General features: G+C 62.1%; 60 protein-coding genes and 1 pseudogene (1 of these 61 cut by a window edge). 41 read left to right on the top strand and 20 right to left on the bottom strand.

Annotated features, from left to right (window positions below; genetic code table 11):
- The 3 genes and pseudogenes from VMA09_22170 to VMA09_22160 all read left to right on the top strand — a co-directional run.
- Positions 1–645 carry the 3' portion of a DUF4350 domain-containing protein gene (locus VMA09_22170; protein ID HUA36330.1) on the top strand. It extends 480 nt beyond the left edge of the window, so 645 of the gene's 1,125 nt are visible here — the last part of the coding sequence; the start codon falls outside the window, past its left edge; its stop codon occupies positions 643–645.
- Complete coding sequence (locus VMA09_22165; protein ID HUA36329.1) at positions 626–1,591, top strand: MoxR family ATPase; 966 nt, start codon at positions 626–628, stop codon at positions 1,589–1,591. The genes VMA09_22170 and VMA09_22165 overlap by 20 nt, the downstream gene beginning before the upstream one ends.
- Positions 1,492–2,601, top strand: a pseudogene (locus tag VMA09_22160) (DUF58 domain-containing protein). Before VMA09_22165 ends, VMA09_22160 begins: the two are co-directional and overlap by 100 nt.
- A gap of 181 nt (positions 2,602–2,782) precedes the next feature.
- On the opposite strand, the gene VMA09_22155 reads toward VMA09_22160, so the two are convergent.
- The gene (locus VMA09_22155; protein ID HUA36328.1) at positions 2,783–3,913 is read right to left on the bottom strand and encodes a stage II sporulation protein M; all 1,131 of its coding nucleotides are present in this window, start codon (positions 3,911–3,913) and stop codon (positions 2,783–2,785) included.
- A 10-nt stretch (positions 3,914–3,923) separates the two neighbouring features.
- Here VMA09_22155 and VMA09_22150 point away from each other — a divergent pair, with 10 nt between their 5' ends.
- Both VMA09_22150 and VMA09_22145 read left to right on the top strand, forming a co-directional pair.
- A complete protein-coding gene (locus VMA09_22150; GenBank protein ID HUA36327.1) occupies positions 3,924–4,778 on the top strand; it encodes an RDD family protein in 855 nt (284 codons plus the stop codon).
- Between the two features lie 156 nt (positions 4,779–4,934).
- Positions 4,935–6,422 (top strand): choice-of-anchor Q domain-containing protein, encoded by a 1,488-nt coding sequence (locus VMA09_22145; protein HUA36326.1) that lies wholly within the window; start codon positions 4,935–4,937, stop codon positions 6,420–6,422.
- 201 nt (positions 6,423–6,623) lie between these two features.
- On the opposite strand, the gene VMA09_22140 is transcribed toward VMA09_22145, so the two are convergent.
- Both VMA09_22140 and VMA09_22135 read right to left on the bottom strand, forming a co-directional pair.
- Positions 6,624–6,770, bottom strand: coding sequence for a hypothetical protein (locus tag VMA09_22140; GenBank protein HUA36325.1), 147 nt, complete (start codon positions 6,768–6,770; stop codon positions 6,624–6,626).
- A gap of 207 nt (positions 6,771–6,977) precedes the next feature.
- On the bottom strand, positions 6,978–7,364 hold the full coding sequence (locus tag VMA09_22135) for a DUF192 domain-containing protein (protein ID HUA36324.1): 387 nt from the start codon (positions 7,362–7,364) through the stop codon (positions 6,978–6,980).
- Positions 7,365–7,414: 50 nt separating this feature from the next.
- Between VMA09_22135 and VMA09_22130 the strand changes: the two genes are divergently transcribed.
- From VMA09_22130 to VMA09_22100, 7 genes are all read left to right on the top strand, one after another.
- Positions 7,415–8,116 carry a bifunctional precorrin-2 dehydrogenase/sirohydrochlorin ferrochelatase gene (locus tag VMA09_22130; protein ID HUA36323.1) on the top strand — a complete coding sequence of 234 codons (702 nt, stop codon included), beginning with the start codon at positions 7,415–7,417 and terminating at the stop codon, positions 8,114–8,116.
- 9 nt (positions 8,117–8,125) lie between these two features.
- A complete protein-coding gene (gene ccsB / locus VMA09_22125; GenBank protein HUA36322.1) occupies positions 8,126–8,956 on the top strand; it encodes a c-type cytochrome biogenesis protein CcsB in 831 nt (276 codons plus the stop codon).
- Between the two features lies 1 nt (position 8,957).
- Positions 8,958–10,292 carry a glutamyl-tRNA reductase gene (gene hemA, locus VMA09_22120; protein HUA36321.1) on the top strand — a complete coding sequence of 445 codons (1,335 nt, stop codon included), beginning with the start codon at positions 8,958–8,960 and terminating at the stop codon, positions 10,290–10,292.
- Between the two features lie 18 nt (positions 10,293–10,310).
- Complete coding sequence (hemC, locus tag VMA09_22115; protein HUA36320.1) at positions 10,311–11,264, top strand: hydroxymethylbilane synthase; 954 nt, start codon at positions 10,311–10,313, stop codon at positions 11,262–11,264.
- Between the two features lies 1 nt (position 11,265).
- A complete protein-coding gene (gene cobA / locus VMA09_22110; GenBank protein HUA36319.1) occupies positions 11,266–12,813 on the top strand; it encodes a uroporphyrinogen-III C-methyltransferase in 1,548 nt (515 codons plus the stop codon).
- A gap of 41 nt (positions 12,814–12,854) precedes the next feature.
- Entirely contained in the window at positions 12,855–13,832 is a 978-nt protein-coding gene (gene hemB / locus VMA09_22105) for a porphobilinogen synthase (GenBank protein HUA36318.1), read from the top strand.
- Positions 13,833–14,061: 229 nt separating this feature from the next.
- Positions 14,062–17,319, top strand: a complete 3,258-nt coding sequence (locus VMA09_22100) for an AAA family ATPase (GenBank protein ID HUA36317.1) — start codon at positions 14,062–14,064, stop codon at positions 17,317–17,319.
- A gap of 486 nt (positions 17,320–17,805) precedes the next feature.
- Here VMA09_22100 and VMA09_22095 read toward each other — a convergent pair whose 3' ends face one another.
- A complete protein-coding gene (locus VMA09_22095; protein HUA36316.1) occupies positions 17,806–18,642 on the bottom strand; it encodes a universal stress protein in 837 nt (278 codons plus the stop codon).
- A 90-nt stretch (positions 18,643–18,732) separates the two neighbouring features.
- Between VMA09_22095 and VMA09_22090 the strand changes: the two genes are divergently transcribed.
- The 4 genes from VMA09_22090 (at position 18,733) to VMA09_22075 (ending at position 21,348) form a co-directional block, all read left to right on the top strand.
- A complete protein-coding gene (locus VMA09_22090; protein HUA36315.1) occupies positions 18,733–19,032 on the top strand; it encodes a hypothetical protein in 300 nt (99 codons plus the stop codon).
- A 10-nt stretch (positions 19,033–19,042) separates the two neighbouring features.
- Entirely contained in the window at positions 19,043–19,543 is a 501-nt protein-coding gene (locus tag VMA09_22085) for a transcriptional repressor (protein ID HUA36314.1), read from the top strand.
- A 102-nt stretch (positions 19,544–19,645) separates the two neighbouring features.
- Positions 19,646–20,881 carry a CoA transferase gene (locus VMA09_22080; GenBank protein ID HUA36313.1) on the top strand — a complete coding sequence of 412 codons (1,236 nt, stop codon included), beginning with the start codon at positions 19,646–19,648 and terminating at the stop codon, positions 20,879–20,881.
- Positions 20,882–20,886: 5 nt separating this feature from the next.
- Positions 20,887–21,348, top strand: coding sequence for a hypothetical protein (locus tag VMA09_22075; protein HUA36312.1), 462 nt, complete (start codon positions 20,887–20,889; stop codon positions 21,346–21,348).
- 421 nt (positions 21,349–21,769) lie between these two features.
- On the opposite strand, the gene VMA09_22070 is transcribed toward VMA09_22075, so the two are convergent.
- Together VMA09_22070 and VMA09_22065 are read right to left on the bottom strand one after the other, a co-directional pair.
- Positions 21,770–22,015: a hypothetical protein gene (locus VMA09_22070; GenBank protein ID HUA36311.1), complete on the bottom strand. Its 246-nt coding sequence runs from the start codon at positions 22,013–22,015 to the stop codon at positions 21,770–21,772.
- 9 nt (positions 22,016–22,024) lie between these two features.
- Entirely contained in the window at positions 22,025–22,273 is a 249-nt protein-coding gene (locus VMA09_22065) for a DUF6306 domain-containing protein (GenBank protein ID HUA36310.1), read from the bottom strand.
- Positions 22,274–22,308: 35 nt separating this feature from the next.
- On the opposite strand from VMA09_22065, the gene VMA09_22060 reads away from it, so the two are divergent.
- Positions 22,309–22,446 (top strand): hypothetical protein, encoded by a 138-nt coding sequence (locus VMA09_22060; protein ID HUA36309.1) that lies wholly within the window; start codon positions 22,309–22,311, stop codon positions 22,444–22,446.
- Positions 22,447–22,509: 63 nt separating this feature from the next.
- On the opposite strand, the gene sppA is transcribed toward VMA09_22060, so the two are convergent.
- Positions 22,510–24,252: a signal peptide peptidase SppA gene (gene sppA, locus VMA09_22055; protein HUA36308.1), complete on the bottom strand. Its 1,743-nt coding sequence runs from the start codon at positions 24,250–24,252 to the stop codon at positions 22,510–22,512.
- An 80-nt stretch (positions 24,253–24,332) separates the two neighbouring features.
- On the opposite strand from sppA, the gene VMA09_22050 reads away from it, so the two are divergent.
- The 4 genes from VMA09_22050 to VMA09_22035 all read left to right on the top strand — a co-directional run bounded on the left by VMA09_22050 (position 24,333) and on the right by VMA09_22035 (position 29,163).
- A complete protein-coding gene (locus tag VMA09_22050; GenBank protein ID HUA36307.1) occupies positions 24,333–25,610 on the top strand; it encodes an MFS transporter in 1,278 nt (425 codons plus the stop codon).
- Between the two features lie 104 nt (positions 25,611–25,714).
- Positions 25,715–26,053: an STAS domain-containing protein gene (locus tag VMA09_22045; protein ID HUA36306.1), complete on the top strand. Its 339-nt coding sequence runs from the start codon at positions 25,715–25,717 to the stop codon at positions 26,051–26,053.
- A 6-nt stretch (positions 26,054–26,059) separates the two neighbouring features.
- On the top strand, positions 26,060–27,019 hold the full coding sequence (locus VMA09_22040) for an MBL fold metallo-hydrolase (protein HUA36305.1): 960 nt from the start codon (positions 26,060–26,062) through the stop codon (positions 27,017–27,019).
- A gap of 38 nt (positions 27,020–27,057) precedes the next feature.
- The gene (locus VMA09_22035) at positions 27,058–29,163 is read left to right on the top strand and encodes a CHASE2 domain-containing protein (protein ID HUA36304.1); all 2,106 of its coding nucleotides are present in this window, start codon (positions 27,058–27,060) and stop codon (positions 29,161–29,163) included.
- Here the strand turns inward: VMA09_22035 and VMA09_22030 are convergent, their stop codons facing one another.
- Both VMA09_22030 and VMA09_22025 read right to left on the bottom strand, forming a co-directional pair.
- Positions 29,164–29,745: an OmpA family protein gene (locus VMA09_22030; GenBank protein ID HUA36303.1), complete on the bottom strand. Its 582-nt coding sequence runs from the start codon at positions 29,743–29,745 to the stop codon at positions 29,164–29,166.
- Positions 29,746–29,753: 8 nt separating this feature from the next.
- On the bottom strand, positions 29,754–30,200 hold the full coding sequence (locus tag VMA09_22025; protein ID HUA36302.1) for a FecR domain-containing protein: 447 nt from the start codon (positions 30,198–30,200) through the stop codon (positions 29,754–29,756).
- Between the two features lie 109 nt (positions 30,201–30,309).
- Here VMA09_22025 and VMA09_22020 point away from each other — a divergent pair, with 109 nt between their 5' ends.
- Entirely contained in the window at positions 30,310–30,774 is a 465-nt protein-coding gene (locus VMA09_22020; protein HUA36301.1) for an ATP-binding protein, read from the top strand.
- A 15-nt stretch (positions 30,775–30,789) separates the two neighbouring features.
- Here VMA09_22020 and VMA09_22015 read toward each other — a convergent pair whose 3' ends face one another.
- Positions 30,790–32,652, bottom strand: coding sequence for an alkaline phosphatase family protein (locus tag VMA09_22015; protein ID HUA36300.1), 1,863 nt, complete (start codon positions 32,650–32,652; stop codon positions 30,790–30,792).
- Between the two features lie 117 nt (positions 32,653–32,769).
- On the opposite strand from VMA09_22015, the gene VMA09_22010 reads away from it, so the two are divergent.
- Both VMA09_22010 and VMA09_22005 read left to right on the top strand, forming a co-directional pair.
- Complete coding sequence (locus tag VMA09_22010) at positions 32,770–33,690, top strand: methionyl-tRNA formyltransferase (GenBank protein ID HUA36299.1); 921 nt, start codon at positions 32,770–32,772, stop codon at positions 33,688–33,690.
- 129 nt (positions 33,691–33,819) lie between these two features.
- Positions 33,820–34,821 (top strand): hypothetical protein, encoded by a 1,002-nt coding sequence (locus tag VMA09_22005; protein HUA36298.1) that lies wholly within the window; start codon positions 33,820–33,822, stop codon positions 34,819–34,821.
- 1 nt (position 34,822) lies between these two features.
- Here VMA09_22005 and VMA09_22000 read toward each other — a convergent pair whose 3' ends face one another.
- Complete coding sequence (locus tag VMA09_22000; GenBank protein ID HUA36297.1) at positions 34,823–35,461, bottom strand: septal ring lytic transglycosylase RlpA family protein; 639 nt, start codon at positions 35,459–35,461, stop codon at positions 34,823–34,825.
- A 176-nt stretch (positions 35,462–35,637) separates the two neighbouring features.
- Between VMA09_22000 and VMA09_21995 the strand changes: the two genes are divergently transcribed.
- Positions 35,638–36,996, top strand: coding sequence for a GH1 family beta-glucosidase (locus tag VMA09_21995; GenBank protein ID HUA36296.1), 1,359 nt, complete (start codon positions 35,638–35,640; stop codon positions 36,994–36,996).
- A gap of 12 nt (positions 36,997–37,008) precedes the next feature.
- Positions 37,009–37,635: a hypothetical protein gene (locus VMA09_21990; protein ID HUA36295.1), complete on the top strand. Its 627-nt coding sequence runs from the start codon at positions 37,009–37,011 to the stop codon at positions 37,633–37,635.
- On the opposite strand, the gene VMA09_21985 is transcribed toward VMA09_21990, so the two are convergent.
- A complete protein-coding gene (locus VMA09_21985) occupies positions 37,592–37,768 on the bottom strand; it encodes a hypothetical protein (GenBank protein ID HUA36294.1) in 177 nt (58 codons plus the stop codon). The two genes, VMA09_21990 and VMA09_21985, sit on opposite strands and share 44 nt — an antisense overlap.
- A gap of 57 nt (positions 37,769–37,825) precedes the next feature.
- A complete protein-coding gene (locus tag VMA09_21980; GenBank protein ID HUA36293.1) occupies positions 37,826–37,999 on the bottom strand; it encodes a hypothetical protein in 174 nt (57 codons plus the stop codon).
- 409 nt (positions 38,000–38,408) lie between these two features.
- Between VMA09_21980 and VMA09_21975 the strand changes: the two genes are divergently transcribed.
- Positions 38,409–39,080 (top strand): isoprenylcysteine carboxylmethyltransferase family protein, encoded by a 672-nt coding sequence (locus tag VMA09_21975; protein ID HUA36292.1) that lies wholly within the window; start codon positions 38,409–38,411, stop codon positions 39,078–39,080.
- A gap of 5 nt (positions 39,081–39,085) precedes the next feature.
- Here VMA09_21975 and VMA09_21970 read toward each other — a convergent pair whose 3' ends face one another.
- The 3 genes from VMA09_21970 to lon all read right to left on the bottom strand — a co-directional run bounded on the left by VMA09_21970 (position 39,086) and on the right by lon (position 43,524).
- Positions 39,086–39,505: a ribonuclease H gene (locus VMA09_21970; protein ID HUA36291.1), complete on the bottom strand. Its 420-nt coding sequence runs from the start codon at positions 39,503–39,505 to the stop codon at positions 39,086–39,088.
- A gap of 10 nt (positions 39,506–39,515) precedes the next feature.
- Positions 39,516–40,967, bottom strand: coding sequence for a glycogen synthase GlgA (glgA, locus tag VMA09_21965; protein ID HUA36290.1), 1,452 nt, complete (start codon positions 40,965–40,967; stop codon positions 39,516–39,518).
- A 118-nt stretch (positions 40,968–41,085) separates the two neighbouring features.
- Entirely contained in the window at positions 41,086–43,524 is a 2,439-nt protein-coding gene (gene lon, locus VMA09_21960) for an endopeptidase La (protein HUA36289.1), read from the bottom strand.
- A 154-nt stretch (positions 43,525–43,678) separates the two neighbouring features.
- Here lon and VMA09_21955 point away from each other — a divergent pair, with 154 nt between their 5' ends.
- The 7 genes from VMA09_21955 to VMA09_21925 all read left to right on the top strand — a co-directional run bounded on the left by VMA09_21955 (position 43,679) and on the right by VMA09_21925 (position 48,024).
- Positions 43,679–44,104, top strand: a complete 426-nt coding sequence (locus VMA09_21955) for a DUF2203 domain-containing protein (GenBank protein HUA36288.1) — start codon at positions 43,679–43,681, stop codon at positions 44,102–44,104.
- A gap of 36 nt (positions 44,105–44,140) precedes the next feature.
- Entirely contained in the window at positions 44,141–44,611 is a 471-nt protein-coding gene (locus VMA09_21950; protein ID HUA36287.1) for a DUF4149 domain-containing protein, read from the top strand.
- The gene (locus VMA09_21945; protein HUA36286.1) at positions 44,604–45,365 is read left to right on the top strand and encodes an HAD family hydrolase; all 762 of its coding nucleotides are present in this window, start codon (positions 44,604–44,606) and stop codon (positions 45,363–45,365) included. Before VMA09_21950 ends, VMA09_21945 begins: the two co-directional genes overlap by 8 nt.
- Before the next feature lies 1 nt (position 45,366).
- Positions 45,367–45,840 carry a TIGR00725 family protein gene (locus VMA09_21940; protein HUA36285.1) on the top strand — a complete coding sequence of 158 codons (474 nt, stop codon included), beginning with the start codon at positions 45,367–45,369 and terminating at the stop codon, positions 45,838–45,840.
- Positions 45,841–45,846: 6 nt separating this feature from the next.
- Complete coding sequence (locus tag VMA09_21935; GenBank protein ID HUA36284.1) at positions 45,847–46,257, top strand: PaaI family thioesterase; 411 nt, start codon at positions 45,847–45,849, stop codon at positions 46,255–46,257.
- The gene (locus VMA09_21930; GenBank protein ID HUA36283.1) at positions 46,254–47,015 is read left to right on the top strand and encodes a hypothetical protein; all 762 of its coding nucleotides are present in this window, start codon (positions 46,254–46,256) and stop codon (positions 47,013–47,015) included. The genes VMA09_21935 and VMA09_21930 overlap by 4 nt, the downstream gene beginning before the upstream one ends.
- 223 nt (positions 47,016–47,238) lie before the next feature.
- Entirely contained in the window at positions 47,239–48,024 is a 786-nt protein-coding gene (locus VMA09_21925; protein ID HUA36282.1) for a hypothetical protein, read from the top strand.
- Positions 48,025–48,029: 5 nt separating this feature from the next.
- On the opposite strand, the gene VMA09_21920 is transcribed toward VMA09_21925, so the two are convergent.
- On the bottom strand, positions 48,030–48,635 hold the full coding sequence (locus tag VMA09_21920) for a DsbA family protein (GenBank protein HUA36281.1): 606 nt from the start codon (positions 48,633–48,635) through the stop codon (positions 48,030–48,032).
- A 27-nt stretch (positions 48,636–48,662) separates the two neighbouring features.
- On the opposite strand from VMA09_21920, the gene VMA09_21915 reads away from it, so the two are divergent.
- Together VMA09_21915 and VMA09_21910 are read left to right on the top strand one after the other, a co-directional pair.
- Positions 48,663–49,268: an NUDIX hydrolase gene (locus VMA09_21915; protein ID HUA36280.1), complete on the top strand. Its 606-nt coding sequence runs from the start codon at positions 48,663–48,665 to the stop codon at positions 49,266–49,268.
- Positions 49,265–49,726, top strand: a complete 462-nt coding sequence (locus VMA09_21910) for a VOC family protein (protein ID HUA36279.1) — start codon at positions 49,265–49,267, stop codon at positions 49,724–49,726. Before VMA09_21915 ends, VMA09_21910 begins: the two co-directional genes overlap by 4 nt.
- A gap of 495 nt (positions 49,727–50,221) precedes the next feature.
- On the opposite strand, the gene VMA09_21905 is transcribed toward VMA09_21910, so the two are convergent.
- The gene (locus tag VMA09_21905; protein ID HUA36278.1) at positions 50,222–50,428 is read right to left on the bottom strand and encodes a hypothetical protein; all 207 of its coding nucleotides are present in this window, start codon (positions 50,426–50,428) and stop codon (positions 50,222–50,224) included.
- Positions 50,429–50,747: 319 nt separating this feature from the next.
- Here VMA09_21905 and VMA09_21900 point away from each other — a divergent pair, with 319 nt between their 5' ends.
- The 4 genes from VMA09_21900 to VMA09_21885 all read left to right on the top strand — a co-directional run bounded on the left by VMA09_21900 (position 50,748) and on the right by VMA09_21885 (position 53,950).
- Complete coding sequence (locus VMA09_21900; GenBank protein HUA36277.1) at positions 50,748–52,508, top strand: gamma-glutamyltransferase family protein; 1,761 nt, start codon at positions 50,748–50,750, stop codon at positions 52,506–52,508.
- Positions 52,509–52,853: 345 nt separating this feature from the next.
- Positions 52,854–53,207 (top strand): glycine zipper domain-containing protein, encoded by a 354-nt coding sequence (locus VMA09_21895; GenBank protein ID HUA36276.1) that lies wholly within the window; start codon positions 52,854–52,856, stop codon positions 53,205–53,207.
- 11 nt (positions 53,208–53,218) lie between these two features.
- Positions 53,219–53,566 (top strand): glycine zipper domain-containing protein, encoded by a 348-nt coding sequence (locus tag VMA09_21890; protein HUA36275.1) that lies wholly within the window; start codon positions 53,219–53,221, stop codon positions 53,564–53,566.
- Between the two features lie 36 nt (positions 53,567–53,602).
- On the top strand, positions 53,603–53,950 hold the full coding sequence (locus VMA09_21885) for a glycine zipper domain-containing protein (protein HUA36274.1): 348 nt from the start codon (positions 53,603–53,605) through the stop codon (positions 53,948–53,950).
- A gap of 63 nt (positions 53,951–54,013) precedes the next feature.
- Here VMA09_21885 and VMA09_21880 read toward each other — a convergent pair whose 3' ends face one another.
- Both VMA09_21880 and VMA09_21875 read right to left on the bottom strand, forming a co-directional pair.
- Positions 54,014–54,805: a methylated-DNA--[protein]-cysteine S-methyltransferase gene (locus VMA09_21880; protein HUA36273.1), complete on the bottom strand. Its 792-nt coding sequence runs from the start codon at positions 54,803–54,805 to the stop codon at positions 54,014–54,016.
- A 14-nt stretch (positions 54,806–54,819) separates the two neighbouring features.
- On the bottom strand, positions 54,820–55,332 hold the full coding sequence (locus VMA09_21875) for an RNA polymerase sigma factor (GenBank protein HUA36272.1): 513 nt from the start codon (positions 55,330–55,332) through the stop codon (positions 54,820–54,822).
- A 121-nt stretch (positions 55,333–55,453) separates the two neighbouring features.
- Here VMA09_21875 and VMA09_21870 point away from each other — a divergent pair, with 121 nt between their 5' ends.
- Positions 55,454–56,143, top strand: coding sequence for an NnrU family protein (locus VMA09_21870; protein ID HUA36271.1), 690 nt, complete (start codon positions 55,454–55,456; stop codon positions 56,141–56,143).
- Positions 56,144–56,443: the final 300 nt, after the last annotated feature.

The following is a 56,443-nucleotide window of genomic DNA, read 5'->3' as shown; positions in this document are numbered from 1 at the left end:
GGAAATAGTGTGCTGCTGACCGCGGATGGCGAACCTTTTGCTATTGAAGTTAAAGTCGGCGCGGGCCGATTGATCGCGATCGCCGACGGCGGGTTTTTGCTCAATTCGAATATTGCTGATAGCGATGCCAGCCTGCTGCTGGTCGATCTTGCGCGGCACTTTGGCCCGCCCGTCTTCGACGAGCATGCTCACGGCCTCGCCGAGCCGAGCTCGCCGGCGGCGTTGCTGTTACATCCCCGCCTCGCCGCCGCGATCGTCTTCATCCTGATGACTGCGATTCTCTGGATTCTCGAGCAGCGCTCGATACCGCCGCGCACACTGGCCGACGATGATAGCGTAGCACCCTCGCTCGACACGTTCGTTGACTCGCTCGCCGAGCTCTATCGCCGGGCGCGCGATCCGCGCGCTGCTTATCGTGCGTATCGGTCGAACTTTCTACGTCGCGCGCGTCAGCGTCTCTCGCGGGGTCTGGAGGTTTCGGAGCCGGCGGCGATTAAGCGCATCCTTCGTGATAAAACTTTGCCCGATGATGCGCGCCATTGGCTGACGAGTACGGAGTTGCCGTCCACCGAGGCATCTTTCGTACGCGCCGTGCGCGCGCTGGAATCCTGTTCAGGCCCGACGCATGAGCAACGACAAGCTTAGCCGCGATACCGCCTGGGTGGCCGAAGTGTTCGCATCGTTGCGCGCCGCCGTCGGCGCCGCGGTAATCGGCCAGGATGAAGCCGTCCGCTTATCATTTGTAACCTTGTTGTGTTCGGGGCACAGCCTCTACGAAGGCGTCCCGGGGGTCGCCAAGACTCTGCTGGTGCGCACGCTCGCATCGACACTCGGCATCCGCTTCGGGCGAATCCAATGTACGCCCGACCTGATGCCGAGCGACATGATCGGCACCTCGGTTTTTTACGCGAACTCCGGCGAATTCCGCTTTCGGCCGGGTCCCGTGTTCGCCGACCTGCTCCTCGTCGACGAGATCAACCGTGCGCCGGCTAAGACGCAGGCCGCCATGCTCGAAGCGATGCAGGAGCGGTGCGTCACGGTGGATGGCGCCACGTACCCGCTTGGAGAATGGTTCACCGTGCTCGCGACGCAAAATCCCGTCGAGCAGGAGGGGACCTATCCGTTGCCGGAAGCCGAGATCGATCGCTTTCTGTTCAAGATAAATATCGGATATCCGGCTGAGAGCGACGAGCTGCGTCTCGTGGCGCTTCATCATGCGCAGCCCACGTTGACAGAAGGATCGGCGCCGATAATCGCCGCCGACGATCTCGCGCGTGCGCGCAAAATCGTGGATGCAACAACTCTGCGCGATGAGATCCTTGGCTACGCGGTCTCGCTCGTGCGAGCGACGCGCCAGCATCCGTCGATCGCGGTCGGCGCCTCGCCGCGCGCCGCGGTCTGGATGGTGCGGGCGGCGAAAGCCGTCGCCGCGCTCGAAGGGCGCGAGTTCGTCCTGCCCGAGGATGTGCAGGCCGTCATCCGGCCGACGCTATGCCATCGCGTGATACTCGAGCCGGGCGCCGAGGTCGAAGGCATGACGCCGAGCGACGCGATCGACGAAGTGGCGCGCAGCGTGGCCGTGCCTCATTGATGAGATTCACGTGGCCATCGCCGCGGCTGGTGCGCCTCGCGGCGATATGTGCGCTGGGCGCGATTATCGCAATCGCGATTCCATTCTTGACGACGCTCGTCTTCGGCGCTGGTGCGATCATCGCTGCCCTTGCGATCATCGACTGGATCGCGTGCATCGGCGAAACCGCGCCGCGGCTCGAGCGCACGATGCCGTCGCGATTCGTGAAGGGCAGGGCCGCGACAATCAGCTATCGCGTCGAGCGTTCGACTGGCGGCGATACCAGTATCGAAATTCTCGACGAGCTTCCATCGGCATTGGGCGGCGATCTCCAGGTTGTTTCGGGCCTCCTCGCTCGCGGACAGCGACTCGATATATTGCGCGAAGTTGTTCCGGTACGCCGCGGGACTTTTCCCCTGGGTCCGACCCTGATGCTCTGGCAATCGCCGCTGGGACTGTTGCGCATGCGGAGCAAGACGATGCCGGGCCAGTCCGCAGTGGTCCTTCCTGCGGCGTCGATGCCCGAGCGGCGGGGAGTCCTCGACCATCGATCGCTTCAAGATCAACTCGGCGTTAAGCCGCGTCCGCGCAAAGGCGAAGGGCGGGAGTTCGAGTCGCTGCGCGAATACGTGAGCGGCGACGACCCGCGCAATATCGATTGGCGCGCGAGCGCGCGCAACTCGCGGCTCCAGGTGCGCCATTATCAGACCGAGCGGCGGCACACCGTGCTCGTCGTACTCGACACGAGCCGCTTGATGGGCGCGCGGGTCGCGGGTGTTACGAAGCTCGACCATGCGATCAACTGTGCCGCTGCCCTGGCGAGGGCGTCGCTCGCTCTCGGCGATCGGGTTGGCCTCGTCGCGTTCGATCGGCAGTTGCGGCTCCTCGTTCGCCCGCTCTCGGGCCGCGCCGGCGCCGGTGCTCTGGTCGAGGCGACTTCGCCGCTCAGGCCCGCGCCATTTGAAGCGGACTACCGCGTGCTGGTCGAAACGCTGGCGCGCAATCAGAAAAAGCGTTCACTCATTGTCATGATGACGGACTTCGTCGAGGGCGCAGCTTCAGGCGAGCTCGAGAATTACCTAGCGGCGCTCTCGCGGCGGCATCTGGTGATGCTGGTGGCGATGCGCGATCCTATTCTCGGCGAGGCCGACCAGCGTGTCGATGCGATAACCGACGAGGGCATCTATCGCCGGCTCGTGCTGCAGGATCTGCTCACGGAGCGTGAGGCGGTGCTGGCGCGGGTCCGGCGCTGCGGCGCCCAGGTGCTGGATCTCGATCCCGCGCAGGTGACCGCGCCGGTGCTGAATCGCTATCTCGCGGTTCGCGAGGCGGCGTTGATCTGACCAGCCATCGAAGATCGGGCGGCGGTGGCATCCGGCTCAGCTTCCAGACGTAGCGCACGTAGCTTCCGATCGCGCCGAGCGCGATCGCGGCAGCTCCAAAGCGGGCCGCGGTCGACAGCATCGACTGCCGCAAAAAACTTTCGATTATTGCGGCGGCAATCAGCAGCGGCACCGACGCCGCGACCATCTCGAGCGCAGGTTGTGCCGCGGATTTGAGTGCGCGAGAAGTTGATTCGCGTCCAGGCGCGACGATCGCCCGCCCGAGGAGCAGACCTGCGGTAGCACAAAGTGTCACGCCCAGCAGCTCCGGAATCGCATGCGGCAGGAGCCACGCCCAGAACACGAGCCGCAGCGAATCGCGCGAGAAAATCCACGCGAACGCGCCGAGCGATAGCCCATTGTAAAAAACAAATATCAACGTCGGAATTCCAGCCAGCATGCCGCTTGCGAACGCGAGCAGGCCGACGCTCACGTTGTGCACGAAGAGCGCCGCCGAAAAGAACGACTTGAAACCAAGCGCCATCGGCTTGCGTTCGAGAAAATCGGCGCGCGCCTTGGGCGAGTCGATCAAGGTCGCGAGGCGTCCTGCCGGATAGAACGAGGCCGGCACGCAATACGAAGCGACGGCAGGATTCTCAGCTACGATTGCGGCGCCGGCGATCACCCCGGTCAGCATCACGACCGCGACGATCCCTTGTAGCCAGGCCGTCGCGGCCAGCACTTTCGGCATCCCGGCGAAAAAGAAATCCTGTAGCCTCCGTTCGTGTGGGGGCGCAACCTGCAGGCGCGTGTACGCGCGGACGCAGAGGGCGTTGAGATAGCGGATCGCGTCGGGATCGGCCGCATGCATGCGCATCGCGGCCAGTTGCGCGCTCGAAATGCGGTAGAGGCGGGCGAGCTCGCGGCTGTCGTCAAAAGACAGGGTACCGACGATGCGCTCGACGCGGTCGAGCAGCGCCTCGAGTTGTTCACGCGCCTGTCGGGTTCGTGTTATCTGCATGTGAGCGCCCATGAATCATACACCGAACGACGAATCCGGTCCCCTCCATAGCTTCCTGTCGCCCGAGGCGGTTCGGCTCGACCTGCCGGTTTCAGGCCCTGCGCCGCGGATGCTCGCCTATGCGATCGACTTCGTGCTCGTCGGGATAATTCTCATTCTTCTGCTGGTATTCGTGTTCGAGAGCATCCCGTTGGGCGCGAGGCTCGAGCATTGGATACGAGCCGAAATCCTCGACGCCGCACGCAAGCTGGCCGCGGCGAAGCGATCGTCACCGCAGCCGGTGCAGATCCCGGGATTGCTGATGGCGTTTTTTCTATTGGCGCAGTTTCTCGTCGAAATGGGCTACTTCATTTTCTGGGAGATGGTCAGTGGGGGGCGGTCGCCCGGCAAGTATTTCGTGCAGCTCCGCGTCGTGAAGGAGAACGGCGCACCGATCGACATTCGCAGCTCGGTGGTGCGCAACGTGATGCGCCTCGTCGACATGCTCCCCGCCGAGTACCTGATCGGACTCTTGTCGATACTTTTTTCGCCCAGCGCGCAGCGTCTCGGCGATCATGTCGCCGGCACGATCGTCGTGAGGCTCGATCGCCCGGAAGCCGCCGGCGACATGCCGCAGCTCGTTGACGCCACGCCGATAGTGCTGACGCGCGAACAGATCGCGCGGCTCGGTCCGCGCGAGGTCCAGCTGATGAGGCGCGTCCTGCGCCGCGCGTATCAAACACCCTCGACGGCGCGCGAGGCGCTGCTCAGTGAAGTCGCTCATGCGATGCGCCAGCGGCTGGATCTGCCCGAGTCGCCGGGGCTGAGCGCCTTGGACTTTTTGCGTGGCGTACTCGCAGCCGCCGAGCGCGCATCGCGTCGCTAACCGCAGCTGGTTCATAGATGCACGGCTGAGAGACAGCTATGGTTTGACAGTCAGCTACCGCAATCGACTAGATTGTGCACCTACATTTTGACGACGGATCGATACAGTTGGACGAGTGTAGCGCCGGTTGGACGATTCGAGGGGAGTCGGGAAACCATGAGGCGCAAGCAACAGCTCAAGACTAACATCTGGCGAGGAATCTTTGCGGCCGCCTTGATCGGTGCGACTGCGATGCCGGTGCATGCGGCGTCGTTCGTGGTGACCAACGATTTCGACAGCGGCGCCGGCTCCCTGCGCGAAGCAATCATTCTGGCGGACATTTCACCCGATCCTGTCAGCAGCATCACCTTTGCCGCGGCTCTGGCGGGAAAAACTATTATCCTGGATTCGCCCTTGCCGGCGGTCGGGACTACGTTGTCGATCACGGGTCCCACTACATCCTCATCCGGCATTACAATCGACGCGAATCATCTACACCAGATCGGGCTGGTGACCGAGACTGCGAGCCTTACTGTTACTTATGTGACGCTCGCGAACGGAGTCGTCGATCACGATTTCGAGGGCGGCGCGATCGAGAACGACGGTGAGTTGACGGTGATCAAGAGCACCTTCCGCAACAACCGCGGCGGTTTTGGAGGCGCCATAGGAAATATCGGCGGGGAACTGACCCTTGTCGAAAGCACGTTCACGGACAACGTTGCACGGCAGGGCGGCGACGTCTTCGGCAGCGGCACTATCGACGTCACCAATTGCACGTTCTCCGGCAGCAGCGCCGACGGTACCGGCGGCAGCTTCCTTATCGCCGGGGGTTCACTGAGAGTCACCAACAGCACCTTCACCCGCGATATCGGCGGAGGTTTTGGCGGCGCGATCGGCGTGTTGTTGGGATCCGTTGAGCTGAAGGCTACGCTCCTTGCCGACAATTCCAACGGCAGTTGCGCTGCTCCCGACGAAAACGTGATAACCGACGAAGGCTACAATCGCAGCGACGATGCCACTTGCAAATTCACGCAAAGCACCTCGATCAACAACGCCACGGGGCTGAAACTCGATCCTCAGGGCCTGCATAACAATGGCGGACCGACCGAGACTGTTGCGCTGCTCGAGGGCAGCACCGCGAGCGATCAAATCCCGGTGGCGGATTGCACCGACCTCGCATCGGGCGATCCCATCACGACTGACCAGCGCGGCGAGCCGCGGCCCGATCCCGAGGATCTGCCGGGCGGCAGATGTGACATCGGCGCATATGAATTCCAGCAGCCGGCATCGCCGATCGATTGCAGCAACGCCGCGGCGAGCGCTCCTAACCTCGTCGCGCTGGCGCCGGTCTTCTTTCCTGAACAGATCACCGGCGTAGTCGATACTACAGGCGGCTACAAAATCAGCGTCACCAGCGTCGACCAGAGCAAGCCGATACCGGGGTTCCCGCAGTGTCCGAACGCCACAGTAGTTGGCGCGACAACTTTCATTCGCACGACCAGCCAGGGGGCGGGCGGCTTGCTGTACAGCATCGGTTTCACAGCGACTGACAAATCCACCAGCGCGAGCTGCACGCGCACCGTGCCGGTATGCGTCCAGGACTTCGCGCATCGTGGTGAGCCGTGCACCGGCGCCACAATCTACGACGCGACGCGATGCAGATGATCAAAGGCGAGGGCGCCTTCGACTATGCTTCCTCGCTCGTGGCGGTCGTTGAAAAAGGCGTGGTGAAAATAGCGCCACGCGATATGAAGCCGGGGAGTAGTGTTGCCGGCGGGTTGAACGTCGCGCGGGATTATTGCGCCAGTTTCAGGCCGATAAGCCCACGCGACGTGTTGCGCAGCGTCTCAGACGCTGCGGTTGATCCTACAACCTGCCGGTGAGCAGCAGCACGACCAGGACGATCACCACAACGCCGCCAATACTGACGCCGCCGACCGGACCGTACGCATAATAACCGCCGCCGCCACCGAGAAGCAGGACCAGCAAAAGTACGAGAAGTAGAAGGGACATAGGATCCTCCTGATTGAAAGCTTCAACAAATACGCGCCGCTTCGACTCCCGCGGCGCGCAAGCTCAGAACCTAGCAGTGCCCATGCCATCGCATTGGCGAGCGCAAGGCGTGCGAGGATTCAGTAAACGCGCGACTGCGATCGCGCTTGCCGACGAATATTCCAAGAACCGGAAAGATTTACCGGCGCGGCAAACGCAGCATCGCTTTCAGCGAAATTCGATTTGATCGCCGATCTCAGTAAGCGCGCGACGCGTGGCACCCGCCTGAATTTCGAGTGCCTTGCGCGCACCCAACGCGATCGACGATACGCGCCACGGCTTCAGCTCACGATCGATTCCGATCACACGATCGCGGCCGTCGAGGAAAACGATGTCGATGGCGAACTTCATAAAGAACATGTGCATCCACATGAACGGGTTGAACCGGCCATTGATGAAGAGCATCCCCTCGCCGTCGCCGAGGCCGTCACGCCCGAGCAGACCGCGGCTCTGTCCTCGCAGACCGCCGGCATTCTGAAGCCGCTCGCAAAGAATCGTGTCGCGAGTGCGATTGATCGCCCGCAGAGCCACCGGCTCCCCGTTTTTGGCGTGCATTTGTAGCCCTGTCTCGCCATCTAATCATGTAATAAAATCGCTGAAGCTACATGGGATATTTGCCTATATTCCTCGACGTCACGGGGCGGCGATGCGTTGTCATCGGCGGCGGCGAAGTCGCCGAGCGCAAGATCGCTTCGCTGCTCGAAGCCGGCGCCGAGGTGATCGTGATCAGCCCTGAGGCGACCGGCGCGATCGCGAACTGGGCCGCGGCGAAGCGCATCGCGCATTTCGCGCGCGCATGCCAGCCCCGCGACATTGCAAATGCATCGTTGATCTTTGCCGCGACGGATGATGCGGCGCTGCATCGCGCGATCGCGAGCGAGGCGCGCGCGGCGGGTATCCTGATAAATGTCGCCGATGAGCCCGAGCTATGCACCTTTATCGCGCCAGCGGTCGCGTCGCGCGGCGCGCTGCAAATCGCGATTTCGACTTCAGGTGCGGTTCCAGCTTTGGCCGCGCGCGTTCGCCGCGAGATCGAAGAGCAGATCGGCATCGAGTACGCGATTGCGCTTCAGATCCTGGGCGCCGCCCGAACTTGGCTGCGCACGCGAATTGATAGTCAGCCTGAACGGGCGCGAATCATGAAGGCGCTGGCCAACTCTGACCTGCCCGCGCATATACGACGCGAAGATCCCGCGGCTATCGACATTGTACTCGCGAACGTGATTGGTGAAGGCGCGAGCCTTGCCGCAATCGGCATCGAGTTGCCGCTCCTCAACTCAGCCGCCGCGCACGCCGTCTCACGCTGACACTGAAAAATGAGTTCGAGCTGGCAAATCGCGATTCTCGGATGCTACGCGCTCGCTGCGGTCCTCTTTGCCTTCGATCGCTACCAGCCCGGCACCCGCGCGTCGCACCTCGGCCTTCTCGCGCTGGGCGCGGGCGCGATTCTTCACGCCCTCCTGCTCGCCGCGAGCGGCATCCAGGCGGGCAATATTCCCGTCGCCGATGTGGGGCAGGCGCTTTCGTTCCTCGCGTGGCTAACCGCGCTGGTCGGACTCGTGATGATCGTGCGTTCGCGGATGGTCGTCGTCGGCGCGTTCCTGGCGCCGGCTGTAACGATCGCGTTCGCTGCCGCATCGATCCTTATGCTCAAAGACGCGCGTATCGTGATACCGGGTCCGCTGCGCAGCGTGTGGCTGCCGATTCACGTGACGCTCGCGATCCTCGGCTACACGATGTTCGTGCTGGCCGCGAGCGTGAGTATCGTCTATCTCGCGTTCGAAAAGCGGCTCAAGGCGAAGCGCGCGCGGGGTCCTATCGAGGACGGCTTGCCGAGCCTCGAGAAGCTCGATCGCATCAACTATCGGTTGCTCGGATGGGGTTTCGCGATGCTGAGTCTCGCGATCATCTCGGGCGCTATCTGGGCCGACGCGACGTGGGGGCACTTCTGGTCGTGGGACCCGAAGGAGTCGTGGTCGTTGGTGATCTGGATTCTCTACGCCGGGTTGCTCGAATCGCGATTGACGGTAGGATGGCGCGGCAGGCGCGCCGCCGCTTTGACGATCGTCGTATTCGGCGTGCTGGTCGGTTCGTTTGTGGGCCTGAACCTGATATTCCCGGGTAAGCACGGGGGAAGCTTCGGCTGAGATGGAACAGACACTCTTCATCATGGGCGTGAATCATCGCTCGGCGCCGGTCAGGGTGCGCGAGCAGCTCGCCTATTCCGATGATGAGATTCCGGCCGCGCTGCGCCGCCTGGTTGCCGCGTCGCCGCTGGTGGCCGAGGCCGCGCTGCTCTCGACCTGTAATCGGGTCGAGGTCGTTGGCGTGACGACGGAGCCGACGCGCGCCGCCGAGGCGACCGTTGCGTTTCTTTCCGCCGATCGCGGCGTTGAGGCGGCGCTCTTTTCCGATGCGATCTACTGGCACGCGGGTCTCGATGCGGCCAGGCATCTGTTTCGCGTCGGCGCGAGCCTCGATTCGATGGTTATCGGCGAGCCGCAGATCCTGGGCCAGCTCAAGACGACCTATTCGCTCGCCGCGCAGGCGAGCACCGTCGGCCCCGTGCTCCATCGCGCGTTCCACAAAGCTTTTTCGGTCGCCAAGCGCGTGCGCAAGAGCACCCTCATCGGGCACGGCTCGGTTTCGATAAGCTCGGCCGCGGTCAGCCTCGCGTCGCAGATCTTCGACACGCTCAAGGACAAGACTGTGATGCTGATGGGCGCTGGCAAGATGGCCGAGCTCACGGCGCGGCAGCTCAAGTCGCTCGGCATCCAGTCGCTGCTCATAACCTCGCGCACTTTTGATCGCGCGGTCGCGATGGCGCGCGAGCTGGGCGGCACCGCCGTTCCGTTCGACAGCTACAAGCCGTATCTGAAGCTCGCCGACGTGCTGATCGGTTCACTATCACTTACCAAACCCATCCTCGGGCCCGATGAATTCGACGCCGTCGTCAAGGAGCGTCGCTATCGTCCGATTTTTCTCATCGACATGGGCGTGCCGCGTAACTTTGACGAGCGCCTGAATGCGATGGCGAACGTTTATCTCTACGATATCGACGACCTCGGCGCGGTGGTGATGCGGACCAAGGGCGAGCGCGAGCGTGAGGCGGAAAAGGCCGAGCAGATCGTCGGGATCGAGCTCGAATCTTTCGCGCGCTGGCTCGCGGGCCTCGACCTCGTGCCGACCATCAAGGACATCCGCTACAGTATCGACCGCCTGCGCGACGCGGAGATCGAGCGCAATCGCGGATGGCTCGCGGCGCTGGATCCCGCCGAGCGCGAGCGCGTCGAAACTCTCACTCGCAGCCTCACTAACAAACTGTTACATCGAATTCTCTCGGGCCTGCGCAAGCGCGGCGAGAGCACCACCGACGCGGCCGCCACGGCCGACCTCGCGCGGCAGCTCCTGCTCGAGGACCTGGCGCGCGGCCACGACGAACTCGACGATGACGACGGCGATCCTGAAGACCTCCTCGACTGATCGCGCGGCGCGCTCCTGATGGCGTCGCATCTGCGGATCGGCTCGCGGCCCAGCGCTCTCGCGCTCGCGCAGACAGGTCTCGTGCGCGCCCGCGTCGAGGCGCTGCTGCCCGGAATCGCGATCGAGATCGTCGAGATTCGCACCAGCGGCGACCAGTTCGCGAACGCGTCGCTCGCGCAGGTCGGCGGCAAGGGCCTGTTCATCAAGGAACTCGAGCAGGCGCTGGTCGATCGGCGAATCGATATCGCAGTGCATTCGATGAAGGATCTTCCCGCGCGGCTGCCGGCGGGATTTCGAATCGCGGCCGTGCCGGAGCGCGAGGACACGCGCGACGCGCTCGTTACACGTGACGGTATCGCTACGCTCGAATCGCTGGCCCTCGACGCGCGGCTCGGCACTTCGTCGTCGCGCCGCAAGTTCCAGGCGCTGCGAAAAAATCAGGGGCTTAAAGTGGTCCCATTGAGAGGCAACGTTGACACGCGGCTTCGCAATGTCGCTGCGGGCGCGCTCGACGCGATTATTGTCGCGATGGCGGGGCTGAGAAGGCTCGGACGCGTCGATGTAAAGCCGATTGCGCTCGACGAGCGCGATTTTATCCCGGCCGGCGGCCAGGGCGCACTCGCGATCGAGGCGCTTGCCGGGCGCCATATCGGCGGATCCGACGAGATCGAGCGCGCGATGGCGCAACTGAATAATCCGCGCATCGCATACGAAACCGCCGGCGAGCGCGCGTTTCTGGCCACGCTCGGCGCGTCATGCGTAACGCCCGTGGGAGTGAAGGGCACGATCAACGGCTCGTCGCTCGCGCTGGGCGCGATGCTGTTCAGCCCCGACGGCGCGCGCGAGATGCTCGAATCGGCCGACGAGCCTCTGGATTCCGATCTGGCGCCGTCCGCCGCCGAGGCCGCGGGCGCCCGCCTGGCCGAGTCGATGCTGGCGCGCGGCGCGGACGCGATGCTCTCCGATGCGTGAAGTGCGGAGTAAGGTTTTCCTCGCCGGAGCGGGACCGGGAGCATTCGATCTGATCACGATGCGCGCGGTCGGCGCACTGAGCCGCGCCGACGTTGTTATCTACGACTATCTCGTGAATCCCGAACTGCTCCGCCTCGCGCCCAACGACGCGAAGCTGATCTACGCGGGCAAGAAGGGCGGCGGCGACGGCAATATCGATCAGGGCGCGCTCAACCGGATGCTCATTGCCCACGCACGCAAGGGCAAAACAGTCGTGCGCCTCAAGGGCGGCGATCCTTTCATCTTCGGCCGCGGCGGCGAAGAGGCCGAAGCGCTCGCGCGCGCACGTGTTCCGTTCGAGGTGGTCCCGGGCGTCACGTCGGCGATCGCGGCGCCCGCGTTTGCCGGAATTCCGCTGACGCATCGCGACTTCGGCTCGTTCGTGACCTTCGTTACGGGACACGAAGACGAGCGCAAACGCAAAGGCGCGATTCCATGGGAGAGCCTTGCTACCGCCGCGCGCAGTGGCGGGACGCTCGTGCTCCTGATGGCGACAGCGAGGATGCGCGCGACGCTCAAGCGCCTCGTTGACGGCGGCCTCGCAGGGGCGACGCCCGCGGCTGCTGTTCAATGGGGAACGACCGCCGCGCAACGCACGGTATCGGCGACGCTCGCGACCCTGGCCGATGCCTGCACGCGCGAGCGAATCGGCGCGCCGGCCGCGATTGTCGTCGGGCGATGCGCCGAGTTGCGCCAAGCGCTCGCGTGGGCTGAGAAGATGCCGCTCTTCGGACGCCGGATCGTAATAACTCGGGCGCGCGACAAGGCCTCGGTCTTTGCCGCCGAGCTCGCTCGGCTCGGCGCGGAAGTGATCGAGTTTCCGACGATCGAGACCGCACCGCCATCGAGTTTCGCGACGCTGGACCGCGCGATCAAAGCGATCGATCGCTTCGACTGGATCATCTTCACGAGCGCAACGGGAGTTGAGGCGTTCGTCGAACGACTCAAGACCCTCAAGCGAGACATCAGATCGATCGGTAGAGCGTCGATCGCCGCGATTGGCCCAGCTACGGCGGAGCGCCTTCGCGACTACGCCTTGAACGTCGCGGCGATGCCGGCAGAGTTCCGCGCCGAGGCGATTATCGATGCGATTGGCGCCAGGAAAATCGCCGGAGCGCGTATCCTGATTCCTCGCGCCCAAGTTGCGCGCGAGGTACTGCCGAAACTTCTGCGCCAGAGCGGCGCGCGCGAGGTAGTCGTCGCGCCCGCGTACCGAACCGTTCAGCCCAAGGGGCAGGGTGTTGATCGGCTGCGCACGCTGACCGCATCAAACGACATCGATCTTGTGGCGTTTACAAGCTCGAGCACGGTTGCGAACTTTTCTGCGATGCTCGGCAAGAATGCGCGTGGACTGAAAGCTGCCGCGATCGGGCCGATCACGGCGGACACCGCCCGGCGTGGCGGCTTCGACGTTGTTGTCGAACCCGCTGACTACACGATTCCAGCGCTGGTCAACGCGATTTGCCGCCACTTCGAGCGCGCCCGTGCGAACGCGAACGCGTCTGCGTAAGCGATGCGAGCGTTATATAATCGCGGCCAAGGAGCCTTTCGATGGCATTTCCGGTAAACCGTCCGCGACGTCTTAGAAGAACCGAAACCATGCGCAGGATGATGCGCGAAACGCGCCTCGCGCCCGAGGATTTCATCCTGCCGCTCTTCGTCTGTCCCGGCCGCGACGTGATGAAGCCTGTCTCCTCGATGCCCGGCGTCGCGCAGATGTCCGTCGATAACATCGTCGCCGAGGCGCGCGAGACTTACGCAGCCGGCGTGCCTGCCGTGATCCTGTTCGGTATCCCGGAGCATAAGGACGCGACCGGAACGTCGGCGTGGAACGACGATGGCGAAGTCCAGCGCGCGATCGGCGAGATCAAGGAGCGCGTTCCAGGGATGGCGGTGATCACGGACGTGTGTCTGTGCGAATACACCGATCACGGTCACTGCGGCGTCGTCGAAAACGGCGATGTCGACAACGATGCGACGCTGGAACTCCTTGTGCGCGAGTCGCTTTCTCATGCGCGCGCAGGCGCCGATATCGTTGCGCCTTCCGACATGATGGACGGGCGGGTCGGCGCGATCCGCGACGCGCTCGACCAGGAGGGCTTCCACAACACCGCGATCATGGCGTACTCGGCGAAGTTCGCGTCCGCCTTCTACGGTCCGTTTCGCGAGGCTGCGGAATCGGCGCCGCAATTCGGCGATCGCCGCTCATACCAGATGGATCCTCCTAACGGCGACGAGGCGATCCGCGAGGTCATGTACGATATCGAGGAAGGCGCCGATATCGTGATGGTCAAGCCCGCGCTGCCGTATCTCGATCTGATCTGGCGGGTGAAGCAGGAATTCGGCGTGCCGCTCGCGGCCTACAACGTGTCGGGCGAGTACTCGATGATCCGAGCCGCGGGAATCAACGGCTGGCTCGACGAAAAGCGCGCCACGATGGAAGTGCTGACAGCAATCAAGCGCGCGGGCGCGGATTTGATCCTCACGTATTTCGCGAAGGAAGCTGCGCGCGAGCTCGCAGGCAAATGAGAATTTACCACTAAGATCAAAAAGGCACTAAGGCGAATCGCGCTCAGAGCACGATTCGCTTTGTTCCTTTTTGATCGAAGGAACCTTTGTGCCTTTGTGATCTTAGTGGTTAGTCTTCCTGCTGTTCATGGGCTGATTGACACAATTGACATGAAATCCTACCGTTAGGTTAGGTCGTGCCTCAAACGCGTTCAGCTTGGGGGGGGTGAATGTCAGCTAATATGCCGTCATGCCCCAGTCTGGCACAGTCGCTCTCTTGTTCACGCATATCGTCGAATCCGGCGATTATGAGCTGAGCGACGACGAAGCGCGCGACAACCTTTATCAGATTCATCACAAACTGATGACCGGAGCGATCGATGCCGGCGGCGGCCAGGAGCTGCAATGGCTCGGCGACGGCGTGCTCGCATCGTTTTCCTCGACCGCGGATGCGGTGCGCAGCGCGATCAACATGCAGCAGTCGGCACGGCGCATGGATCGCAGCCGCAGGGTTGAGCTTCAGATCGGGGTGCACCTCGGCGAAGTGCTGCGCCGCCAGGAGGGCTACTTCGGAACTCCGCTGGTAGTAGCGCGCAGGCTGTGCGATCTCGCCGACAGCGGACAGATCGTATGCAGCGCGATGGTCGCGGACGTCCTGTCCTCGCGGCAGATGTTCCGCTTCGAGAGCCTGGGCGACATCAAGCTCAAGGGTATCGAGCAGCCGATGGGCGTTTGCGAAGTGCTGTACGAACGCAACGACCCGGGCGCAATGATTAACCAGACGCCGTTTGTCGGGCGCGCGCAGCAGCTCGCACGCCTGACCGCGAAACTTGACGAGGCCGTCCGCGGTACGGGCTCGATCGCGATGGTTCGCGGTGAGCCCGGAATCGGCAAAAGCCGGATGCTCGAGGAATTCAGCGACCAGGCGCGCGCCAGCGGCGCAATAGTTCTCCGCGGCGCGAGCTATGATGGCGAATGGCAGGCGCCTTACGGACCTTTCGCCGAAGCGATTCTGGCGTATTCGCAGACCGTGCCTGCGAGCGATCTCGCTGCGGCGCTCGGCTCGCGCGCCGGGATCGTCGCGCGCATCGCACCGCGCGTGCGCGAACTGCTCGGCGATCTTCCGGAGCCTGTTGTGCTCGATAAAGATGAAGAGCGTGTGCGGCTCTTCGACGCCGTCAGTCAAGTCCTCATCGCGATTTCGAAAACCAGTCCGCTCGTCCTGATCCTTGACGATTTGCATTGGGCGGATCGCGGCACGGTGGCGCTGCTCAATCATGTTTCGCGCTTTACCGAAAGCAATCCGATTTTCCTGATTGGCGCATACCGTGATGCCGAGGTCGGTCGGGCTCATCCGCTCTCTCCTGCGCTGGCCGCCTTCAGCCGCGCCGCCAATTTCGAAGCGATCACGTTAAGCGGCCTTCAGCGCGAAGAGCTGGCGAGCCTCTTGAAAATTATCGGCGACGACGACGCGCCCACGGACCTGATCGAGGCCTTCAATCACGCGACCGAAGGTAATCCGCTGTTCTTCCGCGAGCTGCTGCTGCATCTGTTCGAAGAAGGAAAAATTCTCCAGCAGGGTTCAGGATGGAACGCGCGCCTCAAAGTCGAGGAGCTCGGCATCCCCGAAGGAGTCCGCCAGGTAATCGGAAGACGGCTGCTGCGACTATCCGAGGACGCTAACCGATTGTTGAGCGTGGCATCGGCCTTCAACGGATCGTTCGACATCGATGTAGCCGCGTCAGTTGCGGGATTGAGCGAGAGCGCAGCGCTCAACGCGATCGATGAAGCGCTGGACTCGCAGTTGCTGCGCCCAGGCGCGGGCGCCGATGCGTTCGACTTCACTCACGCGCTAATCCGCCACACCCTTTACTCGGAATTGAACCCCGCGCGGCGCACCCGGATGCATCGCCGGATTGCCGAACAAATGGAGCGTGCCTGGAGCGAAGGAACTTCGGCTCACGCCGCCGAGCTCGCTTACCAGTTCTGGCGCGGCGCGTCGCCGTCGCATCCGGCGCGCGGAGCCGAATATGCGATCGCCGCGGCCGACAATGCGGAAGCGGCCTACGCTCATGACGAAGTCGGCGCCTTCCTCGGAATTGCGCTGGAATTGCTCAATGCCAACGATCCTCGGCGGGCAGGCTTGCTCGGTCGGCGAGCAAGCGCGCTCGCGTGGACCTTGAACCCTGACGAGGCGCTGGAGCTCGCGCGCGAGGCGGGCCAACTCGTTGGTCGCGAAGGACCTGAAGCGGCGGCGGCGTATTATGAGCAAACCGCTCGCACGCTGCTCAGCGCTGGATGCACGCGGGCGGCGTGGGAAATGGCGGCCGAAGGACTGAAGCATCACAGCGATACTCGCGATTTCAGGTGGGCGAGCCTCACTGAAATCGATACGTTCCGCAAAGAGGCGGCCGATCCCGAGAACCCCGGAATCCGTATCGATTCGATCGAAAACCGTGAGCTTTACACCGTCCTGAAAAGTCTGCCGCGCGAGCAACTCGATTCTCGCAACTTCGAGATTCCCTTCGAATCGCGTGACGAAGTTATTAGCGACACGTCGCAGCCGCCCCGAGCGCTCCTGATGCTGGCCGGAGATTTCCGGCGCAGCCTGCCGATGCAACAGCTAGAAGCGGCCGAAGATGAGCAGCGCGGCGCGATCGCGCGGGCTACGCGAGGTTGGAGCGATGTCGCGCGATGCCATTTCGCGCTCGGCAACTTCAACGAGGGCCGCGCCGCGCTCGATCGCGCCGTGAAGCTGTCCGCGCGGATGACAACTCCGAGCAGCGTCGGGCTGCTCAGCCTCGTTGCGGCCGAGGGCGAGATGCATTACGCGACCGACGACGGCTGGGAGCAGATGCTGGCGAATTCCGCCGCTGTTTCATTCATCCAGGGACCAGGCGCAGAGAGCAAATGGGCCTCGGCGATGATCAATGCATATGCGTCCTACCTGCTGGCGCAGCTGGGGCAGACTGAGATGGCGCTCGAGCGGGTGGCGATGCTGCCCGCGGCGCTGGAGCGTGGCGCGCCGTGGGATCGGACCTACACCTCGATGGCGTGCGTCGCGGTCGCCACGATGTGGATGCTGAATTCGAACGCGCACGCGGAAATGTTCGAGCGCAACATCCGCCTAAAGGTGCTGGCGCCTGACTTTCGCGCGCCTGTCAGCGACGGCCGTTTATCGCTGGCGCGTCTCTGTGCGCTCCAGGGTCGATATGACGATGCTGCCGTGTGGTTTGCCCAGGCGCGCCGGGTCCTCGACGAGCAGGGAGCGCGGCCGCTGCGTGCAATAACCGATTTCGACGAATCGCTGATGTGCATCCGCGCCGAGACGCCCGGCAAAGCGCTCGCATTGCTCGACAACGCCTTGGAGCAGTTCCGTCGCCTCGGCATGACCGGCTGGCTAAGGCGGGGTGAACAACTGCAATTGCAATTGCGCGCCGCCCCGCCCCCGCTCGCATCCGATCCGGAAACAGATTCACCACCAAGGCACAAACAGATTTACCACTAAGATCGCCAAGGCACTAAGACGAATCGCGCTCAAAGCACGATTCGCTTTATTCCGTTTTTGATTAAGGGGACGTTGAAGTTTATCAGGAGGCTGAGTCGCCGGTTGGGCAGCTTGAGGTAGCTCAGGAGTTGCGCCTCGAAGACGGGAATCATCCGCGCGACTGATTTATTTCCACAATGACTGAGTCTGCTACTAGCAGATAGATGCGAAGTCCCGCTTCGACTTCAATCTTCTTCTAAACCATTGGAATTGGTATTTGCGATCGACACTCAACGTTGCGAAGCGAGAGTTCATGGACGAGACAGGCCTCGTAAACCCACCCCAGCAAGCCAGGCCCGAGAGCCTTATGGAGCTCAAGCGCAGCATCGACTACCTCGGAAGCAACACGTTCCATCTCAACCGGAATCGGTTCGAAGTCCCTACCCCCCCTTTGTGCCTTTGTGATCTTAGTGGTTAGGGTTTTCTGCTCTTCCAGCGGCCTACGACCTAACGCGACAGGAACACGGGGCAGGGCGCGTTGCGGAGGACGTATTCTGTTGTCGAGCCGAGCACCATCTCGATGATTCTGCTGTGGCCGTAGGCGCCGATGAATAGCAGGTCGGCCTCGTGCTCCTTGAGGAAGCGGATGATCTCTTCGTTCGCATGGCCCTGAAGCAGTTTGAACTCCGCTTTGGGCGTGTAGGATTCGAAGTAGGTGCGCGCCTCGTCGAGCGTGCGCTCGCCCAGCTTGAGGTCGCGCGCCACCGTGATCACGGTCAGCGGCACATCGAGGCCGTTGGCGAACTCCGCCGCGAAACGCATCGCACGTGAGGCTCGCTCGCTGCCGTCGTAGGCGAGGACCGGCTTGCGGATTTCGCGATAGACATTGGGCGAGATGAAGAGCGGGCGCGGGCATTTGCGCGCGACGCTCTCGGCCGTCGATCCGAGGAGGCCCGTAGAAAAGCGCTCGTTGATTCCGCGATGGCCGATCAGAACCAGGTCGGCGCTGCGGGCGCGCTCGCAAATCTGGTTGGCAACGATGCCCATGTCGAGCACGGTTTCGGCGGTGATATCCTCGCGCTTGGCCGCCTCGTCGAACTGGTCGAGCAGGGTGCGGCCGCGGCTCGTCAGCACCTCGCGCATCTTCGACGAGAAGTCGAGATATGGCTCCAATCCGAGCGAACCTGATATATCATGAAAGAAGGATCCTTCGATCGAAACGATATCGACCACATGCAGGCCGATCAAAGTCGCAGCGAACTTCCGCGCCAAAGCAAAGGCGTAGTTCTGCGCGACGCCGGAATGCTCGGAGGTATCGATGCCGACGAGGATTTTCTTGATCAACAGCGGAGCCTCCGTCCCGGTTCCGCGATAGCACGCGCTTCGGTCGAGCCTCAAGAGGCGAGGTTCAAGGGCAGGCAGAGGGCAGTCTGGATGAGCGAGCAGCAGAAAGAGTCGAGGTTGATGCGGTTGGTGAATGAGCTGGCGGAGGCCGCGACCCGGGTCGGGCTCGAAGTCCGGCGCGAGCGACTTCTGCGCGAGGTCGGTTACCGTGCGCGCGGCGGAGCATGCCGCCTGCGCGACAAGAATATGGTGATTCTCGATCGCGAGCAGCCGCCGCACGAGCAGCTCGAAGTGCTGGCGGAAGCACTGCGCTCTCGCGACTGCGAAGGTGTTTATCTGTCGCCCGCCGCGCGCCGCGTGATCGGCGCGGAAGGCGGCACTGCATCCTGAAGTTATTTCGATGGCGCGAATTTTAGAATCGACATCGGGTAATCGCTCCTCCCAGGCGCAATCGCGGCAAAGCGCCGAAGAGCGGATGTTGATGTTTCATGCGCGGCTCAAGGAGCGCGGCCTCAAATCCACGGGCCAGCGCGACGATATCGCGCGCGTCTTCTTCGAGATGGGCCGCCATATCAGCGCCGAAGAGCTCTACGCCGAAGTCAAGAAGATCAACCCGCACGTCGGCTATGCGACGATCTACCGCACGCTCCGTCTGTTGAAGGAATGCGCGCTCCTTTACGAGCGGCACTTCGACGAAGGTCAGGCGCGCTACGAGGCGGTCGGCGAGCGCCATCACGATCACTTCATCTGCGAACGCTGCGGCAAGATCATCGAGTTTGAAAACGACGATATCGAGCGGATGCAGGAAATCATCGCCCGCGAGCTGAAGGCCACGCTCACGCGGCACAAGATGGAACTCTACGGCATCTGCGCCGAGTGCAAAGCCGACCAGCGCGCCTGAGCGCGGCGTTGGAAAATCGTGTCGCTCCGCTCTAGAATCCGCTTCACATCCTGATTGCTCCGCGCCAGTTCGGCGCGGACCCGAACATCAAGTGAGGTCGCGATGGATCAGCGTCCACGCATGCTCGAAGGCTTCCGCGTTCTCGATTTCACGCACTATGTTGCCGGCCCCACCTGCTCGCGAATCCTGGGCGAGATGGGCGCCGAGGTGATCAAGGTCGAGCGCAGTCCCGAGGGCGACCATGTGCGCCTGATGGGCCTCGTGCGCGACGGCATGAGCTCCTACTACTTCCAGCATAACCATTCGAAGAAGAGCCTCGGCCTGAATCTGCAGGACCCGCGCGCCCGCGAGCTGATCCTCAAGATGATCCCGAAGATCGACGTCGTGGTGGAAAACTTCGCGCCCGGCGTGATCGCGCAGATGGGCTTCGGCTACGAGGCGCTGCGCAAGATCAACCCGCGAATCGTGATGTGCTCGGTGTCGGTTGCGGGACAGGACGGTCCACTCAGCTACAAGCCCGGCTACGACTATCTCGGCGCGGCGCTCTCTGGAGTGCTCGAGCAGATTGGCGAGCCTGATCGCTCGCCGACCGTTCCTGCGATGGCGATCGGCGACGTCTCGACGGGAGTTGCGGCCGCCATGGCGGTCGGCTTCGCGCTGCTCAATCGCGAACGCAGCGGCGAAGGCCAGTACATCGATGCGACCCTGCTCGACACTTACTTCCATATGCATGAGCTATCGGTGCCGGTGGTTTCGTTGCGCCCCGGTAAGTGGGTGCCGAAGCGCGGAGGTTCGTTGCATCCGACGGGATGCCCCTGCGGCGTTTATCGCGCGCCTGACGGCGACATGTTCCTCATCGTGCAGCAGCATGAGATGCCGCGGCTGTGGCGCGCGATGAAACGGCCCGACCTGGCCGACGATCCGCGCTTCAAGACCAATCGCGATCGCTTGAAGAATGGCCAGGAGTTCAAGCGCGTGTTCGAGGAATGGCTGGCCTCGATGGGCACGCGCGCGGCCGCGCTCGCCGCGCTCGACGCCGAGCGCGTCCCATGCGCGCCCGTGCTCAAGGTCGAGGATGCAATGCAGGAGCCGCATCTGCGAGAGCGTAAGACCGTGCGGCGCGTCAAGAATGCGCAGATCGGCGAGTTCGACATTCCTGGGATGCCGGTGAAGTTCTCGACTTGGCCGACCCGAACCGATTTGAAAGCCTCACGCGTCGGCGAAGACAATGCCGCAATCCTGAAGGAAGTGCTCGGCATGTCGGACGCGGAAATCGACAAGCTCCGCATTGACAACGTGTTGATCGAGGCCCCGGCGCCCGCCGCGAAGCCCGCCTGACGGCGATGCCGATCCGCACGATCCGCGAAGCGCTGCGATTCATCGAGCGTCACGGGATCGTGCTCGAATCGGCACGCAGCAAGGTTCCGGATCTCGCAAGAGAAATCGCGGGCGAAGAAATTCGTGGAAGCTGGTGGAGTCATCCGCTGGCCAACGAAATCTACCTGCTGCTGGAAAAGGTGCGTGACTCAGAAGACGTGCTCGTCTGCCGGCTCGTCGATGGCAAAGTAACCTTCGTCCATCGCCGCCTTTGGCCGGCAATCGTCTGCCTGGCAGATCGCTTCGATCCCGTCCGCATAGCCGCAATCCACGAAGAGCACACCACGTCGGGCAAGCATCGCGCGATCGCAATTGATTTCCCAAAATGGGTCCCGGCGGAAACGATGAAGCTCGCAGTGAACCTGACGCGGGAGAGTGCCGAATCCGTTCTCGCCGGAGTACTCCCCGCCGGTAAAAACGGCGGGTGAGGGAGCCTGCGGCGGGAACGAGCAGAAGTCTGGCTGTTAACATTCTGCCAAGCTTCGAGCGCTGCCCCCCTCACCCGCGCGTCACTGCGCTTGCGAAAAAGATTCGCGAGCGCACACGACCTCTGGCGCTTTGCGGGCGAGGTTATTCGGAGAGGTTCATGGTAGTAAGTAATTCTTATGAAACACGCGGGGCCGCAGGCGCTGGATCAGCTTGAGCCTATAATTGTCGAATTACGCAAGCTGCCGGGATTGCGCGAGCGTAAGCGCGGCGCGTTTTATCTTGGCTCCGTGGGATTTCTGCACTTCCATGAAGACCCGGCGGGATTTTTTGCCGATCTGAAAATCGATGGCGATTTCATTCGACTGCCGGTGAACAGTCAAAAGGAAATCGATGCGCTGATTCGCCGCGCGGCGGCCGAGGTTAAGAATGTCGCGAAACGTCGGACGATGAGCGCCGCGAGCGCTTCAGTTGCGCCGCGGCGCGCGGGAGCGCCTCGGGCCCGGCGCGATGCTTGAGCTGCATGTCGTTGCCGCAATACGGACAGTTTACGTCGCTCCACTTTACGTTGCGCCCGCAGAACGGACATTTGTAGCGGCGGCGCGCGACGAGCCAGAAGTAGAGCGCCGTCAAGCCGACCATCGCGAGGCCGATTAGTATCTGCTTCATCGAACGGCGCTAGGCGACTCCTTCTTTGAGCGCTTCTTCAAGCGCGCCGATATTGACGTGATGCCCCTTCGCCATCACGACCAGGAATGCGCGCAGCTCGGGATCGCTGAGCGAGTCGAGCTGCTCCTCGATCTTGCGTATTACCCATCGCTGCCCGCGGTTGAGCAGCTCGAGCTTGCCGCGAAAATCGCTTATCGCGCGGACCTTCTCGACGAAGTCTCCCGTCCTGGTCGACGGATGCCCGCCGAGGCGGCGCACATGCGCCGCAAGCTCGCCCGCATAGTAGCCCTCGTGTGGCCGACCTTCTTCAGCAGCTCGCGCAGCTCAAGCGACTTCGCCTCTGCTGTCAGCTCGTGCAGGACGCGGCCGCCGGCGCGCTCCGCCTCGCCCATCAGGTTGAGAAAACTCTCGAGTTGGGAGTCCATCGCTGAGTCCTTTCGCGAGATTTCAGTCGCTTCGACGTTAGCATCGCCGGCCCGCTTCGCCCAAAGCCGTCAGAGGATCGGCACGATCGGACAATAAGCCGCGACGAACGAGCCCCTGGTGCGAATCGCTTCGCTGATGAACTGCAGCAGGGGACGAATCGCGCCCACCGCGGGAATCCGCGTCGTTGCCTGGATGCGCTTGCTCGCGATCGCCTGCAAGATTCCGGGCGGCGCCGGCAGCTCTTCGATCGGCATCACTTGGTCAGTCGGGATTCGCGCGAGCGTTTTTGCAGCCGCGATCGCTTCGTCAAGACCTCCGAGCGAGTCGACGAGCTTGAGCTTGAGCGCCTGCTCGCCCGTCCATACGCGGCCTTGCGCGATTTGATCGACTTGTTCGACATTCATCCCGCGTGACGCCGCGACGAGCTTCAGAAAGTATTGATATGTGTCTCCCAGGTACTGGTCCTGGAACATCTTGGCCTGCGCGGGGGTGAAGTCGGTGAACTCGTCGAACATCTCGAAGTTTGCGCCGCGCACCACCGAATCGCTGTTGAGAAAGATTTTTGACGCCGCCGGCGAAATGTTGAACTTGCCGCCCAGCACTCCGATCGATCCCGTGATAGTGCCGGGCTCCGCAATGATCTTGGCCGCCGGCGTCGAGACCCAGTATCCGCCTGAAGCGGCGAGTCCCGACATGCTGATGACGACGGGCTTCTCCTTCGCAGTGACCTCGACTTCGCGCCTGATCAGCTCGCCAGCGATCACCGAGCCGCCCGGAGAATTTATGCGGAACACGACCGCGACCACCGAATCGTCCTCGAGCGCGTCTTTGAACGCCTCGACCATGTCAGACGAAACGATCGTGTCCTGCCCCGGCAGCGAGAAGGGATCGACGCCCTCGCTGCCGCGGGTGATTTCGCCGTCGCCATAGATGACCGCGATCTTGTCGCCCGATCCGAAATTGCTGAACAGGCTGCTGCGCCCATAGTCCTGGTAATCGACGAGCTTGTGATCGGCGCCATCACGTTTCTTGATGCGATCGTCGAATTGATCTTCGTATTCGAGGCGATCGACGATGTGCGCTTTCAGCGCCGCGGCTCCCTGCAGCGGAGCTTGATCGATCAGTGCCTTTATAGTGTCGGGATTGATCTTGCGCTCCGAGCTCGCAGCGCTGACGATCTGATCGTAGAGGCTGCCGACCAGCGCCTCATCCTCCTCCTTCTGTGGGGCGGTATAGGCTTTCTCGGTGAACATGTTCGCGGCGGACTTGTACTTGCCGAGCGCGGCGAAGTTTGGGGTGATCCCCAGCCAATCGAGCGTGCCGCGCGCGAACAGCTCGCGCATCCCGACGCCGATGAGATTGATCTCGCCCTCCGGCATCAGCGAGACGCTGCCCGTCGCCGCGGCGACGATATACGGCGAATTGCCCGGCTCGCCCTCGCCCGCGGTTTCGATGTAGGCCTCGGTCCATTTGCCGTGATTCTGAAACTTCCGAATCAGGTCGGCGAGCTCCTGGCCCTGCGCCAGCTCCATCTCGGGATCGATAACTTTGATCGCGAGTCCGACGATTTTGGGATCCTTGGCCGCCTGGTTGATCGCGTTACGCACGTAGTTAAGCGGCGTCTCATTCGAGCTGAACAGTCCGAGCACTCCGCCTTCCCCGCGCTCGACGATTGGCCCGTCGAGCGTGACGACCAGCACCGATCCCGATTGGATGCGATGCGCCAGGTATTCGGAGATCGCGACGATCGCGACCAGCACGCCAAGGGTGATCGCCGTGCGCAGGATCCATCGGAACAGCTTTCGCAGCATTGATACTCTCCGTCGTGCCGCCCTTTCACTTTCACGGCGGCGCTGTTAACTCCATCGCTAGCCAACCATACCTGCTTCGCATGAGCCAACCGTCATCATTTGCGCCGCCCGCACTATCCCGAGCGCAAGCCGAGAGGTTGCTGCACGAAGAGCCGTTCGGCTCGCGCCACGTTCGTATCGTCGTGCTCGCATTTGCGGCGTGGATTTTCGACTTCTACGACTTGCTCCTCTACTCGTTCCTTCTCGTGCCCGTCGCGCGCGAGCTTCATCTGACGCCCGCCGAGTCTTCGCTCGCGCTCGGCACGTCGCTTTTGATGACGGCGCTCGGCGGTATCGTCTTCGGCTTCCTCGGTGATCGCTTCGGGCGCCGGCCGACGATCGCGGCGACGGTCGCGATTTACGGAATCGGCACGGCGTTGTGCGCGGCGAGTCATTCGCTCGGACAACTCATCATATATCGATCGATCACCGGACTCGGGATTGGCGGCGGATGGGCACCCGGCCAGAGCCTCGTTGCGGAAAGCGTACCTGCCGATCGGCGTGCGCGCTACGCGGCCTACGTGCAGACCGGCGCGCCGCTGGGCGGATTGCTCGCGGCCGCGGCCGCTGGATTCCTGGCGCCTCACATCGGATGGCGCGCGACGTTCCTCGTCTCGGCCGCTCCTGCAGCCGTCGTGCTCGCCGCCGTCCTGATGTGGCTGCCGGAGAGCGACGTATGGCTGCGCAGCGCGCGCTCGCCGGCTCCTCGTGGCCAGGCCGCCGCGCTGCTCGAGTATCGGCGCATCCTGACGATGCTGTTCGTGGTCGTCCTGCTCAACTCGGAAGCATACTGGTTCACTTACACGTGGATGCCCGGCTATCTGCAAATGCAGCGCGGGCTGAGCACCGCGAGCGCGAGCAAGTTGATGATCGCGATGCAGCTCGGCGCGGTGATTGGTTACGCGAGCTTCGGCGGCTTCGCCGATCGGATCGGCAGGCGGCCCACGTTTTCGACCTACGGCATCGCGATGGCGCTCGGACTCCTGCCGCCGACGTTGTTCTTCACGAGCGTCGTCGGCACGCCTGGGCTACTGGTATCGGCGATGGTTCTCGCGGGATTTGGCACGGGGCTGTGGTCGGGGATGGCGCCGATGATCTCGGAGATGCTGCCAACGCGGATCCGCAACACGGCGCTCGGACTCCTGCTCAACGTGACGCGCGGATTCCAGTTCTTTACGCCGCTCGCGATCACGTTCCTCGGCGCGCGGGTTGGATTTGGCGCGACGCTGTCGCTCGGCGCGATCTTCTCGGCAATCGCTGCCGCGCTCGTCTGGATACTTCCCGAAACCCGCGGCCGCACAATCACCGATCTCGATTGAGACGTGAGAAAGCGCGCTTGCGCCTCATCTGATAAACACCGAAAATAGCTCGCCGCGTTGGACAATTTTCAGAGACTGTTCTTAAGCTTCGGGGGAGCGGGTTTATGGAAATCGGCGAACGGCGTGAGGGCGACATAGTAATTCTCACTCCCAAGGGCCGCATCAACAATGATACGAGCCCGGAGTTTCAGCCATCGCTGCTGGCGGCGGTCGGAAACACAGCCACCAAAGTCGTGGTCGATTTTTCAGCCGTCGAATATATTTCCAGTGCTGGATTGCGCTCGCTCATGATGTCCTCGAAGCAATCGAAAGCTGCCGGCGGACGGCTCGCGGTCGCGGCGCTGACGCCGATGGTCAAGGAGATATTCACCATCAGCCGCTTCGCGATGGTCGTGCAGGTCTTTGACACTGTCGCCGAAGCTGTGGCGGCCCTGAGTAGGTAAAGTACGATGCTAGTGCGTTTCTGGGGGACACGCGGATCGTTGCCGGCGCCGCTCAACGCTCGCGCGATGCGCGCGAAGGTTCGCGACGCGCTGCTCGCGGCGCGGGGGCAGAGTCTCGAAGACCCGGCATCGATCGATCGGTTCATCGATTCGCTGCCGTTCTCGGTGCGCGGCGCTTTTGGCGGAAATACCAGTTGCGTCGAGATCGTGAACGGCGGCGGCGAATATATACTCTGCGACGTCGGCAGCGGCGCGCGCGAGTTCGGCAACAGTGTGCTTGCAAAAGATGGTCCCGGCAAGAAAAGCCATTTCAACATATTCATGTCGCATCTGCACTGGGATCACGTGATGGGATTTCCATTTTTCACGCCCTCGTATATTCCCGGGAACCTGATTCGCATTTATGGCTGTCATAATGCGATGCGCGAGGCGTTCGAGCGCCAGCAGGCCGGCCCTTCCTTTCCGGTTGATTTCAAGTCTCTCGGCGCGACGATTGAATTCGTCCAGCTCGAACCGGGCCGCAACTACGAAATTGCCGGACTGTCGGTGCGCGCGATTCAGCAGAAGCACGGCAACGATTCGTTTGGCTATCGCTTTTCCAAAGACGGCCGCGTGCTGGTCTATTCAACCGACTCCGAGCACAAGTACGACAAGCTCGACGACAGCTATCCATTCGTCGAGTTCTTCCGCGATGCCGACTTAATTATTTTCGATGCGCAATACTCACTCGCGGACCAGGTCTCGGTGAAGGAAGATTGGGGACATTCGAGCAACATGATCGGCGTCGAGCTGGCGCAACTCGCCGGTGCAAAGCATCTGGTGATGTACCATCACGAGCCGGTCAACGACGACAAGACGCTCGAGAAGATCCTCGCCGAGACTCGCCGCTACGAAGAGATCAGCCGCGAGGGGAAACCGAAGCTGACAGTCACCTCCGCGTTCGACGGGCTCGAAATCGAGCTCTGACGCGGGCGGCAGGCGCATCGAGCTTTAAAGGCGCTGGCTTGCGCGACTTCTTCAGGGTACCGGGACGCGGCGCGGCGCTCGTCGTGCTCGGCTTGGTCGTCCTGTTGCGCGCCGTCAATCCCACCGCGCTCGAAACAATCACGCTGCGCAGTTTCGATGTGGCGCAACAGCTCGCGCCACGCGCCTATCATCCCTTGCCGGTGCGGATCGTGTCGATCGATGACAAGAGCCTCGCTAAATACGGCCAGTGGCCGTGGCCGCGAACGCTGGTCGCGAAGCTGGTAGAGCGAATCGCCGAGGCGCATCCGCTGGTTCTCGGCGTCGACGTGATTTTCGCCGAGCCTGATCGCACCTCGCCCGCGAAGATTGCGGAAGCAGTGCCCGATCTGGCCGCGCCTCTGGCGCAGGAGTTGCGGAAGTTACCGCCTAATGAGGTGGCGCTTGCGGCCGCATTCAAACAGGTGCCGACCGTCCTCGCGGTCGGTGTCTCGGATAAGCCGGAGGGCGCGCATGGGCCGTCGCCCGTGACGATAGTGCGCGAGTCTGGGGGCGACCCGCGTCCATTTCTGTATTCCACTCGATACGCGCTGCGCAGCTTGCCCGAGCTGATCCAGGCAGCGCGCGGACAAGCGGTCGTAATGAGTAATCCGGATGCGGACGGGATAACGCGGCGCGTGCCGCTGTTTGTCAATATCAGTAGTCAGTTGGTACCGATACTTCCCCTCGAGATGCTAGGCATCGCGGCCGGAGGAGGCGCGCTCGGAATCTCGACCGACGCCTACGGGGTCGAACACGGCACGGTTGACGGCATAGTCATTCCGACCGACGGACGTGGCCGTGTCTATCCATATTTCTCGCCGTCATATGAGCTTCGTTATATTTCGGCCGCTGACGTACTCGACAAGTCATTCGAACCCACGACGCTGCACGGCAACATTGTATTTCTCGGCCTCGAAGGACAGGGTCTGATCGATGAGCGGCAGACTCCAGCCGGGCTGATGGCTGGTGTCGAGGTCCACGCCCAACTCGCCGAATGCATAATCAGCGGATCCCTGCTGCGCAGACCGGCGCGAATCTACTGGATTGAACTTCTGTTAGTACTCGTCGCGGGTCTGGTAGCCATTTTTGTCCTGCCGTATGAAAAACCCCGGGTCGCATTTGCGATATTCGCGGCTCTCATAATCGTGATTATCGGCGGCGCGTTCACGGCCTTCGTCTATTTCCATTTGCTTGTTGATGCGTTCTATCCGGCGCTCGCTTCGATAGCCGGGTTCGGCGTGATGCTGAGCGCAAACCTGCGCGCCGCTGAAGCGGCGGAGCGCCGCCTCACGCTTGAGCTCGACAAGGAGCGGCAGATCGAGGCGCGGCTCGAAGGCGAGCTCAGCGCGGCGCGATCGATTCAGATGGGCCTGCTGCCGCATAATTTTCCCGGCCCACCGGAGCGCAGCGACTTGAACCTTTACGCACTCATCGAGCCAGCGCGGATGGTTGGCGGCGACCTCTACGATTTTCTGCTGCTCGATTCGAACCGGCTCTTCTTTGCGATCGCCGACGTTTCCGGCAAGGGCGTGCCCGCCGCGCTTTTCATGGCGATGACCAAAGAAGTGTTGCGCGATGCGGTTGCGCGATACGGCGAGGCGCTCGATCGCGCCGTTTCCGAGGCCAACGCGAAGATATCGGCTTCGACCAGCGAGATGACCAGTGTCGGCGGCGACATGATGTTCGTGACGGTGTTCGCGGGAATACTCAATCTTGCCAGTGGGAAGATTGCCTATGTCAATGCGGGTCACGACAATCCATTTGTCGTGCGCAAAGGCGCTTTGCCGATCGAGTTAGCCGGGCGGGGTGGACCGCCGCTTGGCACCGTTGATGACTTTCATTACCCAGTCGAACTAACTCGACTCGAACGCGGCGACCTGGTTCTGCTTTACACCGATGGCGTGACTGAGGCGGAAAACCCTGCCGACGCTTTCTACTCGGGCGCGCGCCTGGAATCGCTGCTCGGCGCGGTGCAGTTCGACGATGCGAAAGGGCTGGTCCAACTGGTACGCGACGATGTACATCAGTTCGCCGCAGGCCGCGCCGAACAGGCCGACGACATTACGCTGCTGGCGGTGCAATGGATGAGCGAATCGCGCGAATAGTCAGCGGACGGTGATTTCGACTCGGCGGTTGCGCGGCTCGGAAACCTGCGCAGCCGTCGGCACGGCAGAATCGAGCTCGCCACGGCCCGCGACCGAGATCGAGGTTGCGCTGAGGCCGTCGTGGACGAGACGATCGCGAATCGCGTCTGCACGCTTGAGCGATAGTTCCTGGTTATGCTGCTGGGTACCGAGCGTGTCGGTATAGCCAATCACCTCGACCTGGTAAACTGACCGCCGTTTTATATCTTCGAATACCTTTTTGTATTCGACGACTGATTCGGGCGTGAGAGTTTCAGTATCTCGAAAGAAATACAGCCGGAAGTGGCTTGGCAGGATTGGTTGCGCGGCGAGCGCGCTGCCGAAGATCTGCTGGACCTGCTGCGAGTCGCTGGTGGTCGCGGTTACGGCGCCGCGCTTTTCCTCGCTCGCGGCATAGGGCTTGTCGAGCAGGACTGAGTTCTGACCGTCGCTTACGGTAATCGCGCCGGAGCTGCCGTCGGCATTGGGTAGCACGACGAAATACGCCTGGCGCTGAGCGCAGCCAGCGGCGAAGATCAGGATGAGAAGCAGGTAGCGGCGCAAGATGAGTATTACTCGGGAACCTGGACGGCGAAGTGAGTACCGCGCACGCCGAGAATCGCCGAAGGCGTTTTTACTTTCATCGCATCCGGCGAGCTTTTCGCGATGTCGCCTGAGATCATCGAGATGGTGCCCTTGTTGAGATCGGTCAGCATCGAGCCGTTGAAGTTGTTCGAGTCGAATCGGTATTGGTCGAGCGCGACTTCGCTGTTGGGACCGGCGGACATGACGGTGTTATCGACGAACGTAACGCCGATCGAGCCGTCGGCGCCGGTGTCGATAGTATCTTTCTCAAAGAGCGGATCGCCGACTTTGGCGGCAACGCGATTTGCGCCGCGCTGGATGAATACTTGTCCGGAGACGGTTTTGATTTGCGCGACCGCGGGGCTCTGCGCGGATGCGACGCTGGTTGCTAGGATCGCGCAAATCGCTCCGAGATATTTAATTGTGTTACCCAATCCAGGCATCGCTTTCCCCCGCGTCGGTCGATTGACCCGACGCGCAGGCTACCGCGCCGCGGTCCGGGACGCCAGCGCGACATACTGCAAATTGATCGGTAGACTTCGAATGTTCAATGGCGAAGGCCGCGACGATAGTTACATTGCCATGCGGGTCCAACTGAGATTGCAGGTGCGTGAGGGCGCTACGCGCGAGGTTGAGGCGTTTGTGCAGAAGTTCGCCGTCGAGCAGGGCCTGGCTACCGGCGACAAGGTGCTGATGCTGATCGTGATCGAGGAGTTGCTGACGAATCTGCAGCGTTATGGCTATCCGGATAAGGCGGTGCAGGGAAGCGCTGAGATCGCGCTGAACTTTGAGGGCGGGAGGCTCGCGATCGAGTTTATCGACGATGGGCAGGCCTTCGATCCGCTCGCGCATGCGGCGCCCGATCTCGACGCGCCGCTCGAGAGTCGGACCGAGGGCGGGTTGGGATTGCTGCTCGTCCGCAGGCTCGTCGATGATGCGTCGTATCAGCGAATCGGCGCGCGCAATTGCACGCGCCTCTCGTGGCATGTCGCGACTGCACAATCGTGAGCGTTGAACGAATCGCTACGGGGAACTGCCGAGCGGTCGGTGCACGACGCTCGCGTCGTCGAGATAGAGATGATCTCCCACCGTTGAAGTTTTGAGCGTCGTGATCGCTTCGACACCTTGCAGCGTCAGTGTCGCCGTCATGTTCTGCGTGCGCGCGGATCCAGGAAAGCGTTTGCCGCCCGCGAGCGCCTCGGTCATCGCACGGCCCGTTGGAGCTACGCCGCCGAGGCCGATATTCGGCGCGAGTCCCATCGCCTGCGTGATTGTCGGCGTTACGTCGGCATTACTGGTCGAGTAGAGATCGACGAAGCCGCGCCTGAAGTCGGGGCCCAGCACGGCGCAGAAGTTGTGAATCTCGCGCGCGCCCGCCGCGCCATGCATTCCCATCCCGGTCGTGAAATGCCCGCCCGGTCCGACGTCGGCGTAGACGACCCCTTTGATCGGCCGTGCGAGCGGCTGTGAATTATTCGGTGTGGAGGCCTGACCGGTCTTGTTGATCACGAAGCCCGGATTTTCGGGACCGGTCAGATGGCGATTGTCCTCGTCCTGCGACTCGCGCATCGAGACGACGAGGTCCGGTGCGCGGTCGGAATTGTAAATTCCGACGACTGACTCGGCGAAGGTTCCTTCGACCGCGCCAAGATAGGGCTTCTGCGCGGGATGACGGCGGTGTCCGCGCGGCTCGGGCAGAGTTTCGATGGGCGCGGCGTCGCGGGCGAAGATCGGCCCGCACCATTCCTGGGCCTCCGCGAAGTTCACGATCTTCTGCAGGATGTCGCGGCGCGCGTTCTCGTCGGGAAAATCCTTGCGCGAGAGATAAATCAGGTCGGCGCCGCCGTTGGCCGCGACGACGACATCGTTACTGTCGGCAGATTTCTTGAGGCCCGCGTTCACGAGGAGGTCCGCGAGCACGATCCGGAGCCGCACCGTCGCGAAGCCGTGATCCGACACGACCATCAGATCGCTGCGGTCCGTGACTCCTGCCCCATCGATCGCGGTGCGCAAGCGGCCGAGATTGTCGTCATCCGCCTGGAGCGCTTCGAGCGCCGACGTTGTGCCGAGGCCGGCAAAGTGCTGCGTGAGATCCGGATTGTGCTGCCACAACACGACCAGCGCGGGATACCCCTGCTCCGCGGCTTGCTTGGCGGCAGGTAGCGCACGCTCGATGGCGAGGCGAGTGAAGTAGTTGTCCGCGGCGTCGTCGATGACTCCGGTTTTTTCGCGCGACGGCAATCCTTTCATCAATGCCGCCGCTTCGGCAGGAGGGCCGGCCGCATCGTCGGAGACGAAGAGATAATTCTGATGCGGCTGGCTAAGCGAATCCTTGCCGTTCTGCACGGTGTTGAAGCGATCGTCGAAGAGGTAGGTCGGCCCCGCTTTGCCGAGGACCGCAACGTAACCGCCTTCGCGCTCGACTTCCTGCCCGATCGCGTCAACCCCGAGCATCCGCCCCGCGAGCGCATCCGGAGCGTTGAGCTTTTCGAGCGCGGTCGTCGATTCCATGAAGTAAGGCGCGCCGAACATCTTGGCCAGCGCGGGATTGCTTGCGGCGCTCGGCAATCCGCTCAGGATTGGCCACCAGTAGACGACGTTGCCTTCGAGGCCATTGGTGCCCGGCATCGCACCGGTCGCGAGCGCGGCCGCATTGACCATCGTCAGCGTCGGGAAGATCGAGTGATGGCGATCGAAGCGCACGCCCTCGCGCGCGAGGCGATAAAGATTCGGCGTGTCGCGCTGCGTGACGAAATCAGCGCGCAGCCCGTCCCACACCATCAGGACAAAGATTCTTCCCCGCGCCTGATGCTCCTGCGCGCGCGGCGCGCGCGCGAAAGTCAGCAGAGCGGCTCCGAAAGCAAATACCAATGCGATCCGTTTCATGTTCAAGGCACTTAACTCGCGGTGGCGTTAAGCTGTCAATCGTACTCCGCTTGCGCGGGTTCGTGCACCCGCTGGTTCGATTTGGTAGCGTGCGAGGCGGAAGCGGAGGGCACGATATTGCGCATCGCATTGCTCGGGCAGGCGGCGTTCGCCGAGAAAGCACTGGAAGCACTGGTTAAGCACGGCGAAGAAATCGTGCACGTCTTTGCGCCGCCTGATTCCGCCGCAGGCAGGCCCGATGCGCTCACGGGCAAGGCGCGCGAGCTTGGCCTGCCGCTCAGCCAGCCCAAGTCGTTCAAGACCGATGCGGCGTACGGGGAGTTCAAGGCGCTCGATGCGGACCTCGCGATTCTCGCGTTCGTCACGCTGATCGTTCCCGAACGAATCCTCTATCAGCCCAAGTTCAAGTCGATCTGCTTTCATCCCTCGCTCCTGCCGCGCCATCGCGGAGCGAGCGCGATTAACTGGGCGTTGATATCTGGTGACGCCGAGACAGGAATCACCTGGTTCTGGCCCGACAAGGGAATCGACACCGGTCCGATCCTGATTCAGAAGCGGGTGCCGGTCACCGACAGTGACACCGTTGGCTCGATCTACTTCAACACGCTCTTTCCGATGGGAATCGAGGCGATGATCGAGGCGGTCGATCTGATCAAGTCGGGGCGCGCGCCCGTAACCATCCAGGACGAGAGCCACGCGACCTATGAGGCGCCCTGCCGCGACGAGCACGCGGGCATCGATTTTTCAAAGCCGGCGCGCGAGGTCTTCAACCTGGTGCGCGGATGCGATCCGCAGCCCGGTGCGTTCGCGAGCATCGACGGTAAGCGTATCCGGCTTTATGACGCATCTTTCGACGCAACCCCGTCAGACGCTGCGCCAGGCACGATCATATCGATCGATGACAAGACGATGAGAATCGCGCTAGGCGGCGGAACCCTCGTCGTCAAGCGTGCGCGAATCGATCCGAATCCGAAGAAGGTGGTGCCGGCGGAGCTCGCTGCGGCGGGCGAGATCCAGGTCGGCGCGCGCCTCTCCTGATCGCGCCGCGCGCGCCTTCTGTCGCGCCGATTGACTTTGCGCTACGATCGCCCGCAGGTGGGGCGGTCGGCAGGGTCATCTCGGAATCGGCCGCGTGGAAGCGGTCAAGCTGGGGCGAGGTGGTTTACGATGCGGCTCTGCATCGGCACATCCAAGGGCATTGTGATTCTCGATCCGTCGCGCGGCGCCACCCCGCTGATGGTGCTCGCCGATCCGTCGGGCGTGTGGTGCATGACGCAGGATTGCGCCGATCGCTCGGTGATCTACGCTGGCTCGACTGAGGCTGTGCGAGGCAAGGGCACGCTCGCGCGTTCGCTCGACGGCGGCCGATCGTGGACGGACATCACGCCGCCGCTCGCGCGCGAAGAGGAAATCTGGGCCGTCGCGGCCTCGCCGGCGGTGAAGGATCAAGTATGGGCCGGAAGCTCGCATGCGCGGCTCTTTCGCAGCGACGATCGCGGACGCAGCTTCAAGGAGTCCGCAGGCTTCCTGAAGATCCCCGGCCGCGACCGGTGGACGTTTCCGCCGCCACCGCATATTCCGCACGTGCGCTCGATCACATTCGATCCACACGATCCAAGTGTGATGTATGTCGGCGTCGAAGAAGGCGGGATCTTTCGCACGCGCAACGCGGGCGCCTCGTTCGAGTCGCTCAACGAGGGGCTCTATCACGATATTCACACCGTCGCTGTTGACCCGCGCGATTCGCGGCGCCTGTATGCGACGACCGGCGGCGGTTTTTATCTCTCCACCAATGCCGGCGGTAGTTGGGCACGGATCGGCGACGGCATCAGGCGCGGATATCCGGTCCCGTTGCTCGTGCACGACGGCGATACCGAGGCGATACTGACTGCCGCCGCGGCAGGCCCGCCACCGACTTGGTCAGGTCCCGTAGGTGCGGATGCGATGCTTTATCGTAGCGACGATCACGGAATGCATTTCGAGCCCCTGCCGTATGAGCAAGGCTTCGGTCGCGCGATGCTGATGCGGCTGCGTCCCGATCCGGAACTAGGCGGATTTTTCGGCGTATGCAACGACGGCACGGTGCTGCGCTCGTCGCACGATTGCGTCGCGGTCGCATCGATCGCCGAAAAGCTGCCCGCCGCGTACGATCTCGTCGCGATCGCGTAAGCTATGGGCTAGCCGACGCGTCCTTCGTGCCTGTCACGGCGCTCGAACCGGAAGTTGTTAAGCCAGTATCCGTGCCTGACGTCGAAACGCTCGTCGGCGAGGCGCTCGCGGCTCGATGATGTTCGGCTTTTACGGTGTTCGGGCTGATGCGCGCGACTTTCACGCGCGCGACACCTTTGTGCGTCAGCCCGAGGTCCTTGGCGGCGCGCTCAGACAAATCGAGCGTGCGGCCTCTCACGTGCGGGCCGCGATCGTTGATGCGCACGACCACGGATTTGCCCGTCGTCGGGTTCGTGACCTTGGCGTATGACCCGATCGGCAGATGCTTCGAAGCGGCGGTCAGCGAATCAGGATCGTAAGTCTCGCCACTCTTGGTCACGTGCCCCGCGAGCTCACCGCCGTAATACGAGGCTCGTTCGGAATGAGCGCGACCTGTGGTGGAGACGACTGGAGTCGGCGGCGGCTTGGGAACGTAAGCCTGAGGCTCTGGAGGTGGCGGTCCGGGGTTGTATGGAACCTGGGTTGTGCATCCAGCGATCGTTGCGGCGAGGGCGGCCTCGAACGCGATCAGCAAGACGATGCGGAGGCACGGGTACGTCTTGAAGTTTTGATTCTTGCAGGCGGCAGGCGCAAATCGCACGGCTGACACATGCTCCTGTTTGCGATTTCCGCAGTTTCGTGCGGATGCTTATAAAATCGTATGTCCGCCGCGCGGTGAGTGCAAAAACGCTTCTTGCCTATGGTTGGACTCATTTAGGCACTCCCATCGCCGGGGCCATCGCGTCATTTTTAACAATATGATAACAAAGGCCGCTTATGGCGAAGTTGACCTTTCCGCAGGGATTTCTCTGGGGCACTGCCAGCGCGTCGTACCAGATTGAGGGCGCCTGGAACGAAGACGGCAAAGGCGAATCGATCTGGGATCGCTTCTCGCACACTCCGGGCAAGATCAAGCACGGATGGAGCGGCGACGTCGCCTGCGATTTCTACCATCGCTATCAGCACGACATCGCGATTCAGAAGCAGCTCGGTCTCAACGCCTCGCGCATCTCGCTGTCATGGCCGCGAATCCAGCCCGACGGGCACGGCCACGTAAACTCGAAGGGCATCGACTTTTACAAACGCGTCTTCGACACGCTGCTCGAAAACGGCATCCAACCCTGGGTGACGCTTTATCATTGGGACCTGCCGCAGAAGCTCGAGGACATCGGCGGGTGGCCCAATCGCGATCTAGCCGAGCGTTTTCGCGACTACGCGGCGATTTGCGCCGACGCGTTTGGCGATCGCGTGAAGAACTGGATGGTGTTCAACGAGCCGTGGATCTTCACGGTCTTCGGCTATCTCGCCGGGATTCATGCGCCGGGGCGGCACAATCCCCACGACGCTGCGATGGCTGCGCACGTCGTCAATGTCGCGCAGGGACTTGGAGTGCGAGCGCTGCGCGAGTCGCGGCACAAGCCCGATCAGGTCGGCACCGCGTTCAGCATGTCGTCGGTCCATCCCTTCACGGAGTCCGACGACGATCGCGCCGCCGCCGAGCGATGGAACCTGTTCAACAATTACTGGTTCCTGGACACCGTGATGCGCGGGCAATATCCGGATCTGAAATACAAAGGCTCTCCCCTCGATCGCATCGAGCCGCGCCCCGAGGATTTCGCGGCGATGCATGCGCCGCTCGATTTCATCGGTATCAATCTCTACTTCCGCACGATCATCGAGAGCGCTCCCCACAAGCAGACGCTCGGCGTGCGCCACGTCAGTCCCGAGACGACGGCGCTCACGGAGTTCGGATGGGAGGTTTATCCCAAGTCGCTCTCCGAGATGGTGCTGCACGTCGCCAGGAAATATCCAGGCGTGCCGATTTACATCACGGAGAACGGATGCTCCTATAGCGACGGCCCCAACGGCGACGGCCGCGTGCACGACGGGCGGCGAATCGAGTTCATGCGCGGATACCTGGCCGAGCTGTGGCGATCGATCCAGGCAGGCGCCGACGTGCGCGGCTACTTCACCTGGACGCTCACCGACAACTTCGAATGGGCCGAAGGATTCGCCCAGCGCTTCGGGATCGTATGGTGCGATTTCGCGAGCCAGCAGCGAATCGTCAAGGACAGCGGCCGCTGGTTCGCCGAGGTCGCATCGTCAAACGCGCTCGACTTCGTTCCCGCAACATAGTACGAGAGCAGCGTGAGCGGGGCGGTTGGGCTCGAGTGGCTACACGTGCTGGCGATGGCGGCGTACTTCGGTGCGCAATTCGCCGTGCTCTACATGTTGCTGCCTGCCGCGGCCTCGGCCCCCGATGAAGCATCGCGGCGCCGCGCGCTGATCGCAGGCTTTCGCTTCTACAATCCGTTTACGATTGGCGTGCTCGGCATCGTCGTGATCACCGGCGCGATGCGCCTGACCGATCTCAAGGCGTCGATGAAGTTCGACTACTTCGCGCAGCTCGGGAAGCCGCTGGCGATCAAGCTCGGACTCGCGTTTCTTTTGATTTTCATCCAGACCTACATCACCTTCGGCCTGGCTTTCAGGATCGGGCGTCAGGAAGAGGTGGCCGCCCACGGCGATGGTCCAGCCTTCACCGCAGAGCAGATTGATTCGATGCTCGGCAGGATTCGCGCGATGTGCTGGACCACGATCATTCTCACGGCGGCGATTATTCTCGTTTCGCTCACGATGGTGAGGCGGGCGATCGGTTTCACCGCCATCGCCTCCAACCGCGCCGCGCTGCATTCGTATTCATGCGCGTACGCGGTGGCACCATCGTCTATCACGCGAGGGCCAACAGCGAGCTCACGATGTACGCGATGGTGATGATGCCGAAGATCGCGACCGGCAGCTCGTTGAGCACGTTGTAGTTTACGAGGCGAGCCGATTCGCTCTCCGCAACCAGCGTCGCGGTCTGATTCAGCCCTGCAAGTCTTGCTTCATTGGTGGTAGCGTTCATCTTAGTATCCTCCCGAAAGTTTCAAGGTTGCCGAAAGTTTCAATGTTGTTGTTGGAGTTAGATCAGGTGGACCAGCGAGCTCACGACGTAGAAGAGCGTGAGTGCCGCGAACATCGCGCCCGGCAGTTCGTTGATCAAGCTGCTCTGCGCAACCCGAGTTCCCTCGGAAGCCTTGGTCTGCAGTTCGTTCGCGATGCGTCCGATTTGAGTTTGATTGGTAGATGCTGCCATTGTCCTAACCCTCCGTTCAACGTTCGTTGGTTTGGAGTAGAGCAAGGCCAGTGCCAGCCGAAATCTCTCATTTTCCGAGGGCCCGGCGGCGATTCAACTCGCGGTCTGCTTTTCATGCCGGACATAAATATCAACGAATATATAGCTTTTATCAATCTTCGCGGTTTGCGAGACGCAAATTACGTCGAAGGTAATGATTCGTTGGATTTCTCATTTTGCAGAATACTGCAAGAATCTGAATGCGCAGTTTGCTGCAGCAGTGTTCCTGCACCCATCCCATTAAGCTGCATCGGAGACCCGGCGAATGACGCCTGACGACTCATCCCCCTCACCTCCGCCGCCGGAGAGAAGCACCGGCAGTCTCGAGGCTCCCCGCCCTGAGCCTGTAGCGGAGCCTCTGCATGCGGCTATGCAGCCCAAGCAGAGGTTCTTCGCGCGCGATATCGTGCTGAGAGCGGGCGAGCTCACGATACTGCTGATCGCAGTCATCGGTGCTATCGCGCTCGGGCTCGGTATCACCGACTACTTCGTAGAACACCGCTTGATTCTCGGCTACCTGGTGGCATATGCCGGCTATCGATACGCGGACCTCATGATCCGCGAGGAATTCCACGAAAGCCCGGCGCGCGAGGAGCTCTCACGGAGGATTACAAATCAACTCCCGCTGCTCGTGATGTTCGCTGGCGCAGCATTCGAGCGCACATACATATATCAAGGCCGCGCGCCGCACTGGTCGGTTGCGCTGGGGTTGCTCTTCGCGCTCGTCGGCCTCTGGACGGCGCTCTCCGCACGAGTCCAGCTCGGATTTCTCACTACCTCTCAGGGCGGACGTCCTGTGCTGGTGCAAACGTGGCTCTTCCGCTACATCCGCCACCCGACGTTCCTTGGCGCGTTCCTCATCCTGATTGGATGGCCACTCGTCTATGGCGCGCCGATCACCTTCACCCTGACCGTGATCATCGCGTGGCTGTCGCTGCGGCGGCAGATCCTCGACGAGGAAAAGGCGATGCTCGCAACGTTCGGCGAGGAGTACGAGCTCTACATGCGCCGAACCGACGCGATGTTTCCCAATATCTGGTGAGTCTTTTAGCTACTGCCGACGAACTTGCGGTTCGAGCCCATCACGGCGAGCTCGTCGGCGCGATCGTTGAAGCGATCGCCGTTGTGACCGCGCACCCATTCGAACGTCACGCGGCGCCGCGCCTGCTCGTCGTCGAGCAGCTTCCACAGGTCGTGATTCTTGTTGCGCTTCCATCCGAGCTTCATCGTGTTGATGACGTACTGGCTGTCGCTGCGCAGCACGACGCTTGAGCCTGGCGCGGTCGCGCGCAGCCCTTCGACGGCGGCCAATATCTCCATCCGATTGTTGGTCGTCGTCGGATCGTGGCCGTTGAGTTCTTTTCGCGAGCCGTCGGGCGCGATGAGGAGCACTCCCCATCCGCCGGGGCCGGGGTTGCCGAGGCAGGAGCCGTCGGCATAGATGACGATTCGATCCTCGCTTGGCATGCGCGCGAGTCTAGCTGAAATTTAATTCGCGGCGGAGCTTTTCGAACCAGTCGAGATAAACGTGCGCGGCATGCTCCCATGAAAAATCTGCGGCGAACGCGTTCGCCATCAGGCGTCGCCATTTCGGTTGGTCGCGATAGACGTTCAAGGTCCGAATCACCGCCGCAATAAGATCGGCCGCAACGTAGTCTTTGAAGACGAAGCCGTTGCCGGTTCCCGATGCAGGATCGAACTCGCTGACCGTGTCGCAAAGGCCGCCCGTCGCGCGCACGATTGGCGCCGTGCCGTAGCGCAGCGCGTACATTTGCGTGAGGCCGCACGGCTCGAACCGCGACGGCATCAGGAAGGCGTCGCTGCCCGCCTGCACGCGATGCGCCGAGGCGCTGTTGAACTCGACCATCACCCGCAGCCGATCGCGATAGCGCCGCTCCGCCGCGCGAAAGAATGCTTCCATTCCCGGCTCCCCAGCCGCGAGCATCACAAGTTGCAGGTCGAGCCACATCAGGTCGTCGATCGCGTCGCGCAGCAGGTCGAAGCCCTTCTGCGTCGTCATCCGCGAGACCATCCCGATGAGCGGGGTCGTTTCCTTATGCGGCAGGCCCGCTCTCTCGCGGAGGTGGCGCTTGCAGGCAGCCTTGCCACTCGGATCGGCGGCGGAGTACGGCGCGGCGAGATCGGGATCGGCAGCCGGGTTCCATTCTTCGTAGTCGGCGCCGTTAAGAATGCCGTGAAAGCGGTCTTCTTTTTCGCGCAGTACGCCCTCGAGGCCGAAGCCGAGCTCGGGTCCGGAAGTCACTTCGCGCGCGTAGGTCGGGCTCACGGTGGAGACTGCATCGGCGAGGCGAATGGCGCCCTTCATCAGGTTCAGCCGATCGTAAAACTCGAGATCCTTCGTGTAGTACTCGGGGGCGACATCGAGCAGCGCGAAATCAGCGCGGGTGCCGAGGCCCTGGAAGGCGAGGTTGTGAATAGTGAACACCGAGAGCGTCCTGGCAAAGCGCGAGCGCATCTCGGGATCGGCGCGCATGATGATCGGCGCCGCCGCGGCATGCCAGTCGTGGGCATGAATCACGTCCGGCGCGAGCATCGCGGCTGCGACCAGCGCGGCGCGGCTGAAGAAGATGAAGCGGCGCAGATTGTCGGGATAGTCGCGGCCCTCGGCGCCGTAGATCTCGCTGCGGCCGAAGAATCCCGCGTGATCGATGAGCCGAATCGTCACGCCACGCGCGTCGGTCGTTTCGAGGATCGCGAATTCCTCGCGCTCGCCGTCGAGCTTAACGCTCTGGCCGCGCGCGACGGTCTTGGTGCCGACGCGATCAAGTATCGCCTTGTAGCCGGGAACGATAACGACCGGATCGGCGCCGATCGATTTGAGCGCAGCAGGCAGCGCGCTGATTACGTCGGCAAGTCCGCCGACTTTGGCCCAGGGAGAAATCTCAGCAGCAATGATTGCGATTTTCACAGTGGATGCAGGATCTGGGTTGCGCGGGCAGCGCTCTCGGGCCGCCCGCACTTTTCAGGTTCGAGTATTCCCTCATCCGGCATTGTACGGAAGCGCCAGAGAGAGGGCTAAGGCGAGTTCAGTTCAGCGCGGTGGTTCGCTCGCGCGGCGGAGCCGCGTCGGGCGGTGGCAGTTCTCCAGTCTTCGCCGCGCCATCGATCAGCGCCTCGCTCAGCACCTCGCCGACAGTGTCCACGAAGATGAACTTCATTTCGTGGCGCACCTCGGATGGGATGTCCTCGAGGTCGCGTTCGTTACGGCGCGGCAGGATGACGGTCTTGATTCCTGCGCGTCGCGCGGCGAGCACTTTCTCTTTGATCCCGCCGACCGGCATCACCTTGCCGCGCAGCGTGATCTCTCCGGTCATCGCCACGTCGGATCGCACCGGGCGTCCGCTCAAGAGCGACGCGAGCGAGGCCGCGATGGTCACACCGCCCGAAGGACCGTCCTTGGGAATCGCGCCGGCGGGGAAGTGTACGTGGATATCCGACTTCTCGAAGAAGTCGCCCGCGATTCCGAGCTGCTCGGCGCGCGTGCGCACATACGAGAGTGCGGCCTGCGCCGATTCCTTCATCACGTCGCCGAGCGAGCCGGTGAGGCTGAAGCCCTTTTGCCCCGGCATCCGCGTGCTCTCGATAAACATGATGTCGCCGCCGTTGGGCGTCCATGCGAGCCCGGTGGCGACGCCCGCTTCGTGGGTGCGCTCTGCCACTTCGGAGTAGAACTTCGGCGCCCCGAGATAGCGCTGCACGTCTTCGGCGGTGACTTCCTGCGGCGCGGTCTCGCCCTCGGTGATTGCGCGTGCGATCTTGCGGCAGACGCGCGCAATCTCGCGCTCGAGGCTTCTGAGTCCCGCCTCACGCGTATAGTTGCCGATAATCTCGTGCAGAGCTTCCGGCGTGAACTTGATACTCACGTCGCCCAGGCCATTCTCCGTTAACTGCTTGGGGATCAGATGACGCTGCACGATCTGCATCTTCTCTTCCTCGGTGTAGCCCGGCAGCTCGAGCACTTCCATGCGGTCGCGAAGCGCCGGCGGAATCGGATCGAGCATGTTGGCGGTGGTGAGGAAGAGGACCTTCGAAAGATCGAACGGCACGTCGAGGTAGTGATCGGAGAACGAGTTGTTCTGCTCGGGATCGAGCACCTCGAGCAGCGCCGACGCCGGATCGCCGCGGAAATCCGCGCCCAGCTTGTCGATCTCGTCCAGGACGAAGAGCGGGTTGTTCGAGCCCGCGTTGCGCAATCCTTGCAGTATACGGCCCGGCAGCGAGCCGATGTAGGTCCGGCGATGGCCGCGAATTTCGGCTTCGTCGCGGATACCGCCGAGCGACAGCCGCACGAACTTACGGCCCATCGCGCGCGCGATCGATCGTCCGAGTGAAGTCTTGCCGGTTCCCGGCGGTCCTACGAAACAGAGAATCGGACCCTTGGTGTCTTTCTTCAGCTTGCGCACCGCGAGGAATTCGAGGATGCGCTCCTTGATCTTATCGAGATCGAAATGATCCTCGTCGAGCACCTCGCGCGCGTGCTTGATGTCGAGGTTGTCCTCGGTCGAGACTGCCCACGGCAGCGTTACGAGCCAGTCGAGATAGGTGCGCACGACGGTATGCTCCGCGGACTCGGGCGGAATCATCTTGAGGCGATCCAGCTCCTTGTCGGCGGCCTTGCGCGCGTCGGGCGGCATCTTCGCATCTTCGATCTTCTTTTCGAGCTCCTCGACTTCGGAGGTGCGCGCGTCGCTCTCGCCGAGCTCTTTCTGAATCGCCTTGAGCTGCTGGCGCAGGTAATACTCGCGCTGATTCTTGTTCAGCTCGGTCTGCACTTGCGATTGGATCTTGTGCCCAAGTTCGAGCAATTCGATCTCGCGCGTCAGGATCGCGATCAGCTTTTCGAGCCGCGCGCGCACGTCGAGAGTGGAGAGCAGGTCCTGCGCTTCCTCGATCGCGATCTTCAGATACGAGGAAACCATGTCCGCGAGCCGGCCCGGTTCCTTTACCTGCATCGAGAGTCCCTGGAGCTCATCCGGAAGATACGGGACGAGCGAGACGAACTTCGAGAACTGGCTGACCAGATGATCGTGCAGCGCGGCGACTTCCTTATCGACCGACGTAACTTCATTGAGGCGCGTCACGTGCGCAACGAAGTAGGGCTCGCGCTGGGTGAAGTTGCCGAGCTCGACGCGCGCCAATCCCTGCACCAATACGCGCACGCTCTGGTCGGGATAACGCAGCATCTTGAGGATCCGCACCGCGGTGCCACGCGGATAGAGTCCCTCGGGCGCAGGCGTTTCCTCCTCGGGATTCTTCTGCGCCGCGAGCGCGATAATCCTCGAGGTCTGGCCGACATCCTCGATCAATTTGAGCGAGGCCGCGCGCGAAACCAGGAACGGATGAATTTGGCTGGGGAAGATTACGATGCCGCGCAACGGCAGCACCGGGAGCAGCTCGGGAATCTCGACGGTGCTGAGGTCGTCGTCGATTTCGAAGCGCTTTTCCCCTTTTGGCTTGTCTGTCATAGGTGATTCCAAACCTCTTCGCGGAGGGGACCCGCGCCGCCCGTACTTCCACGCACTCCAAAATTTACCGTAATATACGAGTGCCGGGCGGACAAGGTAACCTCTCGGTAATAGAACCTAATCACGGTCGGCGGCGCGCGCCACTGAGGTCGAATTGCCCAAGTACCGGTTCGCAAAATTATTCAGTGAGGATGAAGCTAACGAGCTTGTTCCACGGCTGGAAATACTTGTCCGTCGGTTGCAGATGCAGGCCAATTCGCTCCGTGAGCGTATCCAGGACCTGTCCGATACCGACGCCTCCGTGCTCAGCCGCGAGCTCGATGACCTGGTCGCCGAGTATCCGGAGCTGCGCACCTTTACCGCGACGATGGCCGACGCGGCGTCAGAGATCGATTCGCTCGGGTGCCTGCTCAAGGACATCGACCAGGGCCTGATCGATTTTCCTCACGAGCAGGGCGAGGACGTTGTCTTCCTGTGCTGGCAGTTCGGCGAGCCGCGCATCGTCGCATGGCACAGCGTCGAGAGCGGGTTCTCCGATCGTCAGCCGCTGCCCGGCGCGCAGAAGCTGTATCTCAACTGAATGTGATCGTGGACGGACGGGAGTAAAGTTGACGGCATGACAATCGCGCTCTTCGTTTATTTGCTTGCGCTCGCATGCTGGCTCGGCGGAATCATATTTTTTTCGTTTTTCACGGCGCCGATGATCTTCACGCGGCTGCCGATCGCCGAGGCCGGCAAAGTGATAAGCGCGATTTTCCCGCGCTACTACGCGCTCGGATACATCGCGGGAATTATCAGTCTTGCGCTCGCGATTTATTTCACCTCGATGCGGCATTCGCGGATTTGGTGGGCGGGCGCGACGCTCGCGATCGCGATTGCGCTCGCGATCACGCTGTATGCCGGGATGATCATCCGACCGCGCGTCGATTCGATTCGCACTGTCGCCGAAGAGGCGACGCCCGATCCGGCGCGCAAAGCGGAGTTCGATCATCTGCATCGCCTGTCCGTGATGCTGAACGGCGCGGTGCTGCTACTCAACCTCGCGGCGCTCGCCGGAACCGCAGGAGCATTGGTGCCGCGTGGCTGAGATCTATCCTTACAAGGCAATAATCCTCGATCTGTTCGATACGATCGTGACGTGGAATCCCGAGGGATTGCCGCGCGTGAAGTGGCGCGATCGCGAGACGTGGAGCACCGTGCCGCTGATGTATGAGGCTCTCGAAGCGGCCTTCGGCGGACCAATCGATCGCGATGCCTTTCTCGATACGCACTACGATGTCTATCGCGAGACTTTCGACGCGCGCGCTGAGCATGAGCCGCTTGAGATCACCTGTCTCGAGCGCATGACGCGCACCGTCCGGAAGTTCGGCGCCGAAGAAAAGATCGCGCCGGCGCTCGCCGAGGAGCTGCGCCGGATTCACATGGGTCGCGTGCGCGAAGTGACCTCGGCGCCTGCGCCGCGCGTCGAAGCGGTGCGCAAGCTCGCGACGAGGTATCGCCTCGGCCTGGTTTCGAATTTCGACGATGGCGAGACCGGGCACCTGATCGTCGCCGACACTGGAGTGCGCGAGCTGTTCGAGATCGTCGTGATCTCCGCCGACGCGGGCGTGCGCAAACCGCATCCGCAGATCTTCCTCGATACGATCGCGAGGATGGACCTGCAGCCGCGCGACGTTCTGTACGTCGGCGACACCGCGCATGACGACGTGCTCGGCTCCAAGCGCGCCGGGATGCATGCGGCATGGATCAACAAGCACGGCGAGCCGCTGCCCGAGGGCATGCCCGAGCCTGACATCATCATCAGTGACCTTGCAGAACTTCCGGCGCGGCTCGGCCTCTGACATGAAGCGGCTGCGCACGCTCAGCGTTATCGGCGCTGGCGAGGCTTCGCGCGAGCTCAGGAATCTTGCCGAGGAAGTGGGGCGCGAAATCGCGCGCCACGGCACGGTGCTCGTATGCGGTGGGCGCGGCGGCGTGATGGAAGCGGCGGCTCAGGGCGCACTCAGCGCGGGTGGGCATACGATTGGAATCCTGCCGGGGAGCGACCGCGCCGCGGCGAATCGCTACATCGAATTTGCAATCGCGACCGGGATCGGCGAGGCGCGCAACGCGATCGTCGTTGCCAGCGGCGACGCAGTAATCGCAATGGAAGGCGAAGCGGGCACGCTCTCGGAGATCGGCCTGGCGATGAAAATCGGACGGCCTGTGGTCGCGCTCAATTCGTGGGAGAATATCGACGGTGTGGATCGCGCTAACGATGCGCGCACCGCCGTCGCGCTTGCGCTCAAGCTCGCGGCTCGCGCGCGGAGAAAGTGATCACCGATGGCCTCGAATGAAAAAGCCGCCGCCTTTGCCTCGCTCCAGCGCGCGCCGTTCTCGGCCGCGCTCGGTCTGAAAATCGAAGCATCGACCGAAGGCGCGGCGACGGTGCGAATGCCTTTCAGTGAAAAAATTCTCAACGACGGTGGAATCGCGGCGCCGATACATGGCGGCGCCATCGCCTCGCTCGCCGATTTCGCCGCCTGCGCCGCAGTGTGGTCGATGCCGGAGACGCAGCGCAGCGCGACCATCTCAATGACGGTGAATTACACCGGCCCCGGAATCAAAAGCGATCTCATCGCGCGCGCGATCGTCCGCCGCAAAGGCAAACGCGTCGCCAGCATCACCGTCGAGATCCACGACGACAAGAAAAACCTCGTCGCCGACGCGCTGGTGACCTACAAAATCGCATGAGCGAGTTGCTCGACACGATTCGCAATGCTGGCGCGCCATTTGGACTCAACCTGGTCGCGGCAACTGCGGTTGAACGCTACGACGCTTCGATAACGAGTGGTCATCGGGCGAGTGAGCTTGCGCCCGGTGCGCGATCGATCGTGCTCGTCGGAAATGGCGGCGGTAGTTTGTGGGCGGCGCTCAAGCGGCATGCGGAGCGCAATCCCGGATGGTGGGAGCGTGAGCATCCGCTCGACGAATTCACGCGCGTGATTGTCGAAGGCTCAATCGCGGCGCCGATCCGCGCGTCCGGCGCGCGATGCGTCGTGGTTTATCCGTTCGTTCACGATAGTCGCACGCTCAACTTCGTACAGCTCGCGCGCGTCGCGGGTCTGACCGGCCCGAGTATCATCGGCGTCTCATTGCATCCGCAGTTCGGTCCGTGGATCGCATTTCGTGCCGCGCTGCTCGTCGACGAACTGATCGATTCGCCAGGGCCCGCCATCAACTTTGATCCATGTCCAACCTGCACGTCGCGTTCATGTATCAAAGCCTGCCCTGTGAACGCGGTCAGCATCGAGCGCGGATGGGATATTCCGAAGTGCCTGACGCATCGCGTCGAAGTCGAGCGCGATTGCATCAGCCGATGCCACGCCCGAGTCGCCTGTGTCATCGGCCCTGATCATATCTATCCGGACGACGAACTCGCCTACCATCAGACGCGCTCACTGCGTGCAATGCGCCCCTGGTACGAAGCGAATATCAAGAAGTCAACCTGAAGTACAAAACTCGCAAGTCGCGCCCGCATCAGGAATCGCGGCGTTTCGGAATCGCGGCGAGTCACAATCTCTTCAAAACAATTCGTGAATATTTATCGACCGCACTTAGGCAGTTCTGCCTAGGAGCGAGGTTTATTCGCTCACGCTCGCTGGCGTAGCCTTGCGCGCGGCTCTTCAGGCTTCCTGCGTTTGGTTTGGCTCTCTCAGCGATAGGGGGTTCGTAATGAAAGGTTTGATCGTCGTCGTAGCGTTTCTGGCAATTGGTGTGTTCGCCTCGCGAGGCTTTTGCGGCAACTACTTCAACACCTTGGCGCCGCACGCGTCGTTGCCCAGCGATTCCGCTTGTGCATCGCAGATTCCCACCACGCCGGAAGTGAGACCCGGCAACGCGCCATATAACTCCAAGTCCGCGATTCCGCCCGCCTTTCAACTGCAAGGCGTGCATAACTCGCCATTTTATGGAGTTACTCCCTCGCCCGTGCCGGTCTCAGACTTCGCGCGCGTCGATGGCAACTACTCCGGCTCGACCGACATGATCCTGCGCTGGGCCGCCTGCAAATGGGGTATCGATGAGAACACCGTGCGCGCGCAGGCGGTGCAGGAAAGCCATTGGCATCAGACCGATAAAAACGACTGGCGCACAACGTTATCGCAATGCGAGCGCGGCAACTGGTACGCCTGGACAGGCACAGGATGTGACCAGACCTATGGCATCCTGATGATCAAGCTCTACAACTTCAACGCATCGCCTGAGGCCGTCAACAGCACCGCCTTCAACGCCGACTTCCGGATGGCCTATCAGCGCGCATGTATGAACGGCGATGTCGCCAGCTTGCGCGACGACACACCGACGGACGGCTATCCCAAATACCCGCAGAGCGACACGGACACGATGCTCTGGGGATGCATGGGCGAGTGGTACAGCGGCGATTGGTACAGCTCGGACGCGATCGGTTACATCGGCCGACTGAAAGCCGCGATCAGCGCCAAGCTCTGGCTGACCTGGTAGGCGACTTAGGCTTGCGGCTCGGCGCTACGCTGCGCGATGAAGCGGCTGACTATCAAGCGCATCGAATCGATCGGCTGGATTCCTGTAAGTGGGAAATCGCCGAGAATGAAGGTCGGGTAGCCGAGCGCCGAGAACTCGTCGGCCTCGCGCTTGTTGGCTTCGAGCCGCGGGATAGCGACGCCACTGCGGATATCGGCGCGGAAGCGCTCGCGATCGAGGCCGGCGCGCGTGGCGATCTCCTCGAGGACGGAATGGTCGCCGATATTGCGCCGCTCCTCGAAAGCGGCCTGGAACATCGCGTCGTGATACGCGCGGAACGCGCCCGAGTCGCGCGCGAGCTCGGCGCCTGCGAGCGCAGCAGTCGAGTCGAGCCAGGCCGGCGGCATCGCCACCTGGATACCGGTCTCGGCGGCGACCATCAGGACTTTCTGCCGTTCGCGATCGGTGACGATGCGTCCGGGCTTGGCGCGATGATCGCGCATCGCGATCGGCACGCCTTTCCAGAGCGCCTCGAATTCGAGCTCGCGCTCCAGGTCGCTCACGATCCGCCATGCGATGTAACAGAGCGTCGAGGCGTAATCGAAATAAATTGGAACCTGGATTTTCCGCATCGGCGTCGGAGCTGAACTGCGAGAATATTGGCGCGAATCGCCGGCCCGGGGCAAATCGGCTTGCGCCGCCCCGACGTGTCGAACATCCTGAATTTCAACATGGACTCAAAGCGCAGGCCCATTCTGAAACTTGGCGTCGTCGATCTCGGCGTCGAAACCGCGTCGCTGCCAAGCGGCGTCACGGTCGATCTCGCGGTGATCCGGCATCCGGGAGCGGCGGCGATCGTGGCGCTCGATCGCGACGGATCGATCGCGATGCTGAATCAGTATCGGCACGCAATCGGCGGATGGCTTCGTGAGGTTCCTGCGGGATGCCGCAATGCGGGCGAGGACTATGCGCAGTGCGCGCGGCGCGAGCTGGGCGAAGAGGCGGGGCTCGCGGCGGCGCGATGGGACGCGCTCGGCGAGATCGTTACCATCCCAAGTTTTTGCGACGAGCGAATCGCGCTGTTTCTCGCGCGCGATCTTTCCGCCGGAACCGGCACGCTCGACCATGACGAAGTAATCAAGGTGACGCGCGTTCGCTTCGAAGACACGTTTGCGATGATCGATCGCGGCGAGATCGTCGATGCCAAAACGATCGCCGCGCTCTATCGCACGCGCGACTTCCTGGCGAAGGAGCGATCTTCGTGATCGAAGTGCTCGGCATCGAACATATCGATCTGACAGTCCGCGACGTGGCGCGCTCCGAAGCCTGGTACGACAAGGTCCTGCCCGCGTTGGGCTTCAGACGTATCGACGACGACGCTCCGCGATGGGCGAGCGCTCATCTGACGATCGCCATCAGGCCGTGCTCGCAATCGCAAGCCAGCGTTGAGCACGATCGCTATCGCGCCGGCTTGCATCACCTGGCGTTCAAAGCCAGGTCGCGCGCCGACGTTGATGAATTGTATCGATTCCTTGCAAGCGAAGGGCTCACGATACTCGACGCGCCTGCCGAGTATCCGCAATATGGCGAGAAATACTATGCCGTGTTCTTTGCCGATCCCGATGGCATGAAACTCGAGCTGGCGCATTTTCCGTGGGGATACTGGCGGCAAGTGCAATCCGCCGGAAGCGACGCGCGCCCGCGCTATGCGCTCAAGACCTGAGTTTCAATTTGCCCGCTTCGACCATGGGGAGAAGAGCGCCGCACGTAAGCGTTAAAAATGAAGTCTCTCGCGAAGACCTAAAGGGAGGGACGCTGTTCAAGGTAATTCAGCAAAGGCGCGGGCAAATCCACTTCCTTGATCCACTCGATTCACGACCTGCCATCTCGGGATGGCGCTTCTGAACATCGTTCCACGCAGAGAACGAGCCGACAACCGTATTGCCGAATACATCGATGACGCTGAACTTAATTGCTCAGGCAGCGGATATCGGTGATTTTGATGTGCGCCGAAAGGTGATTCGCGCGTCCTATCAGAAAGCGTAACTTGACATCAAGTTACCACTAATTCAATCAACTCGCGGATAGCTGCTGCTCAGCGGAGAGAATGTCAGAGGCGAGAAGGTTTCCGGCGCCGCTTGCGCGGCGCCTTCCGTGTCCTATGTCCCAGCCCGGTTCGCGATCGGAACCGGGCACGCCGCCGTGGCGGCGAAACTTGCTACTCGACGACTACTTCGTTCGGGAACAGAAATGTCGTCGCGCCATCGTCAAACTGCACCAGATACATATGACGATCGAGGTTGTTCACCTCGCGGATAATACGTGGTTTTTCGGTGAAGCGGCTGCGACCTTCATGATCGCGCACGGGCTTGAGGAGTCGGCACTGCTGCCCCACCAACATCTCGGTATTCGTGTTCGCTAGCATAGGTTTAATATCCTTTTCCTCGACATCCGGCTTCCGGCCTTCCACTACCCTTCTGCGAGTATAGCAAGCTCCGGGCCCAAGGTTTAGATGCCCAAAACCATCGCTGTCCATACACTTTAGACGTTCTCGCACCCTGCAAGATTTCGCTTTTACGTGTTAAAGGCACCAAACCGTGTACTGATTTCGTGACACTCCCCGACCAGTGGTAACACTATGGCCAGAAATGATAGGCAGGTCTCTGGCGCAGTTCGGAACCGCGAATAGAGGCCGGAAACCCAGATCTTCGCGTTTTCCTATTAGCAATCAGCGAGAGAATCAGATGCCTACGCTTTATCCGCTCGTAATGGGACGCCAGGCGGTCATTGCTTCCGAGCACTACCTCTCAGCCGCGGCAGGCGCGCGAATCTTCGCCCGCGGCGGCAACGCCATTGATGCTGCCGTGGCAGCTACGTTTGTGGAAGGCATCGTAAACCCGCATATGCATACGATAGGTGGCGAAGCGCCGATGCTCATATATTCGGCAGATGCTCGCCGTGTCGTCGCAATCAACGGCAATATGACCGCCCCTGGGCGCGCGACAATCAAACGCTATCGCGAACTTGGAATCGACCAGATTCCTCCATTCGGCCTCCTCGCAGCGGGCGTCCCCGCCGCCTTCGGTGCGTTGGCGACGGCGCTCAGGGAGTTCGGAACCAAAACGCTCGCTGAAGTTGCCGAGCCTGCCCTGGAGCTCGCCGAGGAGGGATTCCCAGTCCACGTCGGCTTGGCCGGTGAGGATCGCGGCCCCGATGCGATGGCGGGTGCAGGAGCTTCGCTGCGCCTGAACGCCGCTAACTTCCTCAAGCGATGGCCGACCAGCGCGAAGCTTTATCTGCCCAACGATGAAGTCCCGAATCCGGGGCATATCATCCAGAATCCCGCACTGGCGAACTTTTACCGCCGGCTCCTCGATGCTGAGGCTGCCGCACACAATCGCGGCCGTGCAGGTGCGCTGGACGCCGCGATCGAGCGCTTCTACCGCGGCGACATTGCACGCGAGATCGTTGACTGGTCCGACCGCAACCAGGGTTTGCTCTCCGCCGACGATCTGGCGCGCTTCGAAACGCGAATCGAAGATCCCGCGCACGCCGACTACCGCGGCGTGACCGTCTTCAAATGCGGTCCGTGGTCGCAGGGGCCCGTCTTTTTGCAGCAGCTCAAGTTGCTCGAAGGCTTCGATCTTCGCGCGATGGGCCACGACTCTGCCGATTACATCCACACCGTGATCGAATCGTCGAAGCTCGCCTTTGCGGACCGCGATGCGTACTACGCCGACCCGCAGTTCACCGACGTTCCGCTGGCCGCGCTGCTGTCGAAGGAGTACGCGGACCTGCGCCGACGGCTGATAGATTCGGCGCGCGCCTCAAAGGAGCAGCGGCCCGGCGATCCCCGTGCGATGCGCGCGCTGAATCCCGATGCGCCGCAGCTCCAGTCGTGGGGGCAGGGCACCATCCACGTCACGGCCGCCGATCGCGCGGGCAACATGATCGCCGTCACCGCCAGCGGCGGATGGATCCCGAGCTCGCCGGTTATCGACACGCTCGGCTTTCCACTCGGCTCGCGGATGCAGACCTTCTATCTCGACGAGCGCCATCCCAATGCGCTGCAGCCGGGCAAGCGGCCGCGCACGACCCTTTCGCCGTCGCTCGCGATGCGTGGCGACGAGCCGTATCTTGCGTTCGGTACGCCGGGCGGTGATCAGCAGGATCAGTGGACGCTTCAGTTCTTTCTGAACACCGTGGATTTCGGGATGAATCTGCAGGAAGCGATCGAAGCGCCGAAGTTTTCGACGCCGCACTTTCATTCGACGTTCTTCCCGCACAACACTTTGCCCGCAACGTTGCGGCTCGAAGACCGGATTCCACCATCGGTTCGTGACGCGTTGGCCGCCCGTGGCCACAAGATCGAGATGAAGCCGGCTTGGTCAGAAGGCCATGTGCTCGCGGTGCAGGTCGATCGCGAGCGCGGCCTGGTGCTCGCCGGCGCGGACCCGCGCGGTCAGCTCGGCCCGGTGATGGCGGCGCAAGCGATCGGATGGTAAATCAAGTATCGTTCACTTGCACTGCAATGATCGCAGTTTCGGGATTTGCGGAGGCGATGATCTTTCGCAATCCGATGAAAATCGGTAAGTGAACAGGCGGACGGCCCAGTGAATTGTGCTGTTGCCCTGACGCTGGCCTGTGGGGCAAATTTACGACCGCGAAAGCCTAGCAGCGGGTAAATTTTACCCGGTAGGTAACTTGTTATGGACCAGCGATTTGGGTTGATCGGACCCGCAGAAGGTAGAAAACTTAAGGTTGCTAAACGGTTTGGCTGACCCCAGAGCATTGGAAAGTGTGTAACTGTGGCAGGCACGGAAGCTGCTGAACGCGCAGGAGGGATGCTTGTGAGCACTCGGATATCGTCGGCTCTCAAGGTTGTTTTCGTGGCGATCGCGATCGTGGTGATAGCGGGATGCAGTGGCGAGCCGCTGTCCACTCGCGAGAAGGGTACCTTCATCGGAACCGGTGTGGGCGCCGCGACCGGTGCAATCATCGGCGCCGCAGTCGGCTCTCCGGGTGCGGGCGCCGCTATCGGCGCTGGTATTGGCGCGCTGGGTGGCTTCGCCGTTGGCAACCATATGCAGAACGAGGAAAATCAGCAGGCCCAGACCCAGTCTCAAATAAACTCCCAACAGCAGGAGATCGAGCGTCAGCGCTCGCAGATTCAGCAGCTCAAGCAGCAGCAGGAAACCGAGTAGGAGTAGCAACCATGCGCAAAACGTCAGCGATTATCGGGGTATTCGCCCTGATCGGAGTCTTTTTTCTCGCCGGATGCTCAGGCGATCCGCTGTCGACGCGTGAGAAGGGTACCCTCGGTGGCGCAGGCATCGGCGCGGCCACAGGCGCGATCATCGGTGCTGCGGTAGGTGCTCCCGGCGCGGGCGCTGCGATCGGTGCGGGTATTGGCGGTGTGGGCGGCTTCGCTGTGGGCAACGCGATGCAGAATGACGAGAATCAGCAGAAGCAGACCCAGTCTCAAATCAACCAGCAGCAGCAGGAAATCGAAAACCAGCGCCAACAAATCCAGCAGTTGAAGCAAGATCAGGAAACCGAATAGCGCGCGCCTCGTACTGCTTTATAGCAGGAGGTTCGTATGCGCAGGAACATCGCGATCGTCGCGGCGGCGGCGATTTTTGGTAGCCTTGTGATGGCTGGATGCTCGGGACAGCCGCTCTCGACCCGCGAAGAAGGTACTCTCGGCGGTGCAGGGTTGGGCGGTGCGGGTGGCGCTATCGTCGGCGCCGCGGTTGGGCATCCGCTGGCAGGCGCCATGATCGGCGCGGGCCTTGGCGGCGTGACCGGCTACGCGGTCGGCAACTCGATGCAGAACAACGAGAACGCGCAGTCCCAAAGCCAGGCTCAGATCAATCAGCAACAGCAGGAAATCGAGCAGCAGCGCCAGCAGATCCAGGCTCTGCAATCGCAGCAGAACACCGAGTAACAGCTTTCGATTCGGCGAAATAACGGAGGCGTCGCAATACGCCTCCGTTGCGATCTCGCCGCGCTAGGCCGGCCGGCAGAGCTTGCACGGGCGAAGGCCCGCATGCTCGGCCTTCGCGGCATTTGCGAAAATCAACGCTCGCGTCGGGTCTGCCCGTTTAGCCGCCGAGCACTCCGGCCGGCAGAAGATATGCGTCCCGCGATGCCCCATCACGGCTTCCGGCGGCATTTTCAAGTCGCTCCCGACATGAAATCCTTCCAGCTCGAGCAGTTGCAGCTTGCGATCGACGCCGCCGCCGTAGTTGCCGATCGTTCCATCCGATCTGACTACGCGATGACATGGCACGAACAGCGGAATCGGATTCGTGGCCATCGTCGTGCCGATCGCTCGCTGGCTGTTGGGATGCCCGACGGCAGCCGCGAGCGCCTGGTATGTGATCACCGACCCGCTTGGTACTGAGCGCAGGCGTGCCAGCGCGCGGCGCTGGAACTCGCTTTCCACGATCGAGAGATCTACTTTCTGATTGTCGAGCGCGGCTGCATCGCCGAGTTTGAAGTAACGATCCAACTCGGCCATCACCTTCTTCAGCGCCGGTTCGTTCTCGACCAGATCGAATCGCTCGCGCATCCGGCCGAGCATCCGATCGGCGCTCGAAGTCCACATGAAATGGAGCCCAACGAGGCCGCGATCGCTCTCCGCGACGAGCAGGTTCCCGAGCGGCGAGCCGACCACGCTTACGCGCGCCTCGGGCCGTCGAATCAAGCGGAACGCCTTGGCCGAGCGATGCTTCGCCCTTGCGATCATCGCGTCGATCGCTGCTTCGTCGTAGTTTTCCGGAATCTGCCTGTTCTTCATTTGCATCATGGTAGTCACTCCGCGGCGCGGATTTTCTTGAGCGCCTGGTAAACGCTGGCCCGCGCACTTTCGGGACTGCATTTGAGCCGCGCTGCGATCTCGTCGTACTCGAGACCGTCGAACTTGCGCATCGCAAGCGCCCGCCCTTGCATCCGCGGCAATTGCGCCACCGCAAGTTTCAGATGCACGAGGCGGTCTGGGCCGCCATTGCTCGCCCCCGCTCCGAGCGAAGCCAACTCCTCGGCGTCGCCACCGCCGTCGACGAGCGTACGCGATCGGCGTGCTTTGTCGCGCGAGCGATTGCGGCAGAGATTCGTCGCGATGCGATAAATCCACGGCCGCAGACCCTCGCGCGAGCTGAGCTTGGGGTAGGCGCGATAGGCGCGCAGCCAGGTCTCCTGGAACAGATCCATCGCGTCCTCGCGATCGTTGGTCGAGCGCAACAGGAAGCGCATGATCTCGCGCTCGAGCGACTTCACCGCCTCTTCGAACGGCGGCGGCAGGTTCAGCTTCACTTGCAGTGCCATCTTACCGTCTATAACCCCGCGCACCCCGATTCGTGAATCCGCCGTATCCGCGCTGCGTTGACCCGCGCTGATACGGGGGCTATCGAAGCACCAAGGGGAGGGCAGCGCCGGAGGTACGCGCATGACGCCCGTCGAATCGATCGCGCTATGGGCCGGGCTTTTCCTCGTCTCGCACCTGGTGATTTCTTCAGCCACCGTGCGCCCGCGCCTGCTCGCTGCTGTCGGTGAGCAGCCCTATCGAGGTATCTACTCGCTGGTCGCATTCGCCACGCTCGGCCCGCTCATCTATGTGTTCGCCTATCACAAGCATGCCGGTCCGATGCTCTGGATGCTGCGCCAATACGACTCGGCGCGCTGGCTCTCATGGTTTTTGATGCTGCTCGCGTTCGTGTTCTTCGTTGCGAGCCTTGTGAATCCGAGTCCCGCCTCGATAGGCGCGCCGTCGCAGTCCGCAGCGCACGGCATCCTGAAAATCACGCGCCATCCAGGATTCGTCGCGTTCTCGCTGTTCGGCATCGCACACATGCTGATGAACGGATGGCTTGGCGACGTGATTTTCTTCGGCATGTTCCCCGCGCTCGGCGTGATCGGCGGAATGCATCAGGACCAGCGCAAGCTCCGCGACCTGGGCGAGAGCTATCGCAAGCTGATGGCCGAGACATCATTCGCTCCATTCGCAGCCATCCTCTCAGGCCGCCAGCAATTCACATTCGCCGACGTGCCCTGGATCGGCCTCGCCGGCGGCGCCGCCGTAACCGTGATGGTGCTGGCGCTCCATCCATTCATCTTCGGCGGCAACCCGCTCGGGTGATTTGCGCGATGGCGATCTGTGAACTCACCCTCAAGTCCGGTTCTGTTTAATAACCTCGCCCGGACAGCGGGAGAGGTTATTAATTGAGGAAGGTTGTAGCGGTGGCTATTCTTTACGAATGGCAAAGGGCGTGAAGATTAACGTTGGTAGACTCCAGCGTTCGCAGTTCGACGAAGCCGTCGAGCTCCTATCCAAGGCCTTTCACGACGATCCATATCAGACTTACATTGAGCCAGACCCCGCGAGGAGAATGTGCGATCTCCATCAGTCTTTCCGGTGTAGGGTCCGCCATTGCCTTGC

Source organism: Candidatus Binataceae bacterium (genome assembly GCA_035508495.1).
Classification (GTDB): domain Bacteria; phylum Desulfobacterota; class Binatia; order Binatales; family Binataceae; genus JASHPB01.
Note: the sequence above shows the minus strand (reverse complement) of the source record. Positions and strands in the feature narration are given on the sequence as shown.

Coding starts and splice junctions, on each gene's coding strand:
- VMA09_21975 (HUA36292.1), top strand. CDS start 38,409: ATGCAGCCCAAGCAGAGGTTCTTCGCGCGCGATATCGTGCTGAGAGCG.
- VMA09_22165 (HUA36329.1), top strand. CDS start 626: ATGAGCAACGACAAGCTTAGCCGCGATACCGCCTGGGTGGCCGAAGTG.
- VMA09_22020 (HUA36301.1), top strand. CDS start 30,310: ATGTTCAATGGCGAAGGCCGCGACGATAGTTACATTGCCATGCGGGTC.
- VMA09_21905 (HUA36278.1), bottom strand. CDS start 50,428: ATGCTAGCGAACACGAATACCGAGATGTTGGTGGGGCAGCAGTGCCGA.
- VMA09_21870 (HUA36271.1), top strand. CDS start 55,454: ATGACGCCCGTCGAATCGATCGCGCTATGGGCCGGGCTTTTCCTCGTC.
- VMA09_21950 (HUA36287.1), top strand. CDS start 44,141: ATGACAATCGCGCTCTTCGTTTATTTGCTTGCGCTCGCATGCTGGCTC.
- VMA09_21920 (HUA36281.1), bottom strand. CDS start 48,635: ATGCGGAAAATCCAGGTTCCAATTTATTTCGATTACGCCTCGACGCTC.
- VMA09_22070 (HUA36311.1), bottom strand. CDS start 22,015: ATGAAGCAGATACTAATCGGCCTCGCGATGGTCGGCTTGACGGCGCTC.
- VMA09_22145 (HUA36326.1), top strand. CDS start 4,935: ATGAGGCGCAAGCAACAGCTCAAGACTAACATCTGGCGAGGAATCTTT.
- VMA09_22080 (HUA36313.1), top strand. CDS start 19,646: ATGGATCAGCGTCCACGCATGCTCGAAGGCTTCCGCGTTCTCGATTTC.
- VMA09_21980 (HUA36293.1), bottom strand. CDS start 37,999: ATGGCAGCATCTACCAATCAAACTCAAATCGGACGCATCGCGAACGAA.
- VMA09_22140 (HUA36325.1), bottom strand. CDS start 6,770: ATGTCCCTTCTACTTCTCGTACTTTTGCTGGTCCTGCTTCTCGGTGGC.
- VMA09_21890 (HUA36275.1), top strand. CDS start 53,219: ATGCGCAAAACGTCAGCGATTATCGGGGTATTCGCCCTGATCGGAGTC.
- VMA09_21935 (HUA36284.1), top strand. CDS start 45,847: ATGGCCTCGAATGAAAAAGCCGCCGCCTTTGCCTCGCTCCAGCGCGCG.
- VMA09_21995 (HUA36296.1), top strand. CDS start 35,638: ATGGCGAAGTTGACCTTTCCGCAGGGATTTCTCTGGGGCACTGCCAGC.
- hemA (HUA36321.1), top strand. CDS start 8,958: ATGGAACAGACACTCTTCATCATGGGCGTGAATCATCGCTCGGCGCCG.
- lon (HUA36289.1), bottom strand. CDS start 43,524: ATGACAGACAAGCCAAAAGGGGAAAAGCGCTTCGAAATCGACGACGAC.
- hemB (HUA36318.1), top strand. CDS start 12,855: ATGGCATTTCCGGTAAACCGTCCGCGACGTCTTAGAAGAACCGAAACC.
- ccsB (HUA36322.1), top strand. CDS start 8,126: ATGAGTTCGAGCTGGCAAATCGCGATTCTCGGATGCTACGCGCTCGCT.
- VMA09_21900 (HUA36277.1), top strand. CDS start 50,748: ATGCCTACGCTTTATCCGCTCGTAATGGGACGCCAGGCGGTCATTGCT.
- VMA09_22090 (HUA36315.1), top strand. CDS start 18,733: ATGAGCGAGCAGCAGAAAGAGTCGAGGTTGATGCGGTTGGTGAATGAG.
- sppA (HUA36308.1), bottom strand. CDS start 24,252: ATGCTGCGAAAGCTGTTCCGATGGATCCTGCGCACGGCGATCACCCTT.
- VMA09_21970 (HUA36291.1), bottom strand. CDS start 39,505: ATGCCAAGCGAGGATCGAATCGTCATCTATGCCGACGGCTCCTGCCTC.
- VMA09_21985 (HUA36294.1), bottom strand. CDS start 37,768: ATGAACGCTACCACCAATGAAGCAAGACTTGCAGGGCTGAATCAGACC.
- hemC (HUA36320.1), top strand. CDS start 10,311: ATGGCGTCGCATCTGCGGATCGGCTCGCGGCCCAGCGCTCTCGCGCTC.
- VMA09_22040 (HUA36305.1), top strand. CDS start 26,060: ATGCTAGTGCGTTTCTGGGGGACACGCGGATCGTTGCCGGCGCCGCTC.
- VMA09_22085 (HUA36314.1), top strand. CDS start 19,043: ATGGCGCGAATTTTAGAATCGACATCGGGTAATCGCTCCTCCCAGGCG.
- VMA09_22155 (HUA36328.1), bottom strand. CDS start 3,913: ATGCAGATAACACGAACCCGACAGGCGCGTGAACAACTCGAGGCGCTG.
- VMA09_22150 (HUA36327.1), top strand. CDS start 3,924: ATGAATCATACACCGAACGACGAATCCGGTCCCCTCCATAGCTTCCTG.
- VMA09_21885 (HUA36274.1), top strand. CDS start 53,603: ATGCGCAGGAACATCGCGATCGTCGCGGCGGCGGCGATTTTTGGTAGC.
- VMA09_22130 (HUA36323.1), top strand. CDS start 7,415: ATGGGATATTTGCCTATATTCCTCGACGTCACGGGGCGGCGATGCGTT.
- VMA09_21930 (HUA36283.1), top strand. CDS start 46,254: ATGAGCGAGTTGCTCGACACGATTCGCAATGCTGGCGCGCCATTTGGA.
- VMA09_22050 (HUA36307.1), top strand. CDS start 24,333: ATGAGCCAACCGTCATCATTTGCGCCGCCCGCACTATCCCGAGCGCAA.
- VMA09_22135 (HUA36324.1), bottom strand. CDS start 7,364: ATGCACGCCAAAAACGGGGAGCCGGTGGCTCTGCGGGCGATCAATCGC.
- VMA09_21875 (HUA36272.1), bottom strand. CDS start 55,332: ATGGCACTGCAAGTGAAGCTGAACCTGCCGCCGCCGTTCGAAGAGGCG.
- VMA09_21880 (HUA36273.1), bottom strand. CDS start 54,805: ATGAAGAACAGGCAGATTCCGGAAAACTACGACGAAGCAGCGATCGAC.
- VMA09_22005 (HUA36298.1), top strand. CDS start 33,820: ATGCGGCTCTGCATCGGCACATCCAAGGGCATTGTGATTCTCGATCCG.
- VMA09_22100 (HUA36317.1), top strand. CDS start 14,062: ATGCCCCAGTCTGGCACAGTCGCTCTCTTGTTCACGCATATCGTCGAA.
- VMA09_22015 (HUA36300.1), bottom strand. CDS start 32,652: ATGAAACGGATCGCATTGGTATTTGCTTTCGGAGCCGCTCTGCTGACT.
- VMA09_22075 (HUA36312.1), top strand. CDS start 20,887: ATGCCGATCCGCACGATCCGCGAAGCGCTGCGATTCATCGAGCGTCAC.
- VMA09_21940 (HUA36285.1), top strand. CDS start 45,367: ATGAAGCGGCTGCGCACGCTCAGCGTTATCGGCGCTGGCGAGGCTTCG.
- VMA09_21925 (HUA36282.1), top strand. CDS start 47,239: ATGAAAGGTTTGATCGTCGTCGTAGCGTTTCTGGCAATTGGTGTGTTC.
- VMA09_22045 (HUA36306.1), top strand. CDS start 25,715: ATGGAAATCGGCGAACGGCGTGAGGGCGACATAGTAATTCTCACTCCC.